The following is a 56,621-nucleotide window of genomic DNA, read 5'->3' as shown; positions in this document are numbered from 1 at the left end:
TGTGGTCGTCCTTGGCGTTGGGCTCGGTCACCAGATCGATCGTGTATTCCATGCCGGCGCAGCCGCCCTTCTTGATGCCGAGGCGGATGCCATGCGCCTTCTCGCGTGTGGCGACGATCTCGCGCACCCGCTCGGCGGCCTTTTCGGTCATGGTGATGACGGCAAAGCGTCCCATTCTTTTTCCTTCTCCATTCCGTGCAGGTTCAAGGTCTGCCGAATGATTCTCACCTAAAATGGTGAAGTTTTATCCATGGTGCAAGTGTGCCAAGCTCAACGCTAGTACCAGCCAACCGCGACCTGCGCCTCTTCCGACATGCGGTCGGGCGTCCATGGCGGGTCGAAGGTCATGTTGACTTCGACGCCTGATACGCCTTCGACGGCGCCGACGGCGTTTTCCACCCAACCGGGCATTTCGCCGGCCACCGGGCAGCCGGGGGCGGTCAGCGTCATGTCGATCTTGACCGAGCGGTCGTCCTCGATGTCGATCTTGTAGACGAGGCCGAGCTCGTAAATGTCGGCCGGGATTTCCGGGTCGTAGACGGTCTTCAGCGCCGAGACGATGTCGTCGGTCAGCCGCGCCAGTTCGTCGGCGGGAATGGCCGTGGCGGAGACGACGCCATTGACGCCGGCTTCCGGCGCGGCCTCTGTGGCTGTGCTGATATCTTCCATGGTCGTCACCCGAAAAACTTGCGCGCTTTTTCAAGCGCCTCGGCCAAAGCGTCGACTTCGGCCCTGGTATTATACATGCCGAACGATGCCCTGCATGTGGAGGTTACGCCAAAGCGTTTCAACAGCGGCTGGGCGCAATGCGTACCGGCGCGCACTGCCACACCCTGCCTGTCTATCACCATCGACACGTCATGGGCGTGAATGCCCTGCAATTCGAAGGAGATGATGGCGCCCTTGCCCGGCGCGTCGCCGAAGATGCGCAGCGAATTGATGGCGCGCAGCCGTTCATGGGCATAGTTCTTGAGGTCTTGCTCATGCGCCGCGATGCGTTCCCGACCGACAGAGTCCATGTAGTCGAGCGCAGCACCCAGCCCGATCGCCTGCACAATCGGCGGCGTGCCGGCCTCAAAACGATGCGGCGGCTCGTTGTAGGTGACGATGTCTTCCGTCACCTCCTCGATCATTTCGCCACCGCCCATGAAGGGGCGCATACCCCCGAGAATGTCCTTCTTGCCGTAGAGAACGCCGATGCCCGAGGGGCCATAGACCTTGTGGCCGGTGAAGACGAAGAAGTCGCAATCCAGGTCCTGCACGTCGATCGGCATATGCACGGCGCTCTGGCTGCCGTCGACGAGCACTGGAATGCCCCGCGCATGCGCGATGCGCACGATCTCCTTGATCGGCGTCACCGTGCCCAACGCATTCGACATCTGCGTGATGGCGACAAGCTTTGTCCTGTTAGTCAGCCGCTTTTCGAATTCCTCGATGTGGAAGACACCGAGATCGTCGACCGGCATCCAGACCAGCCTGGCGCCCTGCCGTTCGCGGATGAAATGCCAGGGAACGATGTTGGAATGATGCTCCATGATCGACAGCACGATTTCGTCGCCCTCGCCGATATTGGGCATGCCATAGCCATAAGCCACCGTGTTGATCGCCGAGGTCGTATTCGAGGTGAAGACGATGTTGTCGGTGCTTGGCGCATTGAGGAAACGGCGCACCGTCTCACGCGCCTTTTCATAGGCGTCGGTCGCGGCGTTGGACAGGAAATGCAGGCCGCGATGGACGTTGGCGTATTCCTGGGAATAGGCGTGCTGGATCGTGTCCAGCACCACCTGCGGCTTCTGCGCCGAGGCGCCATTGTCGAGATAGACAAGAGGCTTGCCATAGACTTGCCGCGACAGGATCGGAAAGTCGCGGCGGATCGCCTCGACGTCGTAGGGGATGGTTTCGACTTTCTGGTCCATCATAAGCTCTTCCGAGGCATCGCCTCATTCCGTCCAGCACCTCTCATCCGTCTCGGCGCTTCGCGCCAATCCACCTTCTCCCACAAAGGGGGAAGGAAGAGTGCTTACCCGTGTGTCACGAACCATTCATCGAGCCGCGCTTCCAGCGCCTCGACGATCGTCTCGTCATCCATCTCCTCGATCACCTCGGCGACGAACGCTTTCACCAGAAGGCCCCGTGCGGTCTTCTCGTCGACGCCGCGCGCCATCAGGTAGAACAGATGGTCGTGGTCGATCTCGGTGACCGTCGCGCCGTGGCCGCAGACGACGTCGTCGGCGAAGATTTCGAGTTCGGGCTTGGTCGAGAACTCGCCATCGTCCGACAGAAGCAGCGTGTTGCAGGCCATCTTGGCGTTGGTCTTCTGCGCATATTGATGGACGTTGATGCGGCCCTGGAAGACACCGCGCGCTTTGCCGGTGACGACATTGCGGATCACTTCCGTCGATGTCGTATGCGGGACTGCGTGGTCGAGCACCATCGTCACATCGGTGTGTGTGTCGCCCGCCAACAGATTGATGCCACGCAACTTGAAGTCGGCGCCCTCGCCGGTGGTCTTGATCACGATCTCCTGGCGCACCAATCTGCCGCCGGCGTTCATGACGAACAGCGTCAGCTTCGCGTTCTTGCCGATATGGGCCTTGAACTGCGCCAGATGCGTGGCCGTGTCCGGCTGCTCCTGCACGATCAGCCAGGTCACCTCGGCGCCCTCGCCGAGCACGAGCTGGCTCACCGAGCTGACCAGCGCCACGCCCTCACCTGCCTGACGCTCGACTATAACTGCCTTGCCGCCAGCGCCGACGCGTACAGGTAAACGCACATGGGTCTGGCCGCCTGCCTGCAAATTCTGCAATTCGAGCGGCTTTTCCAGCTCGGCGCCGTCGGCAATATCGATGAAATAACCGTCGGCGACAAAGGCCGTGTTCAGCGCGCCGATAGCGTCGTCGCTGCCATAGGGAGCGAGGCCCGGCGCAATGCTACCGTCGGTCAGCTTTTCCGATAGGCGTTGCACGCTGACGCCCTCGACGACGGGCGCCTTGGCGCTCGACGCGCCGTTCAGCATGGCCAGAACCGTCGAGCCTTCAACGATTGGCGCAATGGCTTTCGCCGCGGCGGCCGGATCGAAATCCGGAACCGTGTTCAACAACCGGCGCAGATCGGTGTAGTGCCAGGATTCGACGCGCCGCGTCGGCAGGCCGTGCTTGATCGCCTCGATGGCGTCGTCGCGCTTCAGCATCACTGCGCCGTCACCCGGCAGCAGCGACAGCCGATCGCCGAACGCGTCGATCAACGCTGTCTCGGCCGGTGTCCGCTGCGGTTGTGCGTGCATGTTCATCAGTCTTGCCTCCGCCATTTCACGCGGCTTCGCCGATCACGCCGGCATAGCCGTTGGCTTCGAGGTCGAGCGCCAGCGACTTGTCGCCCGACTTGATGACCTGGCCTTTGTAGAGCACGTGTACGCTGTCGGGCACGATGTGCTCGAGCAGACGCTGGTAGTGGGTGATGACCAGGAAGGCCCGGTCGGGCGAACGCAGCGCGTTGACGCCGTCGGACACGATCTTCAGCGCATCGATGTCAAGGCCGGAATCGGTCTCGTCGAGCACGCAGAGTTTCGGCTCCAGAAGCTTCATCTGCAGGATCTCGGCGCGCTTCTTCTCGCCGCCGGAGAAACCGACGTTGAGCGGCCGCTTCAGCATGTTGATGTCCATGTTGAGCGAGGCGGCGGCTTCCTTCACGCGCTTGAGAAATTCCGGGATCTTCAGCGGCTCCTCGCCGCGCGCCTTGCGCTGCTCGTTCATCGCCACCTTCAGGAATTCCATGGTCGCCACGCCCGGTATCTCCATGGGATACTGGAAGGCGAGGAAGATTCCGGAAGTAGCGCGCTCGGCCGGATCCATTTCGAGGATCGACTGGCCGTTGTAGAGGATGTCGCCCTCCGTCACCTCATAGTCCTCTCGCCCCGCCAGGATGTAGGACAGCGTCGATTTGCCCGAGCCGTTCGGGCCCATGATGGCGGCGACCTCGCCGGCTTTCACCGTCAGGTTCAAGCCGCGGATGATTTCGGTGCCGTCATCGACGATGCGGGCATGCAGGTTCTTGATCTCAAGCATTGTTCTTTTCTCTGAAATAGTCGTCGTAAGTGATGGAGTAATCGGTGTGACGGCGCTGCAGCGCCTTGAACCACCAGAAGGACAGGCCGAAGGCGATAGCGAAGACGGCGAGGCCGACATAGAGGTTGACGAAGGCGGCCAGCAGGATGCCGGCAAATGCCGAGACGACGGTCGCCCCGGCATACTTCGCCATGGCGATGTTGCCCTCGCGGCGAACAGCCCAAAGTCGCCGCCAGCGGACGGCAAACCAGATGTCCTCTCTGAGAATGGGCGCGCTCATCGATATCACCCAGCACCGCCATCGACTTTGTGCTGCCCCATTGGTCTCATCCGGTTAACAAGGCCCAACACTAGAAAGGCAGCAAAAAAGCAGGACACTCCCAAGACGGATAGCGAGCCGCTGACTTGCTTCAGAACCGGAAGGTCGCCGATAGAGCCGACGAGCGCCAACACGGCACCGGCGACCGCAAGGAACAGCGCTACCGCCAAGGCACCAAGTAGCATGTTTCCCAGGAACTTCAGCATATTCTCGACTAGCCCACGCTTCCTTCCAGCGAGATGCCGATCAGCTTCTGCGCCTCCACCGCGAACTCCATCGGCAGTTGCTGGATGACGTCCTTGACGAAGCCGTTGACGATCAGCGCGATCGCCTCTTCTTCCGGAATGCCGCGCTGCATGACGTAGAACTTCTGGTCCTCGGAAATCTTCGACGTCGTCGCCTCGTGCTCGAACTGCGCCGTCGAGTTCTTGGCTTCCATGTAGGGCACGGTGTGCGCGCCGCATTGGTCGCCGATCAGCAACGAGTCGCAATTGGTGAAGTTGCGGGCGTTGGTCGCCTTGCGGTGCGCCGAGACCTGGCCGCGATAGGTGTTCTGCGAGAAGCCGGCAGCGATGCCCTTGGAGATGATGCGGCTCGACGTGTTCTTGCCGAGATGGATCATCTTGGTGCCCGAGTCGACCTGCTGATAGCCGTTCGACACCGCAATCGAATAGAATTCGCCCGAGGAATCGTCGCCGCGCAGGATGCAGCTCGGATACTTCCACGTGATGGCCGAGCCGGTTTCGACCTGCGTCCACGAGATCTTCGAACGGTCGCCACGGCAGTCGCCGCGCTTGGTGACGAAATTGTAGATGCCGCCCTTGCCCTCGGCATCGCCGGGGTACCAGTTCTGCACGGTCGAATATTTGATCTCGGCATCGTCGAGCGCCACCAGTTCGACGACAGCGGCGTGAAGCTGGTTCTCGTCGCGCTGCGGCGCCGTGCAGCCTTCGAGATAGGAGACGTAGGCCCCCTCCTCGGCGATGATCAGCGTGCGCTCGAACTGGCCGGTGTTCTTCTCGTTCATGCGGAAATAGGTCGACAGCTCCATCGGGCAGCGCACGCCCTTGGGCACGAAGACGAACGAGCCGTCGGTGAAGACAGCCGAATTCAGCGTGGCGTAGAAATTGTCGGATGTCGGCACCACCGAGCCCAGATATTTCTGTACCAGTTCGGGGTGCTCGCGGATGGCTTCCGAGATCGAGCAGAAGATAACGCCGGCCTGCGCCAACTCCTTCTTGAAGGTTGTGACGACCGAGACGGAATCGAACACCGCGTCGACCGCGACGCGGCCCGATTTATAGACATTGTCGCTGACTTCCTCGAGTTCGGAAGCATCGGTCTTCTGGACGCCAGCCAGGATTTCCTGCTCCTTCAGCGGAATGCCGAGCTTCTCGTAGACCTTCAGCAGTTCGGGATCGACATCGCTCAGCGACTTCGGGCCGGGCGTGCTCTTGGGCGCCGCGTAGTAATAGATGTCCTGGAAATCGATCTTGGGATAGTTGACGCGCGCCCAGGTCGGCTCCTCGAGCGTCAGCCAGCGGCGATAGGCTTCCAGGCGCCATTCCAGCATCCAGGACGGTTCGTCCTTCTTTGCCGAAATGAAACGGATGATGTCTTCGCTCAGGCCCTTGGGGGCCTTGTCGACAGCGATTTCGGTCTGGAATCCATATTTATACTGGTCGACATCGATCTTGCGGACTCGATCGATCGTCTCCTGCACAGCAGGCATAAGCGTTCTCCATCCACGCCGGGGTCAAGACCCGACAGTTTTCAAACTATGGCACCGCCGAAATGGACACCAAAAGGGGCATTCGCGGCAGCGTAGTTTCATATAGTGCGCTTCGACCGGAAATTCACCCGGCCAGCATGAAACGCACGGCTCTACCAGGCCCGAAGGCCCGAATACGTTACCCAAACATCGGATTTTCCCGAAAACCGCTACGCACTTTTCGGTCCGATGCTCCCAACCGCTACGCGGCTTTATCCCTATCCGCCTTGTCTCTGGCGGCTTGGCGCGCGGCGATCCCCGCCAGCGCGGCGCGGAACAGTTCGATGTCCTCGGCGCCCGTCGCCGAACCGATCGACACGCGCAAGGCGCCGAGACTGTCGCCGTAGCCCATTGCCTTCAGCACATGGCTCGGCCCGACCTTGCCCGACGAGCAGGCGGAGCCGGCCGACAGCGCCACACCGGCCAGATCGAAAGCGATCTGCGCGGTTTCCGCCTTGACGTTCGCAATAGCGAAGAATGTCGTGTTGGCAAGCCTTGGCGCGCCGGTTCCAAAGATTTCCGCCTCGGGCACCAGCGTTTTCACGATGGCCTCGATCTCGTCACGGCGCTGTCGCACCGCATCCATAGCCTGCAATTCGGCCAAAGCCTCACGCGCGGCCGCGCCAAAACCGGCGATGGCGGCGAGGTTTTCCGTTCCGCCGCGGTGGCCCTTTTCCTGGCCTCCACCGTTGATCAGGGGCTTGGGCATCATCAGATCGGCGGCGGCGACAATGGCCCCAACGCCCTTGGGGCCACCGATCTTGTGCGAAGACAGAATCAAATAATCGGCGTAACCCGCTGACATATCGATTGAAACACGGCCCGCGGCTTGAACCGCATCAACGACGAGAACGCCGCCCGCGGCCTTCACGATCCCTGCGATACGATCGATCGGCTGGATGACGCCGGTCTCGTTGTTAGCGGCATGGATCGCCACCAGCGGCAGGCCATCGGCCTCGTCGTGAGCGTCAAGCGCGGTAGCCAGGGCGACAAGATCGGCAATGCCACTGGCATCGACGCCGATGCGCGTCACCTGCGCTGCCGGGAAGCGCCCGCCATTCAACAGGCAGGGATGGTCGGCCGCCGACACGTAAAGCCGGCTCATGCGAACGCTGCCACGCCCCATCTGCCAGTCCGGGGTCAGCAGCGTCGAGGCCGCTTCGGTCGCGCCGGAGGTGAACACGACATGCTCGGGCCTGGCATTCACCAGCGCCGCAACCTCACGCCTCGCAGTCTCGATCAGGCGTCGCGCCGCGCGCCCTTCGGCGTGGACCGAGGACGGATTGGCGGTCACGTCCAGCGCCGCGACCATAGCCTCGCGTGCCGCCGCGAGCAGCGGAGTGCTGGCATTGTAGTCGAGATAGGCGCGTTTTGCGGCCATTTTCGTCCAGTCGGTCCCTTCAGAAGCCATTCCGCTGTCGTATGGCGTTATTTCCTTGAAATTCCAAGGCGAGCCGTCCTATTTACGCGGCTTGCGGCGCGGTAGCCAGGCTCGAGGTCTGGCCACTTAGTTTTGAATAGTTCTAAACTAGCTTCTAAGAAGACGCTCGCCCTGCGTCAAGGCCAGAGGAAGACACGTTCCGGGCGCCGCGCATTCGTATGCCAAGTGGAGTATTTTATGCCTGAGGTCATTTTCACCGGTCCGGCCGGCCGCCTGGAGGGACGCTATCAGCCCTCCAAGGAAAAGAGCGCGCCGATCGCCATCGTCCTACATCCGCACCCGCAGTTCGGCGGCACGATGAACAACAAGATCGTCTACGACCTCTTCTACATGTTCCAGAAGCGTGATTTCACCACGCTGCGCTTCAATTTCCGCGGCATCGGCCGCAGCCAGGGCGAATTCGATCACGGCACCGGCGAATTGTCTGACGCGGCCGCCGCTCTCGACTGGGTGCAGTCGCTGCATCCGGATTCCAAGAGCTGCTGGGTCGCCGGTTATTCGTTCGGCTCGTGGATCGGCATGCAGCTCCTGATGCGCCGGCCCGAGATCGAAGGCTTCATCTCGATCGCGCCGCAGCCGAACACCTATGATTTCTCGTTCCTGGCGCCCTGCCCGTCATCCGGCCTGATCATCCATGGCGATGCCGACAAAGTGGCGCCGCCCAAGGATGTGCAAGGCCTGGTCGATAAGCTGCACACGCAAAAGGGCATCACCATCACCCAGAAGACCTTGCCCGGCGCCAACCATTTCTTCGCCAATGACGCAGACCTTTTGATCGAGGAATGTGCCGACTATCTCGATCGGCGGCTCGCCGGCGAGTTGTCTGATCCTCGGCCGAAGCGGCTGCGCTAGTCCCCTGGAACAAAAGTAAGCTTCATTTTGTTTGGCTTCTGTCACAAGAGCAGGAGTTTGATTCATGGCTGGCAGGCAGGCGGACCTTGTCGTTCTAAGCGACGCGGATAGAGGTTTCCTCGAATCTCAGGTGCGCCGGCATAAGGCGCCGCGCTCCTTGTCGGATCGATGCCGGATGGTCTTGCTGTGCGCGCAGGGTTTGCAAAGCAAAGACGTTGCCGAACGCCTGGGTGTTCACGAGCACACGGTTGGCAAGTGGCGCCGTCGGTTCGTACAGGATGGTATTGAAGGGCTGACAGATGAATATCGTACCGGTCGACCGCGAACTGTCTCCGATGCCCAGGTTGCTCAGGTCGTCGAGCGTACGTTGAACACCACTCCCAAGGATGCCACGCACTGGTCCATCCGTTCGATGGCAGCCGACCGCGGCCTTTCTCATACCACCATCCGTCGGATCTGGACCGCGTTTTTGCCTGCAGCCGCATCGTACCGAGACATTCAAGCTTTCCTCCGATCCGCTCTTCGTTGATAAGGTGCAGGACATCGTCGGCCTCTATATGTCACCACCGGACCGGGCGATCGTGCTATGCGTGGATGAGAAATCGCAAATCCAGGCATTGGATCGCGAGCAGCCGGTTCTGCCTATGGCACCGGGCGTCGCCGAACGGCGTACTCATACTTATGTTCGCAACGGCACGACTTCTCTGTTCGCCGCGCTCGATGTTGCCACTGGGGCGGTGATAGGTCATTGCTACAAGCGTCACCGGGCCACCGAATTCCTCGACTTCCTGAAGCGGATCGACACCGAAATGCCCAATGGCCCGGACGTGCATCTGGTGATGGACAACTATGCGACCCACAAGACGCCGAGGATCAAGGCTTGGCTCGCGCGCCGTCCACACTGGCATGTTCACTTCACGCCAACGTCGGCATCCTGGATCAATCAGGTCGAGCGGTGGTTCGCAGAGCTGACGCGAAAGCAGTTGCAGCGCGGCGTACACCGTTCCACCGCAGAACTGGAAGCTGATATCGACGCCTTCATCGAAACCCACAACGAGAACCCGACCCCATACAAATGGGTCAAATCCGCCGACCAAATCCTCGCGTCGGTCAAGCGCTTCTGCCAGAAGACAATGAACCGAACTTCAGATTCAGGTGACTAGGAGGTCAGGTCATTCCATGGGCGGGCGGACAATGTCCGCCTCGCCGTATCTGCTTTGCGGGCGTGCCGGCCACATCAGGCAAGCTTTTCGCTCATCCACGCGCCCGGCACCGCCTATCTTTCTGGCGCAACCAGCCGGAATGACGATTTGCGGACCGCCAGGCCCGTCGCTGCCGGCCGGAAGATGAAGCCGAGGCGGGCAAAAACCAACCCGCAGACAAGCGCGAAGGCGCAGCCGAGGCCGAAGCCGGCCACCGTGTCGCTGGGATAGTGCGCACCGACAAAGACCCTGGTCGAGGCGATGCAGGCCGTCACCGCCAGGGCGATATACCAGCGCCGCGGAAACAAGAGCAGCAGGATGCCGAACACGGCGCCCATCGTCGTGGCATGACCGGAAGGGAAGCCGGCGAAGCGGGCGTCGAAGGCAAAAGGATGTAGCGCAAGAACACCGAAATCCTGGAAATAGAGCGGGCGGGCACGTCCGATCGCATATTTGAGGACGTTCACCAGCAAGCCGGACAGGCCGACCGAGGCGAGCACGAGAAACGCCAGGCAGGTCCAGTTGTAGACGAGCATCAACCGCCGGCGCGAAAGGCTCCGCCAATCGGTCAGGTTGGCCGCGACAAGCAGGAGCGCCGACGGGATCAGGTACCAGCCACCGAGCGCGAACTGTGTCAGGAATTCCGCAAGCCTGCCGACGCCGGGCGACCACTGGCCATGAATCTGCCCCGCCAGCGTGTCGAGCCGAACGAACGCCGCAGCCGTCAGCAAGACCCAAACAATTGCCCAAACCGGCCACACTATATCTGGGTATCGGGCAGGACGAGCGGCAAAGCGGCTCTTCGCGATGCGCATCGTGTCGCGAAAATTGTCGACCGACCGCCGCCCCACCCCCAGGAGCTTGCCAGAAACGGGTAGACGCGATTTCACGAGCATTGGGAACTCGACACCATCATCGAAGTCATTGCGCGACACGGTAAAGGCCGAGCGACAGTTTGTCTCCCGACGAATAGTTGAGGCCATCGATCTTGGCGACACGGTTCACCGATTTGCCTCGCACCGACAGCATGCCATTGAGTTTCTGCTCGTCGCCGATCGGCGCCAGCCCCAGCGCGCAGGCAGGGTCGGCAAGCAGATGTTCCGCAACGCCGCCGACATCCGTCAGCACCGTTTTCGTGCCGACCAGGAACACCAGGCTCGGTTCCTGGTAGCGCGCCGAGGCCAGCACCGTCGTGTCGCAAGGTTTATTGGCAAGCACCGCCGCCTTGATCGCCGGGCTCAGCCATATCGGCTTTAGCGACGGCGCGATGACCCCGAACAGCAAGGCATAGGTGATGCCGGCACAAGCCGCGACGGCGCCGATGCGGGGCAGCGGCACCTGCAACTGCCGGGAAAACGCGAGATAGCCGGTGCCGAGCGCGGCGGCTGCCGCCGGAATGCTCCACCAGGAGAAAGCGTGGGTAAGGTAGATCGGCGCTCCGATGCAGACCGCGGCAAGGCCGAGGCTGACCACCACCAGACCAAACGCGGTCGACCACCACAGCCATTGCTGCCAGCGCTTGAGCGGTGCATTGGCGTCCTGCGGCTGCAACGTCAGCAACCAGCCGATCAGCAGCGCCATGCCGGGATAGGCCGGCAGCACGTAATGCGGCAGCTTCGTCGGGATCAGTTCGAACACCAGCCAGAATGGAATATACCAGGCAAGGCAAAAGCGCAGCCTGATATCGTCGCGCAGACGGTTCAGGGCCTGAAGGCCGGCGCCGACCGCGATCAACCCGAACGGCCACATGAACAGCGAATAGGTCAGCATGTAGAAGCCGGGCGGCAGGCCGTGCGATTCCTCGCCCGACGCGACCTTGCCGAGCATGTCCTTGCCGACCGCCTGCTGCAGGAAGGCGCCGTGGCTCTTCCAGGTAATCGCGGCGAGCCAAGGCAGCGCGATCAGCACGACGAGCAGCAGTCCGCGCCCGACCCTGAGCTTCGACAGCCAGCGCCCATCACGCTCGAAGGCGAACAGCACCGCGATGGTCAGCGCCGACAGCAGCGGCGCGATCGGGCCCTTGATCAGGATCGCTGCCCCTTGGGCGATCCAGAAGATCCACCAGAGATGGCCGCCAACCGGCTCGTTGCGGCGCGATGCCAGATAGATCTGCGCCAGCGCGCCTTGTGCCGCCACGCAGCAGGCCAGCAGCATCGCATCGGTCTTTGCGTCGCGGCCTTCGAAAGCGGTGGCGAAGATCGCGGCCATCACCAGGCCGGCGGCAATACCGGCACTCGCTCCAAATAGATTGGTCCCTGTCCATGCAATCGCCAGCACGGCAATGGCGATGCCAAGCGCGGAGACCGTGCGGTAGATCCAGATCGGCGCCCCGGCGCCTTGCCCGCTGAGTGCCACGGCCGCCGATTGCAGCCAGTAGATGCCGATCGGCTTCTGGTAGCGTGAGGCATCCTGAAAGCGGATATCGACATAGTCGCCGCTCTCGACCATCTGCTTGGTGGCCTGTACGAAGCGCGGTTCGTCGCGGTCGAGCGGCGGCATCGATGCCAATCCCGACATCGTCATCAGCAGGCTGAACAGGAAGAGAAGAATGTAGTTCCTGTTCAACGCCATGCTTTAGCCTCTGTGATGGATTTTCGAAGTGACGGGCCGCTCAATCGACCTTGGTCATAGCCGCCTTGCGCTCATTGGCGATCAGCCAGAGATTTCTGACATAGATGAACATGCCCATGGCCTGGCCGGCGATGAACACCGGATCCTGGCGCTGGATGGCGTAGATCAGAAGCAGACCGCCGCCAAACAACGAGAAAAACCAGAACGCCACCGGCACGACGCTGCGCTTGGCCTTTTCCGAAGCGAGCCACTGCACGACGAAGCGCATGGTGAAGAAGAACTGGGCGATGAAACCGAGCAGAACCCAGGCGTCGAATTGCTTGATGAAAACCTGGTGAAGCCAGGTTACCAGTTCCTGTAACACGTTAACCACGCCTGATTTCCTCTACTTTTGGCATTCTGCGACGCCTGCGGCGCAACCACCAGACGCCGCCAAGATCGAGCACGCCTTGCAGGCCGCGATCGAAAATGCCGTAGTTCGATTTCCCGTGCCGGCGCGAGCGATCGATGACGTCGCAATGCACGACGCGATACCCCTCTTGGATAACCAGGGCCGGAACGAAGCGATGGGTGCCGTCGAAGAACGGCAGTTTGCGTAAGATATCGGTATGAACCGCTTTCAGGCCGCAGCCGGTGTCGCGCGTCTCATCATGCAGGATGGCGTTTCTCAGCCAGTTGGCGAAACGCGACGCCAGTTGCTTGACCTTGCTGTCGCGGCGCTTGAGGCGCTGTCCCTGCGCGGCGCCGAAATCGGGGCCGGCCTGCCGCAATGCGTCGACGAGCACGGGAATGTATTGCGGATCGTTCTGTCCGTCGCCGTCGATCGTTGCGACGATGCTGCCGCGCGCCGCCCAGGCGCCCGAACGCACCGAGAGACTCTGGCCGGCGGATTTCGGGTGCCGCAATTCCCGCACCGGGAATGGCCGACGTGCCGCCTGCTCGGCAAGCACCGCAGCGGTTTCGTCGGTCGAACCGTCATTGACGATGATCAGCTCGAAATCACGCCCGGTCATCGCCGTCTCGATCTCGTCGATCAGCAGCGGCAGGTTTGCCGCCTCGTTCCTGCAAGGAATGACGATGGATATCAATGCGTCCGGCATGTCGCGTGGGGCTCTGTCGTCGGGTATGGCATTCGATGGATGCCATGCGGTGCCGTTGGAGGTCGTGGGGTTGCAGGAACCTTGTGGCGCGGCGCCTCATTACGCCAGCCGAAACGATGAAGCAAGCATTCGTGCCCCAAGGCGCGTTACGCCGTTTCAACAAGGGTTGATCGCGTTGCCGCTTTCCTGATCGGGAACTCCGGGTCGGCGCACCAGCAAAACCGGATTCCATTTTTTGCTGCTCACGAACTCCTGGTGCCGCGAACAGGCGCAAAACCGGATTCCACTTTTGCTGATCGCGCTTGGGTGCTAAACGCGCGCGTTCATATGTCCGCGCCGGATTGCGCCGACGCTCTCGGGAAAGAAAAAATGTCCGCCTTCAAATCCGACTTCCTGCGCACGATGAGCGAGCGCGGCTTTATCCACCAGACCTCGGATGATGCCGGTCTCGACCAGCTTTTCGCCACGGAGACGGTAACGGCCTATATCGGTTTCGATGCGACCGCCAAGAGCTTGCATGCTGGTTCACTCATCCAGATCATGATGCTGCACTGGTTGCAGAAGACCGGTCATCGGCCGATCGCGCTGATGGGTGGCGGCACCTCGATGATCGGTGATCCGTCCTTCAAGGACGAGGCGCGCAAACTTTTGACGCCGCAGGACATTGACGACAACCTGGCCGGCATCCGCCGCAACTTCATGCCATACCTGAAATTCGGCAGTGGTCCCAACGACGCGGTGATGATCAACAACGCCGACTGGCTGATGGAGATCAACTACGTCAATTTCCTGCGCGACGTCGGCCGGCACTTTTCGGTCAACCGCATGCTCGCCTTCGATTCCGTCAAGCTCCGGCTCGATCGCGAGCAGTCGCTGTCGTTCCTCGAATTCAATTACATGATCCTGCAGGCCTATGATTTCGTCGAGCTCTACAAACGTCTCGGCTGCCGCCTGCAGATGGGCGGCTCCGATCAGTGGGGCAATATCATCAACGGCATCGATCTCGGCCGCCGCATGGAGGATGCGCAGCTTTACGCGCTGACGACGCCGCTGCTGACGACCTCGTCCGGCGCCAAGATGGGCAAGTCGGCCTCGGGCGCGGTCTGGCTCGACGCGGAAATGCTGAGCGCCTACGAGTTCTGGCAGTACTGGCGCAACACCGAGGATGCCGACGTTGCCCGTTTCCTGAAACTCTACACGACATTGCCATTGGACGAGGTCGCGCGGCTTGAGCGGCTCAGTGGATCCGAGATCAATGAGGCAAAGAAAATCCTCGCCACCGAAATCACCGCTTTGCTGCACGGTCGCGCCGCCGCGGAACAAGCCGGAGAGACAGCGCGCAAGACGTTCGAGGAAGGCGCGCTCGCCGAAACATTGCCGACCGTGGAGGCCGACAAGGCCGCTCTGGAGGCCGGCGTCGGCATCCTGTCGCTGCTGGTCACGGCCGGGTTGGCTTCGTCCAATGGCGAGGCGCGGCGGCACATCCAGGGTGGCGCCGTGCGCCTGAACGATCAGTCGGTCAGCGATGATCGCCGCATGGTCACGCTTCAGGATTTGAGTCCGGAAAACGTAGTAAAGCTTTCACTGGGCAGGAAAAAACACGTCCTGGTGCGGCCAGTCTGAGGCCCCTCACCGATATTCGAAGATCGACCTGAATATGCCTGGCGCGATCACCGACAACGGATTGACGTCGAGCACCGGCTTGTTGGCGTTGCCCCTCAGCCGGTAGGTGACGCCGATCAGGCCGCGGTCGCGGCCGTTGCCCAGAAGCGCGCCGACGATGGGCAGTTCGCCAAAGATGCGGTTGAGGCCATAGACCGGCATGAAGGTGCCGGTCATGTCCATATTGTTGTTCTGGTCATAAAGGATGCCCTGGAACGTCGTGCCGATGCGCGGGCCGCGCAGCACGCCGTTGGCCAGCTTCAGATAGCCGCTGCCTTTCTCGATCTCGGCATAACCGCGCTCGAACTTGACCCGCGAGGTGTCGAGAGAGCCCTTGACCGCCTGGTTAAGGCTGCGGCTGTCGCCTGCCGGCGTAGTCGAGACGATGGAGGCCAGTTTCGGTTCGTTGACGACGAAGAAGTTGGTGGTGTCGACCTTGCCCTTCATCGGCCCGTCGCTGGCCCCCGTCAGCGCCAGCGTGATCGAGCCACCTTCCATATGCTCGTAGATGTTGAGGAACCTGAGGATCGCGCCGGCGTCCGCCGATTGCACGTTGAGCGCGCGCCGGCCGTCGCCGGTCGTGTTGCTGACCGCTATGGCGGCGCCTGAACTCGCCGTGGCGCTGACCTTGAGGCCGTTCACCCTCGAACCGGCCGCGCTGTAGTCGAGCTTCAGGTTGGACAATTGCTCGTCGTGGAACCCGGTGAGTAGATCGACATCGGCGCTGACCGAAATGGCGTCAGCGCCAGTGGTCTTGGTGGCCGTATCCACATCCGAGGTGAACTGCTTGATCAGCGAGCGGGCGTCCAGGGCGTTGCCGCTGATGTTGACCGCATAGCCCTTGCCCGATCGCTTCACCGAAACCGCGACATCGTCGCCCCTGTTCAAGGTGACCTTGCTGAATTTTGCCGATGACAGGGCGCCGTTGACCAACACGATGCCGCCGTCGATGGAGAATGTCTTGCCGTCGAGGTTGAAGTCGGACAGCGTCGTGGTGTCGCCGGATTTGGTCATGACGAAGGTGACGTTGGCGGGAACCCCTGCCCCCTTGCTCCAGCCGGCCCAGGGAATGTCCAGCCTGGCGTTGGTCAGGTCGGCCGAGACGTTCTGGTTGCCGCTGCCGCTCTTGTCGATCGCGACCTTCACTGTTCCGCCGAGCAGCGGCGTCAGGCCGGGCATGGCGGCGGCCCGGACCTTGTCGTCGAGCACCAGGGCCACCTTGCGGCTGCGCGCCGGCCCATCATCCGCCAGCGGCTCGACGAGATCGAGTTCGGCCGGAATGCCGTTCAGCGACGCCTTGGCGGAAATGACAGCCTTTTCCGGGTCGACCGTGATCGAGCCGTCGGCAGCCGTCACGGTCTGCCCCTCGAACGGCTTGGCCAGAGACAGGCCGGTGTAGTCGAGCGACACCAGCCAATCGAGCTTCGAGGTATCGACGCCGAATTGCAACGGGATATCCGCCCTGACATGACCGGTGACGCCGCCGGAGAGGTCTTCGGGCAGCAAGCCGACATGGCGCATGGCATTGATCGGTTCGTAGGAGGCAAGTTCGGCGACAGCGGATGCATCGCCGGCAACGTCGATGTCGAGCGCGCCGATGACCGGCGGGCGGTTCGCCGCCTTGATCGTCAGCGTGCCGTTGCTCGCCGCCACGGTGCGGCCGCTGGGCATGAAGACGGTGCCCGAAGAGAGCGCGATATCGACATCATTGCCGTGGAAGCCGACGACGCCCACCGCATCGCGTATCGGCGGAATGCGGCCGGCCGTGTCGAAGCGCGACCCTTCGATCTGGAAGCGGCCGAACACCTCGTCCGCCGAAAGCGGCACGCCGTTGCCCAGGCGATCCGGCACGACCTGGAACTGGAGGTTGGCATCGACGACGCGGCCGCCGAACAGATTGTCCAGCACCCAGAGCCGCGCATTGCGCGCCGAAAACCACGGCCAAAGCTGTTTGACGTGAGAGACCGGCATATCGTGGACGTTGAGCGCCAGATTGATTCCGGGAGCCTTGCCGTCGACGAATTCCACGGCCGCGGTGCCAAGCACCTCGCTGGAAGCGGCGGACCGGACGGCGATCTGTTCGGCCACCAATTTGTGGCTTTTCGTCTGATAGACGCCGGCGATGCGGGCGAGGAAGGTCAGTGCGGGCTCGGGTGATTCCGAAGGCGCCAGTGTAGAGCCGTCACTGGTCAGGTCATAGCGGTAGGCTGGCTCCTCGCCCGCGGCGCCAGTCGAGGGCTTAGGCCCGATCGAGCCGGCGAAATCGAAGGTCGAGCGACCGGTCTTGAGCAACAGCCGGTTGACCTGAATCTTGTTGCTGCCGTGGACAAGCGTAGCATCGACATCGAGATCGGCCGGCAGCAGCCCGCGCGGGCCCAGATCGAGGACCGAGCCGGTGGACGACAGGGACGCCTTCAGCCGCGCGGCGGTGTCGCCCGCCCCTTGCGCTCCCTTGAGCTTCAGAGTGAGCGCGCCCAGCTTGCCACCACCCGCCGCCGCGACTTCGTTGCCGTCGCCGGCAATCCCGATCGTGGCATCCAGTGCCGTTACGCGCCTGGTCATCGCATCGTGTGCCGCGGATGCGGCAATGGTCACCGCCTTGCCGTCCAGATCCACCTGCGACGACAGCTCGATACCGCCAGCCCCGGATTGAACGACGGTGGCGTCGGCCACCTTGATCGACTTGATCGTACCAGCCTCGGGCAAGACGAATTCGACATTGTGAAGATCGATGCGATGCATCGATTCCTCGCGCACCGCATCGAGTGCATTGCCGATGTTGCCGAACACCGCGTCGGACAGTTTTTCCGGGTCGATCAGCCCATCGCCATTGCGCAATTCAGCGGTCCAGTCGCCGCCCGACGGCATCGCCGCCGTGACGATGCGCGCATCGGAGATCCTGGCGCTGGTCAGCCGCACCTCACCCCATAGCAGCGGCACAAGGCGAACGCCGAAGCGCACGCGTCCCGCGTCGGCCATGGCGTTGCCGTCGCTGGTCTTCAGGCTGACATCGCTCACCTGGAGAGCGATGAAGCTCGAACCGTCGAGCGTGATGCGAGCAGGCCCGATCGCGACATGGACATCGACGCCCGCCAGCCTCTCGATGGCGCTCTCCGCCTCGATGCGCAGCCGGTCTGCCCCGATGCCGGAAAGGCCTATGAGATAAACGCCCACCGCGGCCAGCAGCATGAGCGCGACCACGCCGGCGAACACGCGCGAAAGGATGCGGAAGCCGCGGCCGATCGACGCCTGGCCGAGCGGCGGAACGCGGCACGCGGACGGCATGGCCCCCAGGTCGGTGATTTCATCCCGCCGGAACCTGATCTTTTCGTGCTGCGGTTGCTCCTGATCCACGCAATCTTCCGTTGTACGAATTCGCTCGTGGACGAATCCCCGGTCGACACTATATCGGTGTGGCTTCGCGCGTAACCTCAAACAAGGGCATCGGTATGGCTGACCTCGACGTGGGTGATCTTGCGCCGCAATTCGACCTGCCGCGGGATGGTGGCGGCTCGCTCAGCCTTGCCGCATCCGCCGGCAAGCCGGTGGTGCTCTATTTCTATCCGCAGGACGACACGACGAGTTGCACGCAGGAAGCAATCAGCTTTTCACAGCTGAAACCGGAATTCGAGAAGGCCGGCGCCGTCGTGATCGGCCTGTCGCCCGACCCCGTCAGGAAGCACGACAAGTTCAAGTCGAAATACAACCTCACCATCGACCTCGCCGCCGACGAGGAGCGCAAGGTGATCGAGGCCTACCATCTGTGGGTCGAAAAATCGATGTATGGCCGCAAATACATGGGCGTCGAGCGCGCGACGTTCCTGATCGGCCGCGACGGCCGGATCGCCCGGATCTGGCGCAAGGTCCGGGTCAAGGACCATGCCGAGGAAGTGCTCGCGGCGGTTCGCGCCCTTTGAGCGCGGCGATGCCACGTTCACACGAGCCGGCCTTACTCGTCGGGTGTTTCCGCCTTCGGCTGCCGCTGCGGCCGCCAGGATTTCGCAACATGGTTCGCATGATCGGCGAGCGCGGCGAGATGGCCGCGCAGACCGCGCGCGCCCATCATCGACCATAGCGTGACTGATTGCGTGGCGAAGCGGCGCTTGAAGTCCTCGCCGCCGCAGAGAAAGTCAACCTTGGCCAAGCCGCGGTCGAGCGACCACTGGATATAGTCAATCATCAGCACCATACCCGGCGAGGCGCGCTCGTATTCGGGATCGTAGGTGGTGACGAAAGCCATCATCGTGCCGTGCTGCTCGAAATTGATGGAGACGGCGATAATCGTGCCGTCAAGCTCCAGCACGAAGATGCGCAACAGCCCGAGCTCGGCCAGCACGGAAACAAGCGCGGCGAGAACGGGCGAGCCCTCGTCGAACAGGTCCGAGACGCGGCCATGCCGGGCGAGCCAGAGGCGCTTCAGCGCAGCAACCCGCGCGAGCACAGGCTCGCGCGGCTCGTCCGCATCCAGCAGGCGGAAACACAATTCGCCGCCTTCCCCCATGAACTTGCGGCCACGACGGTAGTTTTGCCGGGCCTTCTTGGACAGCGTCTCGAACCATTTCGCCCCACCCTGCCAGGGACCGGCGACACGGTAGCTGATTTCGCTGCGGTGGTTGGGCCGTAGCGCCTTGCCATGGCGCGAGGTCGGGTTCAGCAGAGCACGAACACTGGCATCCGGCAGCAGACGGTTGAGATAGATCAGGTCGAATCCACCCTGATCAAGAACATACTGCCAGAGCCGGGAGAGCGCTTGCGGGTCGTTGTCGGGAGCCAACAGCGCGTCGCCATAGTCGCTGTGATCCTTCGCCGCCCATTCGAGCATGCGGATGCCGGAGCGCTTGAAAGTGGCGAGCGCAATCACGCCATCGAGCCGGTCGCCGTTCCAGGCCAGTCCGATCCTGAGCGTGCGCAGTTCCTGGTGCGGGGTCGTGCGCCACCAGGCCGCGATCCATTCTGGGTGCTGGAAAACCAGCCCGCCGACGCGCCGCCAAAGTGCGCTCCAGGCCGGCGTGATCTCGGCCAGCCGCTCCGCCGATGTTACGACTTCGAAGGTGCGTGTCGGCGGGATAGCGAGCACGAAAGGAGGAGCGTTCATGGCCGTGTCCCTTCCGATGATCGTGAGGTCCGTGGTTTTCCAGGGCGCATGCGCCTGGCGATATGCCTCCACATCCGCTTCAGCGGCATGACATAGAGGCCTGCGAGCGACTGATAATCGCGCACATCGCGGTCGATCAGTCCGAACTTGAAGTCCTCGTCGGGCTTCGGCACGTACAATGTTCCGAACAGCCGGTCCCAGAACGAGAACAGCAGGCCGAAATTCTTGTCGTAGTGGCGTGGATCGGTGCTGTGATGCAACTGGTGCCAATGAGGACACAGGATCACATTGTTGAGCCGGCCGAACGAGATCTTGAAATGCGTGTGCCTGACGAAATCCATCATCAGGATGTTGCGCATGACATAGACGTTCACGCCAAAGACGGTCAGTTCGACAAGGTTCAGCGAGATCAGCGACCAGATGCCGAAGCAGACTCCCACGATGAGGCCGTCCCAAGCCCGATTCATCAGCTCGTCGAGCGGGTGGACCCGGTCCTTGGTGATCCCGACCATCACCTCGGCCGAGTGATGCACCTTGTGCAACTCCCAAAGCAGCGGATAGCGATGCTGGGCAACATGATAGAGATAATAGGAAATGTCATAGGCAAGCAGCATGGTGATGGTGAAGATCAGCACCGTCACCGGCCCCGCCGGCCCCTCGACCAGAGGCGGCTGGAATTGGAAGAGTGTCGAAAACAGCCAGTTGGTTGCGTAGCCAACCGCAGTGACGAAGACAATGCCGGCAGGCAGCATCAGGAAGGGCATCAGGGCCTTCTTCGTCACCCAGAAAAGCAGATCGGCCTTCGCCGAGGGATGGGTGATGACCTCGTGCGGGATGACGAACTCGAAAAACTCCTTCCAGCTCTTATTCTCGACCGTGCGCCAATAGGCCACGAGCGCACTGACAAAGGCAGTCAGCAGCAAAAGCCCCGTCGCCAGCAGACCAGTGCCCGAAATCCTGTCGAGGATCTTGCCAACCAGATCGCTCAGTATTCCCACCGCCATGATGAATCCCAAATCCCGGCACGCTTTTACTCGAAAACCGTCAACTAAAAGCAATCGAAAACAGTTAAGAAACTAACCCCTATCGCGCGAGCGACAGTCGCTTCTCCTGCCAGCACATGGGTGCCGATCATCAGGGATTTCGCGACACCGGGGCCTCAAGTTGGCGGTCTTCATGCAACCTTCCGCCCGCGCGGCGTGCATTCGTTGCCACGCATTCGGTCCGGCAAGCCTTTGTTAACCCTAATAATGTGTAATCCAGCTGTCGTGGTGTCGTAAACGAAAGCTTGGTCCCGTGAACGCAACCGGTCAGTCCGCAGTCTTCGGCAGGCGCAAGGAACCCCACACGGTCATCATCGCACGGGGCAACGAGATCCGGCACTTCACGATCCGGCCCTGGCTCGCGGCATTCATCGGTTCCGCGCTGGCCGCCATCGCCATCGGTTACCTCCTGGCCACGTCCTATCTCGTGCTGCGCGATGACCTGATCGGCGCCACCACCGCGCGCCAGGCGCGCATGCAGCAAGCCTACGAAGACCGCATTTCGGCGCTTCGTGCGCAGGTCGACCGCATCACCAGCCGGCAGCTTCTCGACCAGCAATTGATGGAGACCAAGGTCAGCGAACTGCTTGAACGCCAGACGCAGCTCAGCCAGCGTCACGGCCGTCTCGGTCCGCTGCTCGAACGCGCCGAGAACGAGGTCGGAGCGGTGCCCGCCGAGGATCCGGCAACGGCTGCCAAGACTGACAAGCGCGCCGAGGTGACCGGCAGCATCAACCAGCCGGCGCGGAATTATGCGGTCGCCAGCCTGAGCGCCGACCTGGGCGCTGCCGATACGAGGCCATTCTCCCTGTGGTCGACCCGCACCGATCCGCTGCCCAGCGATTCAGCCGCCGATCGTGCCGACAAGCTATTCGTCTCGATCAACCAGTCGCTGAAATCCATCGAGAACGACCAACTCACCCGCATCAGCACGCTCGCGGACAATGCCTATAAAAGCGCCGATGCCATCCAGCAGGCGCTGCAGGCGGCCGGACTGCCGGTCGACAACGATTTCGGCAAGAACGAAAGCGATGTCGGCGGACCGCTGATCCCGCTCGACAGTTCAATGATGTTCGACAGCAAGGTCAAGGAACTGGACGAAGCGCTGGACACGCTTGATCATCTCAAGAAGGAAGCGCGCCAGCTGCCGCTTGCCAACCCCGCTCCCGGCCATTCCGTCACCAGCCCGTTCGGAGTGCGCACCGATCCCATCCTCGGCACCGCCGCGCTGCATTCGGGCATGGATTTCAGGGCGCCCATCGGCATGGTCGCCCGGGTCACCGCGCCCGGTGTCGTCACCAAGGCCGGCTGGAACGGCGGTTATGGCCGCATGGTGGAAGTCGATCACGGCAACGGTTTTGCGACCCGTTACGGGCATCTGAGCGAAATCGACGTCAGCATAGGCCAGAAACTTGACGCAGGCGCCATCATCGGCAAGACCGGCAGCAGCGGCCGCTCGACCGGCCCGCACCTGCACTATGAAGTCCGCCACAATGGCGAGGCGATCGATCCTCTGCGCTTTCTCACAGTCGGCAAGAAGGTCGCACAGTTTCTCTGAGGCGCTGGTCTGTTCGTCCGCCTGGGAATTCAGAACAGTCTGCCCCGCTCCGCGGCCAATCCGGCGAGCCGCCTACTCCTCATCCATGCGGCCTCCGTTTCGACCGACGGACGACTGGCCCCACGACCGTGGCAGTATCGTCAACCCTCACTGCGACCGCGCGCCGGTGGACATGCATTTCATCGGTGTTAGCTCGATCTATTTTTGAATTCCATTTGACTGAATAAATCTTTGGTGCGAACCTTGCGTCAACCGAGGGCGCAAGCATGGCATTGCGGGGGACCAATCAGGAGTTCGGGCGGCCTTACAACCGGCGCATCGTGCTGGAGTCCATCCGCCGGCACGGTCCCATTGCGCGTGGCGACATCGCCACACATGTCGGCCTCACCGTCCAGACGGTGTCGACCATCGTTCGCGAACTGGAGGAACAGGGCTATATCCTGTCCCTGCGCGAGGAGCCCAAGGGACGCGGGCTGCCTCCGGCGACGCTGCGCATCAACCCGGAAGGTGGCTATGCCGTAGGCATCCACCTGACGCCGCTCGGCATCGATGCCGCTCTGACCAACTTGAGCGGCGACGTGGTCGAAAGCACCTACCGCGAAGCCCCCAATGTGACGCCGGACCATGCCTTCGACCTGATCGGCGCAATGGTGGTCGAATTGACCAGATTGCGGGTCGGCGGACGGGTTCTGGGGGTCGGCATGGCGCTGCCTGGGCCGTTCGGTGTGGAATCCATGAGTTTTGTCGGCCCGACCACCATGACCGGCTGGAAGGACGTGGCGCTGCGCGAGCGGCTGGCGGCCTCGACCGGGCTGCCGGCCTTCTTTGAGACCGACATGGCGGCGGCCGCGATGGGCGAGCGTCTCTACGGGCTCGGCGCTCAATTCTCCGAATATTACTACCTCTATTTCGGCGTCGGCCTTGGCGGCGTCATGGTCCATGACGGCGGCGCGCTGCGCGGCGCCTGGGGAAATGCCGGCGAGATCGGCCATATCCCGGTCGTTCCCGGTGGCGAGGCTTGCCCCTGCGGCAACCGGGGTTGCCTCGAACGATACCTGTCGCTCGAGGCGCTCCGGCGCTGGAACGGCAGCGAGGCCGATTGGGTCGCGCATGTCGCGCCGATCTTTCACAATGCCATCGCTATCATCGAGAACCTGTTCGATCCCGAAACGGTCATCCTCGGCGGGCTGGCGTCCACGGATCTGCTCGAGCGGCTGGCTGGTTCCACCAACGGCCTGCACAACTCCGTTTCCGCGCGCAAGGACCGGACGACGCCGCGGGTCATGGTCGCGCGCGGCGGTCAACATTCGGTGCTGCGCGGCGCCGCCGCCCTCGCGGTTTCCGGAGTGCTTTCCCCCCGCTTCGGCCAGATGTTCGCGGCCGAGCGAGAACGCGGTCGCGATCTTTTGACAGCAAAGGAGATCGCGGCATGAGCGAACCCCTGCTGGTGCTCGACAACGTCACCAAGAATTATGGCGCGATCGAAGCGCTGAAGGGGATCAGCTTTTCCATCGGCAAGGGCGAAGTGGTGGCGTTGCTCGGCGACAATGGCGCCGGCAAATCGACGCTGGTCAAGATCATATCAGGCGGACTGGAGCCGACCTCGGGCCGCATGCTGTTCGAGGGCAAGGAGTTTCTTGCGAGGTCCCCGGCGGAAGCCAAGGCGGCGGGCATTGAGACCGTCTACCAGGACCTGTCGCTGTGCACCAATGTCGATGTGGTGGCGAATTTCTTCATGGGCCGCGAGATCACCAGGAAGGTGCTCGGCATTCCCGTGCTCGACGAGCGTGCCATGGAGGCCGTCGTCGGGAAGGCGCTCGCCAGCGCCGGCACCCGCATTCCGTCACTGCGCACCAATGTCGAGCATCTCTCGGGTGGCCAGCGGCAGGCCATCGAACTCAACCGGTTCGTGCACTGGGGCGGCAAGCTGGTGCTGCTCGACGAGCCCTTCGCCGCCCTTGGCGTCGAGCAGACGCGGCGCGGCCTCGACATGATCCGCCAGGTGGCGAGCCAGGGCATCGGCGTCGTCATCATCACCCATATCATGCAGCAGGCCTTTCAGGTCGCCGACCGGATCGTGGTGATCCGGCAGGGTGTCGTGGCCGGCGATGTCGCCAGAAACAAAACAAGTCCCGATGCGGTGATCAACATGATCACCGGGGAGACGCTTGCCGGTGCCGGACCGACAGGCTGAGGGATAAAGAGGGGTCCGGCTTAACAGGGAGCCAATGACATGAAGAGAATACTTCTTGCTGTCTCCGGTATCCTGGCACTGGCCTTTGCCACGCTCACGCCGGCATTCGCCCAGTCCAAGGGTACCGTCTACTATTTGGTGCCGACTTTGCTGGATGAATTCCAGACCGGCTCCGTGACCGCGCTGGAACTGTTCCTGAAACAGGTCGGCTATGAGATGAAAACGCTGAACGCCGACAACAAGACCGACGCGCAGCAGTCGCAGATGAACGACGTCATCGCACTGAAGCCGAAGGCGATCATTCTGGCCGCCGTCGATTTCAACGCGCTGAAGCCATCCATCGAGGCGGCGCGCGCCGCCGGCATCCCGGTGGTCGAATTCGATCGCCAGATCACGTCGACGCCTTCCGATTTCACCTCGGTGGCGGGTACCGTCGAGATCGGCCATATCGCCGCCGACCAGGCCGAGAAGCTGTTGAAGGCGAAGAACGGATCGGTGAAGGGCAAGGTCCTGCAGGTGCTCGGCGATCCCGGCGATCCCTATACGCTCGACATCCAGAAGGGCTTTGAGGAGAAGATGAAAGCGTTCCCGGACGTCAAGATCATCTCGCTGCCGGCCATGCAGTGGGAGGCGAGCAATGCTGGAACCATCGTCGCCGACCAGATGCTGGCCAATCCCGACATCGACTTGATCTTCAGTCACGCCGCACACCTATCGGTCGCCGCCGTCGCCTCGCTCGAGGCCGCCGGCAAGAAGCCCGGCGACGTCATGCTGATGAGCTCGAACGGCGCGCCGGTTGGCCTCGACCTGATCCGCAAGGGCTGGCTCAACGTCGAAGTCGAGCAGCCGCTCTACGCGCAGGCAGCGGCGGTCGCCATGTTCATGGACAAGGTCGCCAACAAGCAGGAGATCAAGCCCGGCGACTATGACGTTCTCGGGCTGAAGTCGGTCGTGACCAAGGAAGCTTGGGGACCGAACATCAAGATCCCGGGTGCCGCCATCACCAAGGAAAACGTCGACAATCCGGCCTTCTGGGGCAACCAGAAGGCGCCGACGGATACCGTCAAGGCCGTCGAATAGGTGAGATGACGAAACGCTCCGGGCCAACGGCCCGGAGCACCTCCCCGCAACTTCAATCCGTGCACGGTCCCGATTGAAATTTGGGGCCATGCCGCCAGCCGGATCATGCCATGAACCCCCGCACACGCCATGCCCTGGAGTTCGTCCTCGACAACCTTGTCTGGTTCATGCTGGTCTTCGTGCTGGTGGTGTTCTCCATCTTCATCCCGAACTATTTCCAACTCGGCATCTTCGCCAACATCATCGAAGCCTCGAGTGTGCTCGGCGTCATGTCGATCGGCCTGGCGCTGGTCATCATCGCCGGCCACATGGACCTGTCGGTCGAATCTGTTGCCGCGCTCAGCGCCATGGTGGTTGGCATCCTGTTCTGCTCATCGGGCATCGGCCTTGGCATCCAGTTGCACCCGGAATGGCTGATGGTCCCGGTGTCGCTGCTGCTGGCGCTGGCCGTCGGCGGGCTGATCGGCGCCTTCAACGGGTTGCTCGTCGTCAAGGTCAAGATGAGCGCCTTCATCATCACGCTGGCGTCCTACATCTGGGTGCGCGGCCTGGTGCTGGTCATTTCGGGCGGCCGCTCGGCGCAGGATCTGGCGCCGGCCATCCGCTGGTTCGGTATCCAGCGGCTGATCGGCCTGCCGCTTACCGCCTGGATCGCCATCGCCTGTTTCGTGGTCTTCTCGCTGATCATGGCCAAGACGCCGTTTGGCCGGCACCTGGTGATGATCGGCGGCAACGAAACCGCTACCTTCCGCGCCGGCATCCGGGTGAACCGCAACCTCATCATCGCCTTCGTGCTCGCCGGCGCCATCGCCGGGCTCGCCGGCTGGCTGCTCGCGATCCGCACCTCGGGCGCCACCGCCAATCTTGGCGTTGGCCTGTTGTTCAACGCCTTTGCCGCGGTCGTCATCGGCGGCGTCAGCCTGAAAGGCGGCGTCGGCACCCTGCCCGGCGTCTATGCCGGCGTGCTTCTGCTCTCGGCTATCAACACCGCTATCAATCTGATGGGGCTGCCGGCCAACTTCACCCAGGTCATCCACGGCCTATTGGTGCTGGCCGCCGTGCTGCTCGACGCATTCAAGCAAACCATTCGCCAAAGACTGGCATGACAGGACGGCTCGCATGACCGGACGACTGAAAGACAAGGTGGCGCTGATCATCGGCTGCGCGCGCGGCATCGGCAAGGGTATCGCGCTGCGCTTCGCCGAAGAAGGGGCAAGGCTGGTGCTCGCCGACACCGAGACCGAGGCCGGGCAAGCGACGGCGAATGAGCTCGGAGCCCCTTTCGTCCGCACCGATATCTCGCAAATGCGCGATGCCGAGGCGGCCGTGGCTCTGGCGCTGGAGCGCCACGGCCGCCTCGACATCATCGTGCAGAATGCCGGCATCTATCCCTGGCAACTGATCGAAAACACCAGCGCCGACGACTGGGACCGCGTCATGGCCGTCAATTTGCGCGGCACCTTCAATGCCAGCCGCGCGGCCCTGGTGCCGATGAAGGCGCAGCGCTCCGGGCGCATGCTATACACCTCATCGATCACTGGCCCGCACGTGACCAGTCCCGGCCATGGTCACTACTCGGCCAGCAAGGCCGGCATCAACGGCTTCATTCGGGCAGCGGCACTGGAGTTCTCCGGCTACGGCATCACCGTCAACGGCGTCGAGCCCGGCAACATCCTGACCGAAGCCATCCAACTGCATCGCGGCGCCGCCTATATCAAGAACATGGAGGATTCCATCCCGCTCGGCCGGCTCGGCAGCCCGCGCGACGTCGCCAATGCCTTCCTGTTCCTCGCCTCGGACGATGCCAGCTACATCACCGGCACGACCATTGTCGTCGATGGCGGGCAGCTGTTGCCGGAGGGTAAGGATTTTCGGATGGCGCCGCCCTGAGCCTGACGCCCGGTTCTGCACGTGAAAGCCGGCGCCCTCATCCGAACCAGTTCAACAATTGTTCGAACATTCCTGGCGGCTCCAACGAGAACACCGCTCTAAATGTCGTCGGCTGGTCGCTGGAAAGTGCCGAAGCAAGCGGTCGGGAATACGATGCCGTCCGTCCGTCGTCCGATATCGTGCCACTTGTCTCGATGATGCGCGGAGCCGTCACCGTCCACGCGATGTGCCTGCCTGACATCTTCGCCAATATGAGGGTCTGCAGCCCTTGTGCCATTGGATCGTCGGCGTACTTGCCGGTTGGCTTGAGACTGGGGAAATTGACCACGAATTCGTAATTTTCCCCAACCTGGTTGAGCTGAACCCCTTGCCTTTTGTCCCCTCCGACATTGGCATTCGAAAGAGCCGCAACGAGATCGTCCGTCTTGCCGGAGAATGAGATGGAGCAGACTTCATCCCCTCCCTCGGTTGTCTGCTCGGCTGTTCCGGTGATTCCTCTCAAGGACAACAGCTTTTCAGAACTGCACCATTTGCTGTTCGCGTCCTTGGCCATCGCAAGCAGCGAAGCATCCACAGCTATGCGGACGTTGGCCGTAGCGGTCCCGTCGCTACGGAATGCCAGATCCTGCTTCACGTCGAAGCAGCCTGCCACCAACAGACATCCGATCAACGACACGGCGATGTTACGATGAACGGGAGACATCCAAGGACGCATCACACCTATTTTCACATCCAAGCTCGGGCTCAGCGCAAAAATAGCCAGCCGACAATGCGAAATAATCCATAAAATCATGAGACCATATGGTGGGCGATGACGGGCTCGAACCGCCGACATCTTCGGTGTAAACGAAGCGCTCTACCAACTGAGCTAATCGCCCGCTCCGGCGCGGACCTTTAAGCGGTCGGGACCGGCTTCGCAAGGCCCAATGAACAGCTGCCGTCCTGTTCGCACGCCGGATTTGCCCACAAAACGCCGGCTGTCAAAAAACCTTCTCCAGTTTGCTGTTATGATGGTTTCGTGCGCTTGACACCCGGTGGCGAACCCCTTATCCAGCGGCCCAACGACGAACACGGCTGACACGTGCTCGTCAATGCGCGGGTGTAGCTCAGTTGGTTAGAGTGCCGGCCTGTCACGCCGGAGGTCGCGGGTTCGAGCCCCGTCACTCGCGCCATTTCTCTCAAGGGTATCAAACCTTTGGCTTGAAGAGAAATGTCGACGTTGAATGTCAGAAATCCCTTGCAAGGCATGAGTGACACAAGTCCTTTCGGACCTTGGCTCGATCTCTTGAGCATATCAACGGGGTGTTGAAGGCTGGATTCCGAGGCTAAGGTCTCGGCCTAAGCCGCATCGCTTTTCGCCAGCAGCGCCTCGACCTCCTGCAGTGTCGGCATCGACGGTGCCGTGCCGGGTCGCGTCACCGAAATGCCGGCGACGGCGCACGCGAATCGCACCGCTTGCAGCGGCTCCATGCCTCGCGACAGCGCGACGGCAAGGCCACCGTTGAACGCATCGCCCGCACCGGTGGTTTCGACCACGGGGCCGGCATTGATCGCCGGGATGTGCTCGGAGCGATCTTTCGTGTGAAGTAGCGCACCCTTGTCGCCGAGCGTGACGATGACCGTGCCGACACCCTTTTCTAGCAGTTTGCCGGCAGCGGCGCGGGCGTCATCGACCGAGGAGACCTTCATTCCGGTCAGTTCCTCGATTTCCGTCTCATTGGGCGTGAGATAGTCGCTGAGCGTGTAGATGCGGTCGGGAAGCTTTGCCGCCGGAGCGGGATTGAGGATGGTCGTCACCCCTGCCCCGCGCGCGATCTCCAGTGCCCGCGTGGCGGCATCGATCGGCTGTTCGAGCTGCGTGACAAAAACACCGGCGCCGCGGATCAGGGCCGCATTGGCCTCGATGTCACCGGGCGAGATCAACATCGCGGCGCCGGGGCTGACGATGATGGCGTTGTTGCCGCTTCCCTCCTCGACGAAGATGTAGGCGGCGCCCGTGTAGCTATCCGGCGTGTCGATGACGGCGCTTTTCACGCCGGCATCCTTCCAGGTCTGCCTAGCCATGTCGGCGAAGGCATCGACGCCAAGCCGGGTCAGGAAGGTGATGTCGGCGCCGAGCTTGCCGGCGGCCACGGCCTGGTTCGATCCCTTGCCGCCCGGCCCGAGTTTGAACGAGTTGCCGAGGATCGTTTCGCCCATGCGGGGCTGGCGATCGGCGCGATAGGCGGTGTCGGCGACAAAGACACCGAGGATGATGATCGGCTTGCCCGAGGCCATGCCGCTACTCCGCATCCGGCGGCACAACGCCCTTGCGGAAGGCGAAGCAGCCATAGAAGCGGCGCTCGCCGGTCTGGATGACGCAATAGGCCTGCTTGGCGCGCTCGTAGAAGGCGTAGCGCTCGACCGGCAGCATCGGCCAGGATTTGCCCTCGGCCGCGTCGATCTCCTTTTGCACCTCTTTCTGCACCGGCGGAATCTCGTCCGGCTTGCCGACGATCTCCATGCGGGCGGCGGAATCGTCGACGAACGTGTCCAGCGGGTAGAGCGACAGCACCGCCTTGACCACTTGCGCCGCCGACGCATCGATGCGCAGCAGCCGGCCGAGCGCCGTCTGGCGTGCCACCGAATCGGACGGGAAGTTGGTATCGGCGATGATCAGGTCATCGCCATGGCCCATCGCCCGCAATGCCTGGAGCACATCGGCATTGAGCAGCGGATCGATCCCTTTGAGCATGATGGTCCTCGTGAACTCCGTTTAAGATCAGAGACGCGTGCCGGTCTCGGCGTCGAACAGATGGATGTGGTCCAGCCTTGGCCGGAGCTTCAACGTATCGCCGGGCCTGAAGTCATGGCGCTCGCGAAACAGCGCCACCATCTCGCCTTCGCCGAAGCGGAGAAACACCAGCGTCTCCGAGCCGGTCGGCTCGACCACCGAAATCTTCGCCGGCACGCCGTCGGGGTGGATTTCGAGATGTTCGGGCCGCACGCCGTAGACGACGCCATGCCCCTCCTCAACGACATTGTTGGGAGCAAGCGGGAACATCGTTCCGGCAATGTCAACGCCGCCCTTGCGCATGACGCCCTTGAGCAGGTTCATCGAAGGTGAGCCGATGAAGCCGGCGACGAACAGGTTCGCCGGCCGGTCGAACAGATCCAGCGGCGCGCCGACCTGCTCGATGTGGCCATCGCGCATGACGACGATCTTGTCGGCCATGGTCATGGCCTCGATCTGGTCGTGGGTGACGTAGATGGTGGTGGTCTTCAGCCGCTGGTGCAGTTCCTTGATCTCGGTGCGCATCTGCACGCGCAGCTTGGCGTCGAGATTGGAGAGCGGCTCGTCGAACAGGAACACCTGCGGGTCGCGCACGATGGCGCGGCCCATGGCCACGCGCTGGCGCTGACCGCCGGAAAGCTGCCGGGGGTAGCGCTTCAGGTAAGGGTTGAGGTCGAGGATGTCGGCGGCCCGCTTGACCCGCTCGGCGACCACGGCCGGATCGGTTTTCCGCAATTTGAGGGCAAACGCCATGTTCTGCTCCACAGTCTTGTGCGGATAGAGCGCATAGTTCTGGAACACCATGGCGATGTCGCGTTTTGCCGGCGGCAGATGATTGACGACGCGGTCGCCGATCGCGATGGTGCCGCCCGAGACGGTCTCCAGCCCGGCCACCATTCTGAGCAATGTCGACTTGCCGCAACCCGAGGGACCGACCAGCACCACGAACTGACCATCCGAAATATCGACGCTGACTTCGTGCAGAACCTTGACGGTTCCAAATGCCTTGGCCACTTTGCTGATTGTGACTTGAGCCATATCTCCCCCATCGGCTCCACTGGCCGTAGGCGCAGAAGCTAACCAACGCGACCTGCCAGGGCAAGTCGGTCTCTTATAGATAAAAACCTGTTCTCGTTGACACGGCGTTTGGTTGTGAGAATAGTGATGGGCGCTGGTCCGAGCGCTGGTTTCCCGAACCGCAAAAATCGGAATTTCAATCGAGCAGGTGGGGGCCTGCGTATTTCGTTTTCCGAGCCGGGAGAATCGTTGGCGCTCCAACGCCTGAGAAGTTTGGCTACATCCGTTCACGCAGATATTCTGGGAGGAATAATCGATGAGAGTAGGTCTTTACGAAAAACTGGTCAGCGCTGGTGCGACCAGGCGTGACATATTGAAGGGCGCTGCCAGCATGGCGGCGATCGCGGCGGCATCCGGTGCAGGGCTCGGCGCCTTGACGCGCCCTGCCTCCGCGGCAAGCGAACTTCGTGCGAAAATCCTGCAGATTCCCGGCGTTGGCAAAGGCCAGCCGACCGATGCCGATTTCCAGAAGGTCGGCGAGCTCTGCCTCGACGCGACCAAGGCAAATGTCAAGCAAGGCGAGTTCGCCGGTGTCGAGCTGACATTCATGGGTCTCAACAACCAGAACCTGCACAATGTGCTGTTCCGCGGCTTCCTGAAGCCGTGGGAGGCCTATACGGGCGCCAAGATCAGCTGGATCGACCTGGCGCAGGCTGATTACAACGCCCGCCTGCAGCAGTCGATCGCCACCGGCACCGTCGACTTCGACATCATTGAGATGGGCGCGCCCTTCGAAGGCGATGTCTGCGGCAAGGGCCTGACGTCGGAGATGCCCGATTGGGTCAAGAAACAGATCGATTTCGACGATCTGGTCAACTATCTGAAGCCGCCGGTCGGCACGTGGGATGGCAAGCAGTACCGCGTGACCATCGATGGCGACACGCACAACTTCAATTACCGCACTGACGTGTTCGCAGACGCGGACCTCGCCAAGCAATGGAAGGATGGCGGCGGTGCAGGCGAATGGGGCGTGCCGAAGACCTGGCAGCAGGTGCAGGCCGTGACCAAATTCCTCAAAGGCAAGAAATTCAAGGGCCAGGATGTCTATGGCTATCTCGACGCGCCTAAGCCCTGGGGCGGTTTCGGTTTCTACTTCCTGGGCAGCCGCGCCACCGCCTACGCCAAACACCCCGACGACAAGGCCTGGCTGTTCGACGCCGACACGATGAAGCCGCGGATCAACAACCCTGCCTGGGTGCGCGCCATCCAGGACGTGATCGACGCTCTGCCCTCCGAACCCGCCGACCAGATCAACGCCGACCCGAACACAACCGCCTTCCAGCAATTCCTGGCCGGCACGGGCTCGATGATCCCCTGGTGGGGCGACGTCGGCTCGAACGTCAAGACCAATGATTCATCGGTCATCGGCGATGTCACCGGCTTCTCGATCCTGCCGGGCTCCGACGATGTCTACAATTCCAAGACTGGCAAATGGGAAAAGCTGGCCAGCGGTCCGAACTATTCGCCGAACTGCGCCTATCTCGGCTGGGGCGTCTATGTCATGGCCCGCGTCGACAAGGACGAAAAGAAAAAGAAGGCGGCGTGGTCGGCCGCCGCCCATCTTGGCGGCAAGGACCTGTCGATCTGGACGGCAATGTATCCGTCCGGCTTCCAGCCCTACCGCAATTCGCACTTCGACATTCCGGAATGGGTGGCCGCGGGCTACGACGAAGCCTTCATCACCTCCTACCTCAAGTCGGAAGGCGATAGCTACAACCATCCCAACGCGGCGATCGAGCCCCGCATCCCCGGCATCTTCCAGTATTACAGCGCCGCCGAGGACATCCTGGCCAACACCTTCGCCGGCAAGATGAAGGCACAGGAAGGAGCCGATGCCATCGCCGCCGCCTGGGAAAAGCTCACCGACCAGATCGGCCGCGAAAAGCAGGTCAAGCTCTACAAGGCCTCGCTCGGCATGGCCTGATTGTCATAAATCCATGGTCCGGCGGGCGATCCGCCGGACCATGTCTGACCCTTCCGGCCATAGCGGAATTTTCTAAAACGGGCGAGATTTGTGGCTGACCAGACTTCGACCGCACACCAGTGGCCGGCTGACGCCGTCCCTTATGATCTGATCCCGCCGGGCCGCAAACGTCTCGGCTGGGCGCTGATGACAATCGCCACGTTTGGCTTGCTCGCGATCATCGTGGTGCAGATCCTCTACAAGAGCGAAATCGATACGATCGGCTTCGAGACATGGCGTCCTGTCGTCTATGCCTATGTGCTGTGGGGCGTGGCACTCGGCATCGGCCAGGTTCTGACGCGGGGCGAGGACGGCCAGCGCGCGCTGTTCCTGTTGCCGGCGCTGCTTTTCACCATCGCCATGGTGATCTTCCCGACGCTGTTCGGTTTCTACATTGCGCTCACCGACTGGAATCTCAGCTCCTTCAGTGGCCGCAGGTTCAACGGCCTCGACAATTTCTGGCAGATGCTTGGCGATCCCTACTACCGCAACGCACTGTTCAACATGGTGCTCTACGTGCTGGCGGTGCTGGTCGAATATGTCATCGCCTTCGGGCTGGCGTTGTTGCTCAACGCGCAGATCCGGGCGCGAAAATTCTTCCGCGTCGTCTTCCTGATGCCGCTGATGCTGTCGCCGGTCGCGGTGTCCTGGATGATCGGCAAGTCGCTGATGGAGTACCGGTTCGGACCGGCGGCAACACTGGCACGCCATCTCGGCTGGGACAATCCGGCCTTCTTTTCCGACCCGATCACCGCGCGCATCTCGATCATGCTGCTTGATGCCTGGACCTTCATTCCGTTCATGATGATCATGCTGCTCGCCGGCCTGCAGGCGATGTCGCGCGAGGTGCTGGAGGCAGCGCGCGTCGACGGCGCGACCGCATGGCAGACCTTCTGGCAGGTCACCTTCCCGCTGATGCTGCCGGTGTCGGTGACGGCGGTCATCCTGCGCATCATCTTCAAGCTGAAGCTTGCCGACATCATCATCACGGTGACGTCGGGCGGCCCGGGTGGTGCGACCGATTCCGTCTCGAGCTTCATCTACCGCGAATACCGCGACCGCTCGAATGTCGGCTACGGCACCATGCTGGCGATGGCCTATCTCATCATCATCGTCGTGTTCGTGACCTGGCTCCTGAAGCTTGCCAACCGCTTCGTGCGCAACGTCAACTGAGTGGCCGGATCATGAGCGTTCAGACCACCGACTATACCGTCTCCGAAATCCGCTCTCCGGCGAGCTTCATCACCAGCCGCGTCTTCATCTACGGCGCGCTGGTGTTCTGGGCCTTCATCTGCCTGTTCCCGATCTATTGGACGATAACGACCTCGTTCAAATCGGCGGTCGACGTCACGCAAGGGCATCTCATCCCCTTCATAGACTTCCAGCCGGACTGGAAGGGCTGGCGATCGCTTGGCCTGTCGCCGGATTCGATTTCCCAGACCTCCACGGTGCGTGACGAATTCTTCAAGCGCTTCATGAATTCGGTCATCACCTCGGTTGGGGCGTCGAGCCTCGCCATCATCATCGGCAGCCTCGCCGCCTACGGCCTCACGCGCTACCGCTACCGCTTCGCCTGGTTCAAGAACGAGGATATCTCGTTCTTCTTCCTGTCGCAGCTGATCCTGCCGCCTGTGGTGCTCGCCCTGCCCTTCCTGGTCCTCTACCGGGAGGTCGGCCTGCTAGACACGCGCGTCGGGCTGATCCTGCTCTACACGCTGATGGTGCTGCCGATCGTCATCTGGATCATGCGCGACCAGTTCAACTCGATACCGGTCGAACTGGAGGAAGCAGCACTCGTCGATGGCCTGTCGATCTGGGGCGCATTCTTGCGCATCGTCATGCCGATCGCGCTGCCGGGCATGGTCGCCGCCTTCATCCTGGCGATGGTGCTGTGCTGGAACGAGTATTTCTTCGCCGCCCTTTTGACCTCGACCGATGCCAAGACCATCCCGGTGATGGTGGCGAGCCAGACCGGCTCGCAAGGCATCAACTGGTGGTCGATGGCGGCCCTTGCCACCGCGGCCATCGCGCCGCTGGCGGTCATCGGCATCGCCCTGGAACGCTATCTGATCATGGGCATGACAGCGGGAGCCGTGAAATAGGCCGGATAGGCGTGACGGCGAAGCACCGGGGCGCGTGCAACATCCGGGTCGGCTACAAGGGCACGATCGCTACGCCGAAGGGCCTCATGCCGAGCGCCTGGCTGAGGACAAAAGGCTAAGCCTTCAGGATCGTGCGCAGGTGATCCATGATCATGGCGACGCCCTTGTGCCCGAGTTCCGCCGACGCATCCTTGGCGCTCGCCGTATACCAGCTCTTGTTGTCGGCGAAGTGCGCCGCGTCAACAGCCTCCGGATATAGCGCCAGCATCAATGACGTCTCGCCGATCCCAGCATGATCGAACGGATACTTGCCATTCATAGCGGCCGGCATCAGTGGATGCACCTGCACCCAGTTGAAGACATTCTCACCCTGGGCATGGCCGGCATAGTAATCGGTCATGGTGTTCGAACCCCACCAGCCCTCGCCGCGCTCCTTTTCGAGAAACCGAAAGATGGCCTGCCGGCCCGCGGTCTTGAAGGCCAGATCGGTCGGCATGCCGGCGGCGAAATTCTCGGTCTGGTGGTGGATGATGGCGTGGATGTTGCGGAAACCGATGCGCAGCAGGCTGTAGAACAGCTCCTCGCCGAATGGCGCCAGTTGATTGCCGCCGACCTGCACCGAACCACTGCCTTCCGGGGGTGCCACCGCGTAACTCGCCGCGCCATAGTAGAAAGGCGGCAGGATGACGATGTGCCTCTCCTTTTCGAACAGTTCCAGCGTCTTGATGACGGCCAGCGTGTCCATGCCGACGGCCATGTGCTCGCCATGGTATTCCAGCACGCCGAGCGGCAGAACGACCGGCCAGTTTTCGGCGATCGCCTTGCGGATCTGGTGCGGCAGCATCAGTTCATAGCGCATGATCTATTCCATGTTGGTGTGGCGCGCGCGCATGGCTTCAGGCGACGCACCGGTCAGGGCTTTGAGCTTCAGCACCATCACCTCGAACAGCAGGAACAGCGCCCCCTCGAATAGCGAGCCCATCGGCAGCACCGAAGTCCTTTGCGGTCCCTGGTCGTTGGCCATGGTCTGGGCCGGGATGAGCAGCGTGGTGTCAGCCAGCCGCGCCGCACTACCACCAGACTGAGCGGTCAGCAGCAGATTTGTCGCGCCGGCTTCGCGCGCGACGCGCATCAAGGTGAGCACCGTCGAAGTTTCTCCCGGCCCGGAACTGGCCAGGAAAACATCGCCCGGCCCCAGCGGCGGCGTGGTCATGTCGCCGACCACCGAGACCGGCAGTCCCAGATGATAGAGCCGCATGGCAAAACCCTTGACCTGCAGGGCCTCGCGGCCGCAGCCATAGACGACGATCCGCCCGGCATCGGCCAACATATTGCACGCGGCATCGATGCGGCCTTCATCCACGCGCGCCAGCACGGCGCCGAGTTCGTCGAGCGCGGTTCTGAACAGGTTTTCGTTCTGGTCGCTCACGGCAAACCCGCGCTCGAAATCATCCCGGATTTTTCCACGAACAGCTTGATTTCGTTCATGCTAGCAACGGCGAAAATGCATGTCCAACGCTGTGCAGCGCTTTTGCCGGGCCACAGGCGTGATAATGTCATGTCAGACAAATCAACCCGGGACACCTCTAAGATATGAAGACACGGCATTTCGACCGCATCGGCAATGGCGGCATCACCTTTACAGAACTCGGCTTCGGCACCGCGCCGCTGGGTAATCTCTATCGCGCCGTCTCGGACGAGGATGCCAATGCAACGCTCGACGCCGCCTGGGCGACCGGCTGCCGCTATTACGACACCGCGCCGCTCTATGGGCTTGGCCTATCCGAAACACGCCTCAATCCGTTCCTGCGCTCGAAGAAGCGCGACGACTACGTGCTGTCGAGCAAGGTCGGACGCCTCATGCGCGCCTGCCCGCCAGAGCAGCGCACAGGCATAGGCAAGTTCTTTGACACGCCGTCGCGTCAGGAGGTGTACGATTACAGCTATGACGGCATCATGCGCTCATTCGAAGCCTCGCTCGAACGCTTGGGTGTCGACCGGATCGACATCCTGTTCGTGCACGATGTCGACATTTTCACCCATGGCAGCAAGGAGGCGTCCGACCGGCGCATCGAGGAGTTCATGCGCTCGGGCTATTACGGGCTGCTGTCGCTGCGCGACCAGGGCGTCATCAAGGCCTTCGGCGGCGGTATCAACGAATGGCAGGTTGCCCAGACACTGGCCGAGCGCGGCGATTTCGACCTGTTTCTGCTGGCCGGACGCTACACGCTGCTCGAACAGGAGGCGCTGACGTCCTTCCTGCCGCTTTGCCAGAAACGCGGCATCGGCATCGTTCTCGGCGGCCCCTACAATTCCGGCATCCTTGCAACGGGACCAAAGCCCGGCGCCTACTACAACTATTCCGAAGCGCCCAAAGACATTCTCGACCGGGTCGCCGGCATCGAAGCTGTCTGCAAACGCCATGGCGTGCGGCTGATCGAGGCGGCGCTCCAATTCCCGCTGCTGCACCCCTCGGTCGTTTCAGTGATCCCCGGCGGCCAGCGGCCGAGCGAAGTCGAAAGCAACCGGGCGCTGCTCGACGCGAAACTGCCCGCCGCCCTCTGGGCCGACCTCAAACAGGAAGGTCTGATGCGTGCGGAGGCGCCAACCGCATGACAATCATCCGCCTCCAGGCAGACACAAAAAGAAAAGCCGGGGAGCCCGGCTTTTCTGGTCTTTGAAAAAAGAAAAAAACGCGCTTAGTTGACTGCGTCCTTGAGGCCTTTGCCGGCCGAGAACTTCGGCACGGTGCGTGCCGGGATCTGCACTTCAGCGCCGGTCTGCGGGTTGCGGCCGGTCGAAGCCGCACGCTTTGACACGGTGAAATTGCCAAAGCCGACAAGCCGTACATCGCCGCCCTTCTTCAGTTCGCCGGTGATCACGGAAAATACCGCATCGACCGCCGACTGCGCGTCACCCTTCGAAATGCTCGCGGTGTCGGCGACAGCGGACACCAGTTCGTTCTTGTTCATAAAAATTCCCTTCCATGAGAACGCCGGAACATACGACTCATCCGGCAGGAAACGGACTTTAGAAAGAAGCGTTCCCGCAACCAAGTCGAAAAGCCCGGGAAAAGTGGAAAAAAGCCCGGAAATCCGGGGTTTTTAACATGAAAAAGCCGGGCGCAAGGCCCGGCTTTCTGTTTGTGCGCTGCAACTTTAGCAGACTCTAATGCGCAAGCGACTTTCCAGCGTCATCCGCCGTGTCAGTCGCGGCCGGAGGATTGACGGGCTCGACCCATTCGATTGGCTCGGGCATGCGCACCAGTGCGTGGCGCAATACTTCGCCGACCCGCGAGACCGGAATGATTTCCATGCCGTTCTTCACGTTGTCCGGAATCTCCGCCAGATCCTTGGCGTTGTCTTCCGGGATCAGCACCTTCTTGATGCCGCCGCGGAGCGCGGCAAGCAGCTTCTCCTTGAGGCCACCGATCGGCAAGATGCGGCCGCGAAGCGTTATCTCGCCAGTCATTGCCACATCGGCGCGGACCGGAATACCCGTCAGAACCGACACGATAGCCGTAGCCATGGCGGCGCCAGCAGACGGGCCGTCCTTCGGCGTGGCGCCTTCCGGCAAGTGCACATGGATATCGCGCTTGTCGAACAGCGGCGGCTCAATGCCGAAATCGATCGCCCTCGAGCGGACATAGGAGGCCGCCGCCGAGATCGATTCCTTCATCACGTCGCGCAAATTGCCCGTCACCGTCATGCGGCCCTTGCCGGGCATCATGACGCCTTCGATCGTCAGCAGCTCGCCGCCGACTTCCGTCCAGGCAAGACCGGTGACGACACCGACCTGATCGTCAGCCTCGACCTGGCCGAAGCGGAAGCGCTGGACACCGAGGTAATCGGCGAGGTTCGCCGCCGTGATGTTCACCGTCTTCTTCTTCGTCTTCAGGATCTCGGTCACCGCCTTGCGCCCAAGCTTCATCAACTCGCGCTCCAGGCTACGGACGCCCGCTTCACGGGTGTAGGTCTGGATGATAGCGCGGATCGCGTCCTCGCCGACGGAGAATTCCTTCGGCTGCAGGGCATGGTCACGCACCACCTTGGGCAGCAAGTGCCGCTTGGCGATTTCGATCTTCTCGTCCTCGGTGTAGCCGGCGATACGGATGATCTCCATGCGGTCCATCAAGGGCGCAGGGATGTTCAGCGTGTTTGCCGTCGTCACGAACATCACGCTCGACAGGTCGTATTCGACCTCGAGGTAATGGTCCATGAACGTCGAGTTCTGCTCGGGATCGAGCACCTCGAGCAGGGCCGACGATGGATCGCCACGGAAGTCCTGGCCCATCTTGTCGATCTCGTCGAGCAGGAAGAGCGGGTTGGACTTCTTCGCCTTCTTCATCGACTGGATGACCTTGCCGGGCATCGAGCCGATATAGGTGCGCCGGTGGCCACGGATCTCGGCCTCATCACGCACGCCGCCAAGCGCCATGCGGATGAATTCGCGGCCGGTCGCCTTGGCGATCGACTTGCCGAGCGAGGTCTTGCCGACGCCGGGAGGGCCGACGAGGCACAGGATCGGCCCCTTCAGCTTCTTCTGGCGGCTCTGAACGGCGAGATACTCGACGATGCGGTCCTTGACCTTGTCGAGGCCGAAATGATCGGTGTCGAGCACGTTCTGCGCATAGGCCAAATCCTGCTTGACCTTGGAGTTCTTGCCCCACGGTATCGACAGCAGCCAATCGAGATAGTTGCGCACAACGGTCGATTCAGCCGACATCGGCGACATTGTCCGCAGCTTCTTCAGTTCGGCTTCCGCCTTTTCGCGGGCCTCCTTGGAAAGCTTGGTCTTCTTGATGCGCGCCTCGATCTCGGCGGCCTCGTCGCGGCCGTCCTCGCCTTCGCCGAGCTCCTTCTGGATCGCCTTCATCTGCTCGTTGAGGTAGTATTCGCGCTGGGTCTTCTCCATCTGGCGCTTGACGCGCGAGCGGATGCGCTTCTCCACCTGCAGGACGGAGATTTCGGCTTCCATGAAGCCCATCGCCTTTTCCAGCCGCTCCTTGACCGAGAGCGTGGCCAGCATCTCCTGCTTTTCAGGGATCTTGATGGCCAGATGCGACGCAACCGTATCGGCGAGCTTGGAATAGTCGTCGATCTGGCTGGCGGCACCCACCACTTCGGGCGAGATCTTCTTGTTCAGCTTGACGTAGTTCTCGAAGTCGGTGACGACCGAACGAGCCAGCGCCTCAACCTCGACCTCTTCCTCTTCCGGCTCGACCAGCGCCGTGGCGCGGGCCTCGTGGAAGTCGGGGCGGTCGGTGAAGGAGACGATTTTCGCGCGCGAGGCGCCTTCGACCAGAACCTTGACGGTGCCGTCGGGCAGCTTCAGCAATTGCAGCACATTGGCGAGCGTGCCGATGTCGAAGATGGCATCGGGCTCGGGATCGTCATCGGCGGCATTCATCTGGGTGGCAAGCAGGATCTGCTTTTCCTGACCCATCACCTCTTCCAACGCCTTGATCGACTTTTCACGCCCAACGAAGAGCGGAACGATCATATGCGGGAACACCACGATGTCGCGCAGTGGGAGGACTGCGAAGACGCCGTCGCTGGGAGCCTTGGATATTTTGGCCATTGTCCAACCTTTCATGTCGCGGTCGCCATCAGGCCAACCGCGAATCTCATATTAACGACCGGGGATCGTTCCGCCTACCACCGTTTGTGACGGGAGTTTTACAGCACAGAAATCGGGCACCTCGGCCTTCTCGTGTTAGGTGGATGCAAGAGGGGCAAAGATCAAGAGTTAACATCGCCGCAATCCACTCCAGTGCAAAGGTCGCATGCCCTCACAGCAAAACGGCGCCGCGAGGGCGCCGTTCCATAAAAAACATCGGATCAAGTGCGATATCACGCGCTGACGTTGCCCTTCTTTTCCTTCTGTTCGGAATAGATGTAGAGCGGCCGGGCGCTGCCGGTCACCACTTCTTCCGAAATCACCACTTCGCGCACGCCTTCGAGCGCGGGCAGTTCGAACATGGTGTCGAGCAGGATCGCTTCCATGATCGAACGCAGGCCGCGCGCGCCGGTCTTGCGCTCGATGGCGCGCTTGGCGATCGCCGACAGGGCGTTCTCGTGGAAGGTCAGGTCGACATTCTCCATCTCGAACAGCCGCTGATACTGCTTGACCAGAGCGTTCTTCGGCTCGGTCAGGATCTGGATCAGCGCCGGCTCGTCGAGATCCTCCAGCGTCGCCAGGACCGGCAAACGGCCGACGAACTCCGGAATGAGGCCGAACTTCAGCAGATCCTCCGGCTCGACAAGCCGGAACACATCACCGGTGCGGCGATCCTCAGGCGAAGCGACGATGGCGCCGAAGCCGATCGAGGTCTTGCGGCCGCGATCCGAGATGATCTTGTCCAGGCCGGCAAACGCGCCGCCGCAGATGAACAGGATGTTGGCGGTGTCCACCTGCAGGAATTCCTGCTGCGGATGCTTCCTGCCGCCCTGCGGCGGCACGGAGGCGACCGTGCCTTCCATGATCTTCAGCAGCGCCTGCTGCACGCCTTCGCCCGACACGTCGCGGGTGATCGAGGGATTGTCGGACTTGCGCGAAATCTTGTCGATCTCGTCGATGTAGACGATGCCGCGCTGGGCGCGCTCGACATTGTAGTCGGCCGACTGCAACAGCTTCAGGATGATGTTCTCGACGTCCTCGCCGACGTAACCGGCCTCGGTCAGCGTCGTGGCGTCCGCCATGGTGAAGGGCACGTCGATGATGCGGGCCAGCGTCTGCGCGAGCAGCGTCTTGCCGCAACCGGTCGGGCCGATCAGCAGGATGTTGGACTTGGCCAGCTCGACATCGTTGTTCTTGCCGGCGTGCGCGAGGCGCTTGTAGTGGTTGTGGACCGCCACCGACAGCACACGCTTGGCGTAGGGCTGGCCGATGACGTAGTCGTCGAGAACCTTGAGGATCTCCTGCGGTGTCGGCACGCCCTCGCGCGACTTCACCATCGAGGTCTTGTTCTCCTCGCGGATGATGTCCATGCAGAGTTCGACGCACTCGTCGCAGATGAAGACTGTCGGACCAGCGATCAGCTTACGCACCTCGTGCTGGCTCTTGCCGCAAAACGAGCAATAAAGCGTGTTCTTGGAATCACCGCTGTTGTTGCCGACCTTGCTCATTTTCATGTCCTTTCATGGCCGCCCGCCGATGGTCTGGCTGAAAGGGCGTAACTTCAATCTATCGCGGGAATCCGCCGCCGCCAGTGTCCCGGCTCCCGCAACGTATTCCGTACGAAACACAAATCAGAAAACGTGGCAATGATTCGCAACACCCCACACAAAGCTAAGCCGTCGAAAATCAACATAGCCTTAACGTAGGCAAATCCCAATCCCCGAGGGAACAGCCAATTGTGGCCGAAATGCCGCAAGACGCGCCAAAAGCGCGTGATGGTGCCATCCAGCTGCCAATTAGCCTTTATGCCAGCGCCCCTTCGGCCGCCTCGCGCGACGAAATGACCTTGTCGATAAGGCCGAAATCCTTCGCCTCGTCGGCGGTCATGAAATGGTCGCGATCGAGCGTCTTCTCGATCTCGTCATAGCTCTTGCCGGTGTGCTTGACATAGACCTCGTTGAGGCGGCGCTTCAGCTTGATGATGTCCTGGGCGTGGCGTTCGATGTCGGACGCCTGGCCCTGGAAGCCGCCGGACGGCTGGTGGACCATGATGCGTGCGTTCGGCGTGGCGAACCGCATGTCCTTGTGGCCAGCGGTCAGGAGCAGCGAACCCATCGAGGCAGCCTGGCCGATACAGAGGGTCGACACGGCCGGCTTGATGAACTGCATGGTGTCGTAGATCGCCATGCCCGAGGTGACGACGCCACCTGGCGAATTGATGTAGAGGTTGATTTCCTTCTTCGGATTCTCGGCTTCGAGGAACAGAAGCTGCGCGCAGACCAGCGTCGCCATGCCGTCCTCGACCGGTCCGGTGATGAAAATGATGCGCTCCTTGAGGAGGCGCGAGAAGATGTCGTAGGCCCGCTCGCCGCGATTGGTCTGTTCGACCACCATCGGAACGAGGTTCATGTAGGTTTCGACGGGGTTCTTCATCAGTTATCTCTTATCTCACGGTGGGGTTCCGGCGCCGGGAATGCTGGCAAGTCGGGCAGAATCGGTTCTGGATCGTTGTTGCGTAGATAGGATGCCGGCTCATCCTTGTGCAAGGCCGCCCCGTCCTAGCCATCTGGGTAAGGCGAATCAAGCTTTACGGCCAGGATTCGTTGCAATGACAGCCTCCGCCGTGCCACAGCCCCACAATCAACCCGCCGCCAACGTAGCAATTTCTTAACCGCGTCACTTAACGAAATGCGGGAAACCGCTTTTCTCCAGGACCGCTTACCCTACAATTCAACGTTGAACTCGTGCCTGCAGTTCAAACAGGGGGAATGTGATGCTCAGGAGAAGCGCGTCCTTCGCCATTGCCGGGCTGGCAATGCTCGGCACAACATCGCAGACGGCAGCCGGTGGCCGCGCTGTCGAGTGCTATGAACCGGTGCGCGCACCGGCCGTCTACGACACGGTCTATGAAGACGTGATGATAAGCCCGCCGGGCCAGCAGGTCGACTACACCCCACCCATCTATGGCACGCGCGAACGCGTGGTGATGACCGTTCCCTCACAGGTGAGCTACGAAATCGTGCCCGCGATCACCCGCACCGTCTACCACACCGCGAAGGTCCATGGCGGCGGCTATTCCTGGGAGTGGCGCGTCATCCATGGGCGCCGCGTGCTCTGCAAGATCTGGCACAAGGCGCGCTACGAACGCGTCGCCGAGACGGTGGTGATCCAGCCGGAACGTACCCGCCGCATCGTTATCCCGGCGCAATATGACCAGATCGCCGAGGAAGTCCTGGTGCAGCCGGAGCAAAGACGCTTCATCGATGTCCCCGCCTCATATCAGACCGTCGCGCGGCGCGTGCTGGTCAGGGAAGGGTCATCAGGCTGGCGACGCGTGCATATTCCCAGGCATTGCCAAGACTAATTCAGCTCCAGGCAGGCGCGCTCGGACCTCGGCCCGCCGCCACGTCTTCCGGGCCGGCGATATCGCCACTGCCCTCGCCGACGACGCACTCGTCCGTCCAGGCCTTCCGCAGTGCACCGGCCGGCTTAGTTCATTGGCCGCGACATACGGTCTGGAACCAAGCTGGCAAGCCGCGCTATTGGTCTGGAATGACCAGACCGACACTCCCTTACCTTGCCCTTGATCCGGCGACCCGCCACCTGAGGCTCGACCCGCACGAGCCGGCTTTCTTCCTGAACCCGTACGAGGCCTATGCCTTCCTGCATGGCGTCTCGAATGCGTTCTACTGGGAGGAGTTCGGGTTCTGGTGCTTCGGTGGCTTCGACGATGTCAACCGGCTGCTGCGCGACCGCCGCTTCGGCCGCCAGAACCCGGCCGGCATTCCCGACAGCCGCGGCATCGGCCAGGACCGCAGCCATCTCGAGGCATTCGACGGCATCGAGGCGAACTCGATGCTCGAACTGGAACCGCCGGTGCACACGCGGCTGAGGACACTGGTCAACCGGGCCTTCGTCTCACGCCAGGTCGAACGGCTGCGGCCGCGGGTCGAAGCCCTCGCCAACGAGCTGATCGACCGTTTCGAAGGAGAGAAAGCCGTCGACCTGCTGCCAGTCTTCGCTTCTCCCCTGCCGATCACCATCATCGCCGAAATGCTCGGCGTGCCGGTCGAGATGGGGCCGCAACTGCTCGACTGGTCACATCAAATGGTCGCCATGTATGTCCATGGCCGCACCCGCGAAACCGAGGACACGGCCAACCGCGCGGCACGCGAGTTCTCCGATTTCCTGCGCGGCTACATCGCCGAGCGACGCAAAAATCCGGGCGACGACCTGCTGTCGCTGCTGATCTCGGCGCAGGAGGACGGCCAGAAACTGTCGGAAGACGAGATGGTGTCCTCTGCCATCCTGCTGCTCAATGCCGGGCATGAAGCGACCGTGCATCAGACTGGCAACGCGGTGCGCTCGATCCTGGCGCAGAGCGGCGACCCGCGCCGCTTCTTCACGTCGCCCGAAGCAACCGCTGCTGCCGTAGAGGAATGCCTGCGCTTCGATGCACCGCTGCATATGTTCACGCGCTATGCCTATCAGGAAATAGAAGTCGCACCCGGCATCACCGTGAAACCGGGCGAGACGATCGGGCTTTTGCTTGGCATGGCCAATCACGATCCGCGCGCCTTCGCCGAACCGCTAGCCTTCCGTCCGGACCGTGCGGACCAGAAGAACGTGTCGTTCGGCGCCGGCATCCATTTCTGTATCGGCGCTCCGCTGGCGCGGCTCGAACTGCAGGTGTCACTGAAGACCTTGTTCGATCGGCACCCGCAACTGCATCTTGCCGAGGAGCCGCGCTTCCGCGACACTTACCACTTCCATGGGCTGGAGGCGCTCGGCGTAGGCCTCTGAGACTCGCGAGCCCGGGGCTGCGCGAGTTTCCCGCCCAAAACAGCTCACAACTTGATCACATACTCCTTGCGAGTCGTTTCAAGCACTTCCCAGCTTCCCTTGAAGCCGGGTCTCAGCACGAAGCTGTCGCCGGACTTGACCGTGCGCGCCTCGCCACCGTCTTCAGCGATCACCGAAACGCCGGACAGGATGTGGCAGAATTCCCATTCGTCGTAGACGATGCGCCACTTGCCCGGCGTCGATTCCCAAATACCTGCGTAGAGCCCGCTGTCCTGCTCCTCGACGTTCCAGGTGCGGAATTTCGGATCGCCCGAGATCAGCCGGTCCGGCGCCGGCGCGCCGGATTCGGGCTCGACGGTCTTGGTGTCGACGGAAAGAAAGCTAGACATCAGCGATCAAACCTTGGCGAGCGCCTGTTCGAGGTCGGCGACGATATCGGTGACGTCCTCGATGCCTATGGAAAGCCGCACCGTGTCCGGCCCGGCGCCGGCCTTGACCTTCTGCTCGTCCGAAAGCTGGCGGTGCGTGGTCGATGCCGGGTGAATGACAAGCGATTTGGTGTCGCCGACATTGGCCAGATGCGACAACAGTTCCAGCGCCTCGACGAATTTGACGCCGGCCTCGTAGCCGCCCTTGAGGCCGAAGGTAAACACGGCGCCAGCGCCCAAGGGCGAGTACTTTTTCTGCAGCGCGTTGTTCTTGTCGCTGGGCAGGCCTGGATAATTCACCCAGGCGACCTTGGGATGGTTTGACAGCCAGCCGGCGACGGTGATTGCATTGTCGCAGTGGCGCTGCATGCGCAACGGCAACGTTTCAAGGCCAGTCAGGATGAGGAATGCGTTGAAGGGCGAGATCGCCGGACCGAGATCGCGCAGGCCGAGTACGCGCGCGGCGATGGCGAAAGCGAAATTGCCGAAGGTTTCGTGCAGCACGAGACCGCCATATTCAGGGCGCGGTTCCGACAGCATCGGGTATTTGCCGGACTTCGACCAGTCAAAGGTGCCGCCGTCGACGATGACGCCGCCGATCGAATTGCCGTGGCCGCCTATGAACTTGGTCAGCGAATGAACGACGATGTCGGCGCCATGCTCGATCGGCCGGATCAGGTAGGGCGAGGCCAGCGTGTTGTCGACGATCAGCGGCAAGCCGTGCTTGCGCGCGATCTCGCCGATCTTTTCGATATCGACAAAAGTGCCGCCGGGGTTTGCGAGGCTCTCGATGAAGATCGCCTTGGTCCTGTCGTCGATCTGGCTCTCGAAGGTGGAGACGTCGTTGGTGTCGGCCCACCGCACTTCCCAGCCGTAATTCTTGAAGGCATGGCCGAACTGGTTGATCGAACCGCCATAAAGCTTGTTGGCGGCGACGAAATTATCGCCCGGCTGCATCAGATTGTGGAACACGATCACCTGCGCGGCGTGGCCGGAGGCGACGGCAAGCGCAGCCGTGCCGCCCTCGAGCGCGGCAACGCGTTCCTCGAGCACCGCCTGGGTGGGGTTCATGATGCGGGTATAGATGTTGCCGAAGGCCTTCAGCCCGAACAGCGAGGCGGCATGATCGGCGTCGTCGAAGACAAAGGAGGTGGTCTGGTAGATCGGCGTGGCGCGCGCGCCAGTGGCCGGGTCGGGCTTGGCGCCGGCGTGGACGGCGAGCGTATTGAAACCGGGCGTACGGGTCACTGAAACCTCCCTCGAGAACTTCTCAAAATTCGCCGGGCATTCTTGGCGAAGCCCGGACCGGAATGCAAAGAAGAAAATGCCTTTCGGCGCGCGATCTGCGATGAACGCGCGGGAAACTCAATCGCATCCCGGAAAATTTTTGCGCATCAGCGCTTGACCAAAATCTCTTGCGAAAAAAGCGATCCCGGTTTTCAGGTTGCGTCATTTCTGGCGCACACCAAAACTCTGGAAGCCCTGGCGCATCAACGGCTTTTTCGATGACAGCACGCCGGAATTGACACCGGTCCAGCCGATCTCGCCGGACAGCTTGCCGTACTCGATCTTGGGGCAGCGGTTCATCACCACCTTGATCCCGGCGGCCTCGGCGCGCGCGGCGGCCTCGTCATGGCGTACGCCAAGCTGCATCCAGATGACCTTGGGCAAAGGATCGAGCCGCAACACCTCGTCGACAATACCCGGCACCGCTGGCGGTGCGCGAAATATATCGACCATGTCGATCGGCTCAGGCACATCGGCCAGCCTGGCATAGGTCATCCGGCCGAGGATTTCCTTGCCGGCCTGACCGGGATTGATCGGAAACACCGAGAATCCCTTGGCCAGCAAATATTTCAGCACGAAATAGCTCGGCCGCACGTCGTTGGCGGATGCGCCGACCAGGGCGATGGTCTTCACCGAATTGAGGATGCCGCCGATATAGGCATTGTCATAGGTGTCGTGGTTCACTGGGCAACTGCCTTCCTGCGGTAGTGGTATCGGTAGAGTTCGCGGTTGAAGCCGAGCGAAGCGTAGAGTGCACGCCCGGGCACGTTGTCTGCCACGACTTGCAAACAGGCAGCCTCGGCACCTGCCCGTCGCGCCCAATCGATCAGGCTGCCGACAGTCCTGCGGCCGAGGCCCTGCTGCCTGAAATGGCTGTCGGTTTCAACCGATTCCACCACAAGCAGCCCATCGCGGATGACACCATAGGCCAGGGCGGCGATTTCGCTGTCGTATTCACAGGACACAAACGCGCGGTCGCCGGCGATCAACCCGGTCATCTCGCGAAAGATGCGGCGATCGGAATCGTCATAGCCGCCCATGCGAAATGGTGCGCCGAACCAATCCTCGCCCGGTGTGGGGGAAATCACGATCTTTTCGTCGCGCACCCGGGCCATCGCATCGATGTCGGCGTAGAGATGGATCGTACCGCCTTCGACGGCATAGCCGTACTGGTCGAGAACCGCCTCCATCTCGCCGGCGATACCGGGAACGCGAAACAACGGTATCTGGCCATAACCGGCATAAAAGGTCTCGGCAGAGGTAGCGGATTGACCGAATTGGTGCGGCGGATTCTGCCACCTGAGCGCCTCATAAGCCAGCCTTCGACGACCGTCTCGGTTGCCGCCGGCCAACCCTCGCGGCAAGCCTGCTCGACCCGCCAGTTGAGGTCATCCTCGACAGTCACGCGTCATCCTCCCTCAACGCTTCCTCCATGAAGGCCTGCGGATAGCCACGCGCTCGGCATCGAGCAAAATGCGCTTGAGATACGTGCCTTGAGCCGCGTCAGCTGCTTGCGGTAAGCCATCAATCAGGCAGCGAAATCGTGCCGTCTTCTGCGATCGGGAAGGCCGGATTGTGTGCCACCTCCCAGACATGTCCGTCCGCATCGGCGAAGTAGCCATACCAGCCGCCCCAGAAGGCGCGGCCGGCCGGCTTGACGATGCGTCCGCCGGCCTGCTCTGCCAAGGCGAGCACCTCATCGACTTCGGCATCGGAGCGGGTGTTGTAGGCGAGGTAGACCGCCGACGGCGCACCGGCAAACACGATACCCGAATCCGCCTCGGCGCTGGCGCGCGGGAACAGGCCGAGAATGGCGCCACCCATCTGGAAAAAGGCGACACCGTCGGTAATCCCGGCATGGCGTTTCAAGCCCATCGCCTCGTAGAAGCGCACCGCCCGATCGAGATCGTCGGTGGCGATGGTGATGATGGAGATGCGCGGCTCCACGGCTACTCGTCCGTCCATTCCGGTTTGCGCTTGCCGATGAAGGCGCCGATGCCCTCCTGCGCGTCGCGTGCCAGCATGTTCTCGACCATGACGCGGCCGGTATAGGCATAGGCATCCGCCAGCCCCATTTCGGCCTGCGCGTAGAAGGCTTCCTTGCCGGTCTTCACCACCAGAGATGATTTGGAAGCAATGGTTTGCGCGTATTTGGTGACAATCTGATTCAGGTACTCGCGCGGCACGACGCGGTTGACGAGGCCGAATTCCTTGGCCGTCGCGGCATCGATCGTCTCGCCGGTGAGCAGCATCTCCATCGCCTGTTTGCGCGAGACATTGCGCGACAGCGCCACCATCGGCGTCGAACAGAACAGGCCGATGTTGACGCCTGGGGTGCAGAAGGTCGCCTCATGCGAGGCAATCGCCAGGTCGCAGCTCGCGACCAGCTGCAGGCCGGCGGCGGTCGCCAGGCCGTCGACTTCGGCGATCACGGGCAAAGGATGGTGCACGATCGCCTGCATCAGCGTGGCGCAAGCGGCGAACGTCTCTTCGAAGAAGGCCTTGCCGCGATCGGCATCGGAGCGGCGCGCGGTCATCTCCTTCAAATCATGGCCGGCGCAAAAGACCTTGCCGGCAGCCGACAGCACGATGACGCGAACAGCCTTGTCCGCCTTGGCGCGGTCGAGTTCCGTGGTCAGCGCCGTCATTACGGAAAGCGACAGCGCGTTGGCGGGGGGGTTGGCGAGCGTCAGGCGCAGCACGCCCCTATCCAGGCTCGTCGTGACCGGGCCCTCCTCGGCGGCTGCAGGCGTGATGGCAAGGATTTCGGCCATGGCTAGGGTCTCCGCGATTCCGATCGGGCTGCCGGAGTATCTAATACCGGATCGGGTTTCATCCAACACCCATCGCTTGCGCCAGCCGGATGAAGGTGTTGCCAGAAACGCCCGGCTGCGCCCATACAGGCCTGTCGCAGAATGAGAGACCGACATGCCCGCCCAGACAAAACTCGAGCCGGTGCTGACCGCAGCGCAGATCAACGCGCTGATGGAAACCGTCTTTCCGCAACTCAACGAGAATTCCACCGCCTATGAGGCGATCGACGTATTTCCCGGCGGTTGCACGGTGCGGCTCAATGCCGGCGAACGGCATCTGCGTCCCGGCGGCACGGTGTCCGGACCTGCCCTGTTCACGCTGGCCGACATCGGTGGTTATGTCTGCGTGCTCAGCCATGCCGGGCCGGACGCGCTCTCGGTCACGACCAACCTCAACATCAACTTCGTGCGCAAGGCCGAGGCCGGGCCGATCGACGGCCATTGCCGCATCCTGAAACTGGGAAAGAACCTGATGGTGTTCGATATCGACATCGTCGCCGGGCCGGAAGGGCAGACGGTGGCGCATGCCACGGGCACCTATTCGATCCCGCCGAAGCGAAGCGACGATGCGGTAAAATAATACCTTTTCTCTACACCGTTGTTTTTGCTGTTTTTTCCCCGCCCTAGAGCTTTTTGATCAGCTTGACGCGCAGGTCCTCCTCGCCTATAAGCCCTCACGAAGCAGCGGCCCGCAAAGGCCGCCGTTTTGTTATTGGCGACGGGCACGGGCCTTTCGGCAATCCAAGCAACAAGAAACGCCTTCCTCGTGAAGGTCAGAACCGAAAGCAGAAAACATGACAACCTTTTCGCAGAAGCCTGCGGATGTGGTGAAGAAGTGGATCCTGATCGACGCCGAGGGTCTCGTCGTCGGCCGTCTCGCCACTGTCATCGCCAACCATCTTCGCGGCAAGCACAAGCCGACCTTCACCCCGCATGTCGACGACGGCGACAATGTCATCGTCATCAATGCCGACAAGGTGGTGTTCACCGGCAAGAAGTTCACCGACAAGGTCTATTACTGGCACACCGGGCATCCCGGCGGCATCAAGGAGCGCACCGCGCGCCAGCTGCTCGAGGGCCGTTTCCCCGAGCGTGTCGTCGAGAAGGCCGTTGAGCGCATGGTCCCGCGTGGCCCGCTCGGCCGTCGCCAGATGAAGAACCTGCGCGTCTATGCAGGCGCGGAGCATCCGCACGTCGCCCAGCAGCCTGAAGTCCTCGACGTGGCCAAGCTGAATTCCAAGAACAAGAAGGTCGCATAAGATGGCTGAGCTTTCCTCGCTCGCAGAACTGGGCGCCGCCACCGGCAACTCCAACGCGCAGGCCGCGGCCCCCGTCCACGTCCAGAAGCTCGACAAATCGGGCCGGGCCTATGCCACCGGCAAGCGCAAGAACGCCATCGCGCGTGTCTGGGTGAAGCCGGGTTCCGGCAAGATCGTCGTCAACGACAAGGAATTCGCGACCTATTTCGCGCGTCCGGTCCTGCAGATGATCCTCAACCAGCCGATCATCGCCTCCAACCGCTCGGGCCAGTACGACATCGTCGCCACTGTCGTCGGCGGCGGCCTTTCGGGTCAGGCCGGTGCCGTTCGCCACGGCATCTCCAAGGCGCTGACCTACTACGAGCCGGCGCTGCGCGCCGTGCTCAAGAAGGGCGGCTTCCTGACCCGCGACAGCCGCGTCGTCGAGCGCAAGAAGTACGGCAAGGCGAAGGCCCGTCGTTCGTTCCAGTTCTCGAAGCGCTAAGCGTTTCGAACTGCCGATACCGAAAAGGCCGCCTCCGAGCGGCCTTTTTGTTTTGTTATGCGCACCCGGTCATTGTCGCGCTATCACCGAACCCCACCTTCGTGGCCTCCTCATAGGTGGCGTCACGCTTGATGCACCCGTGGCCCGCCCGATATGAAAACCTGCTGCTCTTGCCATTCCGGGGCGGAGAATTTGCCGCGGCCCTTCCACTTCCCCTCGATGGGGAGGTCGGCACGAAGCGCCGGGAGAGGTGACGAGCCGGCGTTCGGTTGCTTAGTTGATGCTCGCCGTGTGCGCCTGCTCCGCAGGCCGCGCATCGTTGGTATAAGGCACACGGTAACCGTTCGCCGCCAGCCAATCGATTGCCGCCTTCGGCTCGTCGGTCTGGATGATGCTGGCGCCGCGGTCGACCCAGAACCCCCAGGCTTCGCGCGGCAGGCTGGCCTGCACCGCCAGTTCGTCGCCGCGGCCGCCTGCCAGGAAGCCGCCCGGCTTGTTGACGATGGCGTAGGTATCGGCCCAGATGTGCCAGTTTCCCCGTACCGCGACCGCCCGCATGCGCGTGCTGAACAGCGGTCCGCCAGTTTCGGTCAGCGTCTCGGCGCCTGCCCGCCAGTTGATCAGCTCGATCGCTCGTGGCGAGAAGGAGTGGTCGACCGTCTCCGCGAAACCGGCATCGTGCACCGCGTCATCGGCGATGATCGGCATGAACTGAAAGCCGCCGCCGATCGCGGCCATGGCGGTCTTCACCGTGGCAATCCGGTTCTGGTTCCACAGGTTCTCCTTGACGATGACCTGGTCGGCCATACCGAGATCCCGGGCGACCGCGATCATGCCCGGCAGGTCGCCGACTTCAAGCTTGTTGTCGAGATTGATGAGGATCCTGTCCCGGGTCGCCAGCAGCATCTCGCGCAGCGTCGAGACCCGTTCGTCGGTGACGGCGCGGGTGCCTTCGACCACCAGTCGGCAGGTCTTCAGTTCGGCCAGCGTGTACCTCACCACCTCGCCCTTGCAGGTCGTGGTGCGATCGAGCCAGCTGTCATGCATGACGACGAACTCGCCGTCCTTCGAGCGCCTGATGTCGACCTCGACGATCTCGGCGCCCATGGCGATCGAGCCCTCGACAGCCGCGAGCGAATTCTCCGCGTAGAGCGTCTTGCCGGCCTGCATGCTGCCGGCGCGATGCGCGGCCACCATGACATGGTCGCGCCACTGGTTGGCATTTTCGAACCGGTCGAGGATTTGTCTGGCGCGGGTTTCGCCGGCCACTGACTCGCCAGCAGATGCCACAAGCGCCGTGGAAAACAGAAGGCTCAACCAGAGGGTCCGCATCGAGAATCGCTCCTTGCCGGATCGAGATCCGGATAGGCGATGCCCGTGACAAGCAGGTGAACGAAGCCGGCTAGCGGATGCTCGCCTCAGAGGCGCTTCGATTCGCGGCGGAACCACGCTATCGCCGGCGTTTCGACGAAGCGCCAGGTGATCCACGACACCGCGATGGTGGCGGCCAGCATGATGACGATCGCCACCGTCCCGGCCCAGCCGGCACCGAACCCCGTCGCGGGTTGGCCACGCAGGACGATGTCACCGACAAGATCGAGGTCGAGCTTGCGCCCGACGAGCCCGGCGAGGTTGATCATGCGCGCCTGGACGAAGAGATGGACCATGTAGATCGAGTAGGACAGCGCGCCGAGCGTCAGCATGAACGGCACCCTCAACATAGCGGAAATCCAGCCGCCTTCATGGGCGAAGAGAAACAGCGCCAGCGCGAACACGAGGGGTGCTGCGATGCCAAAATCATTGCCGCCCGCCAGCGAGACGAAAACGACGATGACCGCCACCATGACCATTTCAGCCAGCGTCCAGTTCATCCGCGGGCCGCTCCTGGCGAGGATCTGTCGCGCCCCTGCAATGGAATCATGCTGAAACCAGGCTAGCAGGGCGCCGAGCGAGAAGCCGTAGAGGCAGCGGATGAAGCCGAAATCATAGGACACATCCATATGGTGCGTGGAGAAGCCGAGCAGGAACAGCGGCGCGGTGACGGCAGCGGCGACGAACCACACCCAGGCGCGCGCGCCGGCGACGAACACCACGCCCGCGAACAGGAGGTAGGCGAAGAACTCCGCCGAAATGCTCCAGCTCGGCGCATTCCAGGTCAGTCGATCCTCGAAGCCGACACCCTGCAGCAACAGAAGATTGGCAAGCAGGCTCTTCAGATCGAACCCTTCGGTGAAGGGTGCGGCGCCGGTGCCATGCAGTGCCGGCAACAGCAGCCGCAGCAGTTCAAACCCCGCGAAGGCGGCAAGCATCAGCAGATGCAGCGGGTAGATGCGACCGAAACGCACCAGCGCGAAGCGGGCGACCTGTGCCGGCTGGCTCAGCCGATTGGCGTAGTTGCCGGCGATGACGAAACCGGAAAGGACAAAGAAGAAATCGACGACCAAATAGGACGAACCGATGAAGCCGCTCTGCGAGATCGCCGAAGCGGTCGGAAAATGAAACAGCGCCACCAGCAGGGCGCAGATGCCGCGCCACGAATCGAGCACCTGGAAGCGTTCGCCGGCGATCGTGCCGGCGTGGGTCGACACCACAGCATGAGACGGATTAAGAAACGCGGTCTGCGTCATAATGATACAACCCTGTGTTGCTGTGGTACCCGGGCGGCGCCGTTTCGTCTCCCCAAGCTATGACTGGCATCTTCCATGCCGGTTCTGTAGTTGTTGCACCCCGATAAAAACGAGGATTCGTAATGGCGAACAAGAACATCGACCACGCCTTCACCGCCCGTTCCAAAACGGGCGCCGCGTTCGAGCCGACCTATTCCGGCGCGCTGTCGTTCATGCGCCGTCGGTACACCAAGGATGTGAAAGGCGCGGACGCGGTGGTGTGGGGCATTCCGTTCGATGCCGCCGTTACCAACCGGCCCGGCGCCCGTTTCGGGCCGCAGGCGATTCGTCGTGCCTCGGCGATCCTCGACAATGATCCGCAGTACCCCTTCTCACGCGACCTGTTCGAGCATCTCGCCGTGGTCGACTACGGCGATTGCCTGCTCGATTCCGGCAACCATCAGAAGACGCCGGCAGCGATCGAACGCGAAGCGTCGAAGATATTGAAGTCAGGCGCCTTCCTGCTGACCCTCGGCGGCGATCATTTCGTGACGTGGCCACTGCTCAAGGCGCATGCCGCCATCCACGGACCGCTTGCTTTGGTACAGTTCGACGCCCATCAGGACACATGGCCCGATGACGGCAAGCGCATCGACCATGGATCCTTCGTCGGCCGCGCGGTCAACGAGGGCATCATCGATCCCGACCGTTCGATTCAGATCGGCATCCGCACCAATGCGCCCGACACGTTCGGTATCAAGATCCTTTACGGCCACGAGATCGAGGAGATGCGCGCCTCCGACATTGCCTACGCCATCGTCGACCGCACCGGCGGCAAGAAGACCTATCTGACCTTTGACATCGACTGCCTCGACCCCGCCTACGCGCCCGGCACCGGCACGCCGGTTGCCGGCGGGCCATCCTCGGCGAAAATCCTGTCGACGCTGCGCCAGCTCAACCAGATCGATATTGTCGGTGCTGATGTGGTGGAGGTTGCGCCGGCCTATGATCACGCCGATATTACGGCGATCGCCGGCTCGATGATCGCCATGCAATATCTCGGTCTGCTGGCGGAGCGGAAGGCGCGACAGGAAGAATTGAATAACGGCCACAATGGCGCCGCCGTGAATCACGGTAACGGCATATAGTCTTGAAACTTCAGGGAATTTGATCAGGCAATGAAACCGAAAATCTTCATCGACGGCGAGCACGGCACCACCGGCCTTCAGATCCGGGCGCTGCTTGCCGAGCGTGGCGATCTCGAGATCATTTCCATTCCTGCCGAGCGCCGCAAGGAAACGGCGGCGCGCGCCGAATTCCTCAATGCCGCCGACATCGCGATCCTGTGCCTGCCGGACGATGCGGCGAAGGAAAGCGTCTCGCTCATCACCAACGACACCACCAAGGTCATCGATGCGTCGACCGCGCATCGTGTCGCCGAAGGCTGGGAATATGGTTTCGCCGAAATGGACAAGGAGCAGGCGAAGAAGATCGCCTCGGCCAAGCGCATCGCCAATCCCGGCTGCTGGCCGCAGGGGCCGATCGCGACGCTCAGGCCACTGGTC

53 protein-coding genes, 2 tRNA genes and 1 pseudogene (2 of these 56 running past the window's edge) are annotated in these 56,621 nt (G+C 62.1%); 22 read left to right on the top strand and 34 right to left on the bottom strand.

The window, feature by feature from the left end:
• The 8 genes from sufA to FJW03_RS06705 all read right to left on the bottom strand — a co-directional run.
• A protein-coding gene (gene sufA, locus FJW03_RS06740) for a Fe-S cluster assembly scaffold SufA (protein ID WP_140609421.1) crosses the window boundary here: on the bottom strand, window positions 1-175 show its 5' portion. It extends 206 nt beyond the left edge of the window; only the first 175 of its 381 coding nucleotides appear in the window; it begins with the start codon at window positions 173-175; the stop codon falls past the left edge of the window.
• Window positions 176-276: 101 nt separating this feature from the next.
• Window positions 277-669: an SUF system Fe-S cluster assembly protein gene (locus tag FJW03_RS06735; RefSeq protein ID WP_140609423.1), complete on the bottom strand. Its 393-nt coding sequence runs from the start codon at window positions 667-669 to the stop codon at window positions 277-279.
• Between the two features lie 5 nt (window positions 670-674).
• On the bottom strand, window positions 675-1,916 hold the full coding sequence (locus FJW03_RS06730) for a cysteine desulfurase (protein WP_140609561.1): 1,242 nt from the start codon (window positions 1,914-1,916) through the stop codon (window positions 675-677).
• Between the two features lie 104 nt (window positions 1,917-2,020).
• Entirely contained in the window at window positions 2,021-3,289 is a 1,269-nt protein-coding gene (sufD, locus tag FJW03_RS06725) for a Fe-S cluster assembly protein SufD (RefSeq protein ID WP_140609425.1), read from the bottom strand.
• Between the two features lie 19 nt (window positions 3,290-3,308).
• Window positions 3,309-4,064 (bottom strand): Fe-S cluster assembly ATPase SufC, encoded by a 756-nt coding sequence (gene sufC / locus FJW03_RS06720; RefSeq protein WP_140609427.1) that lies wholly within the window; start codon window positions 4,062-4,064, stop codon window positions 3,309-3,311.
• Window positions 4,057-4,344: a hypothetical protein gene (locus FJW03_RS06715; RefSeq protein ID WP_140609429.1), complete on the bottom strand. Its 288-nt coding sequence runs from the start codon at window positions 4,342-4,344 to the stop codon at window positions 4,057-4,059. The genes sufC and FJW03_RS06715 overlap by 8 nt, the downstream gene beginning before the upstream one ends.
• A 253-nt stretch (window positions 4,345-4,597) precedes the next feature.
• On the bottom strand, window positions 4,598-6,115 hold the full coding sequence (gene sufB, locus FJW03_RS06710; protein ID WP_140609433.1) for a Fe-S cluster assembly protein SufB: 1,518 nt from the start codon (window positions 6,113-6,115) through the stop codon (window positions 4,598-4,600).
• Window positions 6,116-6,356: 241 nt separating this feature from the next.
• Window positions 6,357-7,535: a cysteine desulfurase family protein gene (locus FJW03_RS06705; RefSeq protein WP_140762253.1), complete on the bottom strand. Its 1,179-nt coding sequence runs from the start codon at window positions 7,533-7,535 to the stop codon at window positions 6,357-6,359.
• Window positions 7,536-7,772: 237 nt separating this feature from the next.
• Here FJW03_RS06705 and FJW03_RS06700 point away from each other — a divergent pair, with 237 nt between their 5' ends.
• Both FJW03_RS06700 and FJW03_RS06695 read left to right on the top strand, forming a co-directional pair.
• The gene (locus FJW03_RS06700) at window positions 7,773-8,447 is read left to right on the top strand and encodes an alpha/beta hydrolase (protein ID WP_027042409.1); all 675 of its coding nucleotides are present in this window, start codon (window positions 7,773-7,775) and stop codon (window positions 8,445-8,447) included.
• A gap of 64 nt (window positions 8,448-8,511) precedes the next feature.
• Window positions 8,512-9,610, top strand: a pseudogene (locus FJW03_RS06695) (IS630 family transposase).
• A gap of 113 nt (window positions 9,611-9,723) precedes the next feature.
• Here the strand turns inward: FJW03_RS06695 and FJW03_RS06690 are convergent.
• From FJW03_RS06690 to FJW03_RS06675, 4 genes are all read right to left on the bottom strand, one after another.
• Window positions 9,724-10,380, bottom strand: coding sequence for a phosphatase PAP2 family protein (locus tag FJW03_RS06690; RefSeq protein WP_226890606.1), 657 nt, complete (start codon window positions 10,378-10,380; stop codon window positions 9,724-9,726).
• Window positions 10,381-10,570: 190 nt separating this feature from the next.
• Complete coding sequence (locus FJW03_RS06685) at window positions 10,571-12,220, bottom strand: ArnT family glycosyltransferase (RefSeq protein ID WP_181169031.1); 1,650 nt, start codon at window positions 12,218-12,220, stop codon at window positions 10,571-10,573.
• 40 nt (window positions 12,221-12,260) lie between these two features.
• Window positions 12,261-12,593, bottom strand: coding sequence for a lipid-A-disaccharide synthase N-terminal domain-containing protein (locus FJW03_RS06680; protein WP_140609439.1), 333 nt, complete (start codon window positions 12,591-12,593; stop codon window positions 12,261-12,263).
• On the bottom strand, window positions 12,586-13,320 hold the full coding sequence (locus FJW03_RS06675) for a glycosyltransferase family 2 protein (protein ID WP_140766657.1): 735 nt from the start codon (window positions 13,318-13,320) through the stop codon (window positions 12,586-12,588). Before FJW03_RS06675 ends, FJW03_RS06680 begins: the two co-directional genes overlap by 8 nt.
• Window positions 13,321-13,689: 369 nt before the next feature.
• On the opposite strand from FJW03_RS06675, the gene tyrS reads away from it, so the two are divergent.
• A complete protein-coding gene (tyrS, locus tag FJW03_RS06670) occupies window positions 13,690-14,943 on the top strand; it encodes a tyrosine--tRNA ligase (protein ID WP_140766656.1) in 1,254 nt (417 codons plus the stop codon).
• Between the two features lie 6 nt (window positions 14,944-14,949).
• On the opposite strand, the gene FJW03_RS06665 is transcribed toward tyrS, so the two are convergent.
• Window positions 14,950-18,336 (bottom strand): DUF3971 domain-containing protein, encoded by a 3,387-nt coding sequence (locus FJW03_RS06665; protein WP_140766655.1) that lies wholly within the window; start codon window positions 18,334-18,336, stop codon window positions 14,950-14,952.
• 95 nt (window positions 18,337-18,431) lie between these two features.
• Here FJW03_RS06665 and FJW03_RS06660 point away from each other — a divergent pair, with 95 nt between their 5' ends.
• Window positions 18,432-18,899 carry a peroxiredoxin gene (locus FJW03_RS06660; protein WP_140766654.1) on the top strand — a complete coding sequence of 156 codons (468 nt, stop codon included), beginning with the start codon at window positions 18,432-18,434 and terminating at the stop codon, window positions 18,897-18,899.
• A gap of 32 nt (window positions 18,900-18,931) precedes the next feature.
• Here FJW03_RS06660 and FJW03_RS06655 read toward each other — a convergent pair whose 3' ends face one another.
• Window positions 18,932-20,077: a GNAT family N-acetyltransferase gene (locus tag FJW03_RS06655; protein ID WP_140766653.1), complete on the bottom strand. Its 1,146-nt coding sequence runs from the start codon at window positions 20,075-20,077 to the stop codon at window positions 18,932-18,934.
• Window positions 20,074-21,081, bottom strand: a complete 1,008-nt coding sequence (locus tag FJW03_RS06650) for a sterol desaturase family protein (RefSeq protein ID WP_181173336.1) — start codon at window positions 21,079-21,081, stop codon at window positions 20,074-20,076. Before FJW03_RS06650 ends, FJW03_RS06655 begins: the two co-directional genes overlap by 4 nt.
• 292 nt (window positions 21,082-21,373) lie before the next feature.
• Here FJW03_RS06650 and FJW03_RS06645 point away from each other — a divergent pair, with 292 nt between their 5' ends.
• The 6 genes from FJW03_RS06645 (at window position 21,374) to FJW03_RS06620 (ending at window position 27,842) form a co-directional block, all read left to right on the top strand.
• Window positions 21,374-22,678 (top strand): M23 family metallopeptidase, encoded by a 1,305-nt coding sequence (locus FJW03_RS06645; protein WP_140766652.1) that lies wholly within the window; start codon window positions 21,374-21,376, stop codon window positions 22,676-22,678.
• A 266-nt stretch (window positions 22,679-22,944) separates the two neighbouring features.
• Window positions 22,945-24,111, top strand: a complete 1,167-nt coding sequence (locus tag FJW03_RS06640; protein ID WP_140766651.1) for an ROK family transcriptional regulator — start codon at window positions 22,945-22,947, stop codon at window positions 24,109-24,111.
• The gene (locus tag FJW03_RS06635; RefSeq protein ID WP_140766650.1) at window positions 24,108-24,872 is read left to right on the top strand and encodes an ATP-binding cassette domain-containing protein; all 765 of its coding nucleotides are present in this window, start codon (window positions 24,108-24,110) and stop codon (window positions 24,870-24,872) included. Before FJW03_RS06640 ends, FJW03_RS06635 begins: the two co-directional genes overlap by 4 nt.
• Window positions 24,873-24,911: 39 nt before the next feature.
• A complete protein-coding gene (locus FJW03_RS06630; RefSeq protein ID WP_140766649.1) occupies window positions 24,912-25,952 on the top strand; it encodes a sugar ABC transporter substrate-binding protein in 1,041 nt (346 codons plus the stop codon).
• A 110-nt stretch (window positions 25,953-26,062) separates the two neighbouring features.
• A complete protein-coding gene (locus FJW03_RS06625; RefSeq protein ID WP_140609459.1) occupies window positions 26,063-27,058 on the top strand; it encodes an ABC transporter permease in 996 nt (331 codons plus the stop codon).
• Window positions 27,059-27,071: 13 nt separating this feature from the next.
• The gene (locus FJW03_RS06620) at window positions 27,072-27,842 is read left to right on the top strand and encodes an SDR family NAD(P)-dependent oxidoreductase (protein ID WP_140766648.1); all 771 of its coding nucleotides are present in this window, start codon (window positions 27,072-27,074) and stop codon (window positions 27,840-27,842) included.
• Window positions 27,843-27,879: 37 nt separating this feature from the next.
• Here the strand turns inward: FJW03_RS06620 and FJW03_RS06615 are convergent, their stop codons facing one another.
• Together FJW03_RS06615 and FJW03_RS06610 are read right to left on the bottom strand one after the other, a co-directional pair.
• The gene (locus FJW03_RS06615) at window positions 27,880-28,635 is read right to left on the bottom strand and encodes a hypothetical protein (protein WP_140766647.1); all 756 of its coding nucleotides are present in this window, start codon (window positions 28,633-28,635) and stop codon (window positions 27,880-27,882) included.
• Window positions 28,636-28,644: 9 nt separating this feature from the next.
• Window positions 28,645-28,720: transfer RNA gene (locus FJW03_RS06610), tRNA-Val, on the bottom strand.
• Between the two features lie 217 nt (window positions 28,721-28,937).
• Here FJW03_RS06610 and FJW03_RS06605 point away from each other — a divergent pair.
• Window positions 28,938-29,014 (top strand) — tRNA-Asp (locus FJW03_RS06605).
• A 166-nt stretch (window positions 29,015-29,180) separates the two neighbouring features.
• On the opposite strand, the gene rbsK is transcribed toward FJW03_RS06605, so the two are convergent.
• The 3 genes from rbsK to FJW03_RS06590 are packed head-to-tail and all read right to left on the bottom strand — an operon-like array spanning window position 29,181 to window position 31,653.
• Window positions 29,181-30,119, bottom strand: a complete 939-nt coding sequence (gene rbsK / locus FJW03_RS06600) for a ribokinase (RefSeq protein WP_140766646.1) — start codon at window positions 30,117-30,119, stop codon at window positions 29,181-29,183.
• A 4-nt stretch (window positions 30,120-30,123) separates the two neighbouring features.
• Entirely contained in the window at window positions 30,124-30,576 is a 453-nt protein-coding gene (locus FJW03_RS06595) for an RbsD/FucU family protein (protein ID WP_140609467.1), read from the bottom strand.
• A 27-nt stretch (window positions 30,577-30,603) separates the two neighbouring features.
• Window positions 30,604-31,653 (bottom strand): ABC transporter ATP-binding protein, encoded by a 1,050-nt coding sequence (locus FJW03_RS06590; protein WP_140766645.1) that lies wholly within the window; start codon window positions 31,651-31,653, stop codon window positions 30,604-30,606.
• A 295-nt stretch (window positions 31,654-31,948) separates the two neighbouring features.
• Between FJW03_RS06590 and FJW03_RS06585 the strand changes: the two genes are divergently transcribed.
• The 3 genes from FJW03_RS06585 to FJW03_RS06575 all read left to right on the top strand — a co-directional run bounded on the left by FJW03_RS06585 (window position 31,949) and on the right by FJW03_RS06575 (window position 35,757).
• Window positions 31,949-33,616 (top strand): ABC transporter substrate-binding protein, encoded by a 1,668-nt coding sequence (locus tag FJW03_RS06585; protein WP_140766644.1) that lies wholly within the window; start codon window positions 31,949-31,951, stop codon window positions 33,614-33,616.
• A gap of 90 nt (window positions 33,617-33,706) precedes the next feature.
• Window positions 33,707-34,828 (top strand): carbohydrate ABC transporter permease, encoded by a 1,122-nt coding sequence (locus tag FJW03_RS06580; RefSeq protein ID WP_140766643.1) that lies wholly within the window; start codon window positions 33,707-33,709, stop codon window positions 34,826-34,828.
• Window positions 34,829-34,839: 11 nt separating this feature from the next.
• Complete coding sequence (locus FJW03_RS06575; protein ID WP_140738711.1) at window positions 34,840-35,757, top strand: carbohydrate ABC transporter permease; 918 nt, start codon at window positions 34,840-34,842, stop codon at window positions 35,755-35,757.
• A 115-nt stretch (window positions 35,758-35,872) separates the two neighbouring features.
• Here the strand turns inward: FJW03_RS06575 and FJW03_RS06570 are convergent, their stop codons facing one another.
• Together FJW03_RS06570 and FJW03_RS06565 are read right to left on the bottom strand one after the other, a co-directional pair.
• On the bottom strand, window positions 35,873-36,616 hold the full coding sequence (locus FJW03_RS06570) for a creatininase family protein (RefSeq protein ID WP_140692577.1): 744 nt from the start codon (window positions 36,614-36,616) through the stop codon (window positions 35,873-35,875).
• Between the two features lie 3 nt (window positions 36,617-36,619).
• Complete coding sequence (locus tag FJW03_RS06565) at window positions 36,620-37,186, bottom strand: SIS domain-containing protein (RefSeq protein ID WP_140766642.1); 567 nt, start codon at window positions 37,184-37,186, stop codon at window positions 36,620-36,622.
• Between the two features lie 164 nt (window positions 37,187-37,350).
• On the opposite strand from FJW03_RS06565, the gene FJW03_RS06560 reads away from it, so the two are divergent.
• Window positions 37,351-38,373: an aldo/keto reductase gene (locus FJW03_RS06560; RefSeq protein ID WP_140766641.1), complete on the top strand. Its 1,023-nt coding sequence runs from the start codon at window positions 37,351-37,353 to the stop codon at window positions 38,371-38,373.
• 83 nt (window positions 38,374-38,456) lie between these two features.
• Here FJW03_RS06560 and FJW03_RS06555 read toward each other — a convergent pair whose 3' ends face one another.
• The 4 genes from FJW03_RS06555 to clpP form a co-directional block, all read right to left on the bottom strand.
• Window positions 38,457-38,729, bottom strand: coding sequence for an HU family DNA-binding protein (locus FJW03_RS06555; RefSeq protein WP_140609483.1), 273 nt, complete (start codon window positions 38,727-38,729; stop codon window positions 38,457-38,459).
• Between the two features lie 196 nt (window positions 38,730-38,925).
• A complete protein-coding gene (gene lon, locus FJW03_RS06550; protein ID WP_140738704.1) occupies window positions 38,926-41,337 on the bottom strand; it encodes an endopeptidase La in 2,412 nt (803 codons plus the stop codon).
• A gap of 272 nt (window positions 41,338-41,609) precedes the next feature.
• Complete coding sequence (gene clpX / locus FJW03_RS06545; RefSeq protein ID WP_023759839.1) at window positions 41,610-42,884, bottom strand: ATP-dependent Clp protease ATP-binding subunit ClpX; 1,275 nt, start codon at window positions 42,882-42,884, stop codon at window positions 41,610-41,612.
• 295 nt (window positions 42,885-43,179) lie between these two features.
• Window positions 43,180-43,809, bottom strand: a complete 630-nt coding sequence (gene clpP, locus FJW03_RS06540; RefSeq protein ID WP_027028064.1) for an ATP-dependent Clp endopeptidase proteolytic subunit ClpP — start codon at window positions 43,807-43,809, stop codon at window positions 43,180-43,182.
• 340 nt (window positions 43,810-44,149) lie between these two features.
• On the opposite strand from clpP, the gene FJW03_RS06535 reads away from it, so the two are divergent.
• Both FJW03_RS06535 and FJW03_RS06530 read left to right on the top strand, forming a co-directional pair.
• The gene (locus FJW03_RS06535; protein ID WP_140766640.1) at window positions 44,150-44,740 is read left to right on the top strand and encodes a hypothetical protein; all 591 of its coding nucleotides are present in this window, start codon (window positions 44,150-44,152) and stop codon (window positions 44,738-44,740) included.
• A gap of 188 nt (window positions 44,741-44,928) precedes the next feature.
• Window positions 44,929-46,179 (top strand): cytochrome P450, encoded by a 1,251-nt coding sequence (locus FJW03_RS06530; RefSeq protein WP_140766639.1) that lies wholly within the window; start codon window positions 44,929-44,931, stop codon window positions 46,177-46,179.
• A 44-nt stretch (window positions 46,180-46,223) separates the two neighbouring features.
• On the opposite strand, the gene FJW03_RS06525 is transcribed toward FJW03_RS06530, so the two are convergent.
• The 6 genes from FJW03_RS06525 to FJW03_RS06500 form a co-directional block, all read right to left on the bottom strand.
• Complete coding sequence (locus FJW03_RS06525) at window positions 46,224-46,568, bottom strand: cupin domain-containing protein (RefSeq protein WP_140766638.1); 345 nt, start codon at window positions 46,566-46,568, stop codon at window positions 46,224-46,226.
• Between the two features lie 6 nt (window positions 46,569-46,574).
• A complete protein-coding gene (locus FJW03_RS06520; protein WP_140766637.1) occupies window positions 46,575-47,855 on the bottom strand; it encodes an O-acetylhomoserine aminocarboxypropyltransferase in 1,281 nt (426 codons plus the stop codon).
• A gap of 201 nt (window positions 47,856-48,056) precedes the next feature.
• Window positions 48,057-48,578, bottom strand: coding sequence for a CoA-binding protein (locus FJW03_RS06515; RefSeq protein ID WP_140766636.1), 522 nt, complete (start codon window positions 48,576-48,578; stop codon window positions 48,057-48,059).
• Window positions 48,575-49,246, bottom strand: a complete 672-nt coding sequence (locus FJW03_RS06510) for a GNAT family N-acetyltransferase (protein WP_226890605.1) — start codon at window positions 49,244-49,246, stop codon at window positions 48,575-48,577. The genes FJW03_RS06515 and FJW03_RS06510 overlap by 4 nt, the downstream gene beginning before the upstream one ends.
• A gap of 172 nt (window positions 49,247-49,418) precedes the next feature.
• Entirely contained in the window at window positions 49,419-49,841 is a 423-nt protein-coding gene (locus tag FJW03_RS06505; protein ID WP_140692802.1) for a VOC family protein, read from the bottom strand.
• 2 nt (window positions 49,842-49,843) lie between these two features.
• Window positions 49,844-50,668, bottom strand: a complete 825-nt coding sequence (locus tag FJW03_RS06500; RefSeq protein ID WP_140766635.1) for an enoyl-CoA hydratase — start codon at window positions 50,666-50,668, stop codon at window positions 49,844-49,846.
• A gap of 154 nt (window positions 50,669-50,822) precedes the next feature.
• On the opposite strand from FJW03_RS06500, the gene FJW03_RS06495 reads away from it, so the two are divergent.
• The 3 genes from FJW03_RS06495 to rpsI all read left to right on the top strand — a co-directional run bounded on the left by FJW03_RS06495 (window position 50,823) and on the right by rpsI (window position 52,450).
• Entirely contained in the window at window positions 50,823-51,287 is a 465-nt protein-coding gene (locus FJW03_RS06495; protein ID WP_140766634.1) for a PaaI family thioesterase, read from the top strand.
• A gap of 214 nt (window positions 51,288-51,501) precedes the next feature.
• Window positions 51,502-51,966 (top strand): 50S ribosomal protein L13, encoded by a 465-nt coding sequence (gene rplM, locus FJW03_RS06490; RefSeq protein WP_010915638.1) that lies wholly within the window; start codon window positions 51,502-51,504, stop codon window positions 51,964-51,966.
• Window position 51,967: 1 nt separating this feature from the next.
• Window positions 51,968-52,450 (top strand): 30S ribosomal protein S9, encoded by a 483-nt coding sequence (rpsI, locus tag FJW03_RS06485; RefSeq protein ID WP_140609507.1) that lies wholly within the window; start codon window positions 51,968-51,970, stop codon window positions 52,448-52,450.
• A 273-nt stretch (window positions 52,451-52,723) separates the two neighbouring features.
• Here rpsI and FJW03_RS06480 read toward each other — a convergent pair whose 3' ends face one another.
• Together FJW03_RS06480 and FJW03_RS06475 are read right to left on the bottom strand one after the other, a co-directional pair.
• Window positions 52,724-53,782: a glycerophosphodiester phosphodiesterase family protein gene (locus tag FJW03_RS06480; protein ID WP_140766633.1), complete on the bottom strand. Its 1,059-nt coding sequence runs from the start codon at window positions 53,780-53,782 to the stop codon at window positions 52,724-52,726.
• Window positions 53,783-53,868: 86 nt separating this feature from the next.
• Window positions 53,869-55,077, bottom strand: a complete 1,209-nt coding sequence (locus tag FJW03_RS06475; protein WP_140609511.1) for an acyltransferase family protein — start codon at window positions 55,075-55,077, stop codon at window positions 53,869-53,871.
• Window positions 55,078-55,199: 122 nt separating this feature from the next.
• Between FJW03_RS06475 and speB the strand changes: the two genes are divergently transcribed.
• Entirely contained in the window at window positions 55,200-56,204 is a 1,005-nt protein-coding gene (speB, locus tag FJW03_RS06470; protein WP_140766632.1) for an agmatinase, read from the top strand.
• A gap of 30 nt (window positions 56,205-56,234) precedes the next feature.
• On the top strand, window positions 56,235-56,621 hold the 5' end (the start) of the coding sequence (gene argC, locus FJW03_RS06465) for an N-acetyl-gamma-glutamyl-phosphate reductase (protein WP_140766631.1). Its footprint extends 540 nt past the window's final position; only the first 387 of its 927 coding nucleotides appear in the window; it begins with the start codon at window positions 56,235-56,237; its stop codon lies beyond the right edge, outside the window.

Origin of the sequence: Mesorhizobium sp. B4-1-4 (assembly GCF_006439395.2) — a bacterium.
Taxonomy (GTDB): domain Bacteria; phylum Pseudomonadota; class Alphaproteobacteria; order Rhizobiales; family Rhizobiaceae; genus Mesorhizobium.
Note: the sequence above shows the minus strand (reverse complement) of the source record. Positions and strands in the feature narration are given on the sequence as shown.

What these genes read in the sequence shown, in the direction of transcription:
- FJW03_RS06625 (WP_140609459.1), top strand. Translation starts at nt 26,063, where the DNA reads ATGAACCCCCGCACACGCCATGCCCTGGAGTTCGTCCTCGACAACCTT.
- FJW03_RS06685 (WP_181169031.1), bottom strand. Translation starts at nt 12,220, where the DNA reads ATGGCGTTGAACAGGAACTACATTCTTCTCTTCCTGTTCAGCCTGCTG.
- FJW03_RS06585 (WP_140766644.1), top strand. Translation starts at nt 31,949, where the DNA reads ATGAGAGTAGGTCTTTACGAAAAACTGGTCAGCGCTGGTGCGACCAGG.
- lon (WP_140738704.1), bottom strand. Translation starts at nt 41,337, where the DNA reads ATGGCCAAAATATCCAAGGCTCCCAGCGACGGCGTCTTCGCAGTCCTC.
- FJW03_RS06730 (WP_140609561.1), bottom strand. Translation starts at nt 1,916, where the DNA reads ATGGACCAGAAAGTCGAAACCATCCCCTACGACGTCGAGGCGATCCGC.
- sufD (WP_140609425.1), bottom strand. Translation starts at nt 3,289, where the DNA reads ATGAACATGCACGCACAACCGCAGCGGACACCGGCCGAGACAGCGTTG.
- tyrS (WP_140766656.1), top strand. Translation starts at nt 13,690, where the DNA reads ATGTCCGCCTTCAAATCCGACTTCCTGCGCACGATGAGCGAGCGCGGC.
- sufB (WP_140609433.1), bottom strand. Translation starts at nt 6,115, where the DNA reads ATGCCTGCTGTGCAGGAGACGATCGATCGAGTCCGCAAGATCGATGTC.
- rplM (WP_010915638.1), top strand. Translation starts at nt 51,502, where the DNA reads ATGACAACCTTTTCGCAGAAGCCTGCGGATGTGGTGAAGAAGTGGATC.
- FJW03_RS06630 (WP_140766649.1), top strand. Translation starts at nt 24,912, where the DNA reads ATGAAGAGAATACTTCTTGCTGTCTCCGGTATCCTGGCACTGGCCTTT.
- FJW03_RS06595 (WP_140609467.1), bottom strand. Translation starts at nt 30,576, where the DNA reads ATGCTCAAAGGGATCGATCCGCTGCTCAATGCCGATGTGCTCCAGGCA.
- FJW03_RS06590 (WP_140766645.1), bottom strand. Translation starts at nt 31,653, where the DNA reads ATGGCTCAAGTCACAATCAGCAAAGTGGCCAAGGCATTTGGAACCGTC.
- FJW03_RS06620 (WP_140766648.1), top strand. Translation starts at nt 27,072, where the DNA reads ATGACCGGACGACTGAAAGACAAGGTGGCGCTGATCATCGGCTGCGCG.
- FJW03_RS06640 (WP_140766651.1), top strand. Translation starts at nt 22,945, where the DNA reads ATGGCATTGCGGGGGACCAATCAGGAGTTCGGGCGGCCTTACAACCGG.
- FJW03_RS06655 (WP_140766653.1), bottom strand. Translation starts at nt 20,077, where the DNA reads ATGAACGCTCCTCCTTTCGTGCTCGCTATCCCGCCGACACGCACCTTC.
- FJW03_RS06615 (WP_140766647.1), bottom strand. Translation starts at nt 28,635, where the DNA reads ATGATTTTATGGATTATTTCGCATTGTCGGCTGGCTATTTTTGCGCTG.
- clpX (WP_023759839.1), bottom strand. Translation starts at nt 42,884, where the DNA reads ATGAGCAAGGTCGGCAACAACAGCGGTGATTCCAAGAACACGCTTTAT.
- FJW03_RS06530 (WP_140766639.1), top strand. Translation starts at nt 44,929, where the DNA reads ATGACCAGACCGACACTCCCTTACCTTGCCCTTGATCCGGCGACCCGC.
- FJW03_RS06735 (WP_140609423.1), bottom strand. Translation starts at nt 669, where the DNA reads ATGGAAGATATCAGCACAGCCACAGAGGCCGCGCCGGAAGCCGGCGTC.
- FJW03_RS06715 (WP_140609429.1), bottom strand. Translation starts at nt 4,344, where the DNA reads ATGAGCGCGCCCATTCTCAGAGAGGACATCTGGTTTGCCGTCCGCTGG.
- FJW03_RS06475 (WP_140609511.1), bottom strand. Translation starts at nt 55,077, where the DNA reads ATGACGCAGACCGCGTTTCTTAATCCGTCTCATGCTGTGGTGTCGACC.
- FJW03_RS06675 (WP_140766657.1), bottom strand. Translation starts at nt 13,320, where the DNA reads ATGCCGGACGCATTGATATCCATCGTCATTCCTTGCAGGAACGAGGCG.
- FJW03_RS06535 (WP_140766640.1), top strand. Translation starts at nt 44,150, where the DNA reads ATGCTCAGGAGAAGCGCGTCCTTCGCCATTGCCGGGCTGGCAATGCTC.
- sufC (WP_140609427.1), bottom strand. Translation starts at nt 4,064, where the DNA reads ATGCTTGAGATCAAGAACCTGCATGCCCGCATCGTCGATGACGGCACC.
- rpsI (WP_140609507.1), top strand. Translation starts at nt 51,968, where the DNA reads ATGGCTGAGCTTTCCTCGCTCGCAGAACTGGGCGCCGCCACCGGCAAC.
- FJW03_RS06700 (WP_027042409.1), top strand. Translation starts at nt 7,773, where the DNA reads ATGCCTGAGGTCATTTTCACCGGTCCGGCCGGCCGCCTGGAGGGACGC.
- FJW03_RS06560 (WP_140766641.1), top strand. Translation starts at nt 37,351, where the DNA reads ATGAAGACACGGCATTTCGACCGCATCGGCAATGGCGGCATCACCTTT.
- FJW03_RS06660 (WP_140766654.1), top strand. Translation starts at nt 18,432, where the DNA reads ATGGCTGACCTCGACGTGGGTGATCTTGCGCCGCAATTCGACCTGCCG.
- FJW03_RS06635 (WP_140766650.1), top strand. Translation starts at nt 24,108, where the DNA reads ATGAGCGAACCCCTGCTGGTGCTCGACAACGTCACCAAGAATTATGGC.
- FJW03_RS06555 (WP_140609483.1), bottom strand. Translation starts at nt 38,729, where the DNA reads ATGAACAAGAACGAACTGGTGTCCGCTGTCGCCGACACCGCGAGCATT.
- FJW03_RS06480 (WP_140766633.1), bottom strand. Translation starts at nt 53,782, where the DNA reads ATGCGGACCCTCTGGTTGAGCCTTCTGTTTTCCACGGCGCTTGTGGCA.
- speB (WP_140766632.1), top strand. Translation starts at nt 55,200, where the DNA reads ATGGCGAACAAGAACATCGACCACGCCTTCACCGCCCGTTCCAAAACG.
- FJW03_RS06650 (WP_181173336.1), bottom strand. Translation starts at nt 21,081, where the DNA reads ATGGCGGTGGGAATACTGAGCGATCTGGTTGGCAAGATCCTCGACAGG.
- clpP (WP_027028064.1), bottom strand. Translation starts at nt 43,809, where the DNA reads ATGAAGAACCCCGTCGAAACCTACATGAACCTCGTTCCGATGGTGGTC.
- FJW03_RS06575 (WP_140738711.1), top strand. Translation starts at nt 34,840, where the DNA reads ATGAGCGTTCAGACCACCGACTATACCGTCTCCGAAATCCGCTCTCCG.
- FJW03_RS06495 (WP_140766634.1), top strand. Translation starts at nt 50,823, where the DNA reads ATGCCCGCCCAGACAAAACTCGAGCCGGTGCTGACCGCAGCGCAGATC.
- FJW03_RS06500 (WP_140766635.1), bottom strand. Translation starts at nt 50,668, where the DNA reads ATGGCCGAAATCCTTGCCATCACGCCTGCAGCCGCCGAGGAGGGCCCG.
- FJW03_RS06525 (WP_140766638.1), bottom strand. Translation starts at nt 46,568, where the DNA reads ATGTCTAGCTTTCTTTCCGTCGACACCAAGACCGTCGAGCCCGAATCC.
- rbsK (WP_140766646.1), bottom strand. Translation starts at nt 30,119, where the DNA reads ATGGCCTCGGGCAAGCCGATCATCATCCTCGGTGTCTTTGTCGCCGAC.
- FJW03_RS06705 (WP_140762253.1), bottom strand. Translation starts at nt 7,535, where the DNA reads ATGGCCGCAAAACGCGCCTATCTCGACTACAATGCCAGCACTCCGCTG.
- FJW03_RS06570 (WP_140692577.1), bottom strand. Translation starts at nt 36,616, where the DNA reads ATGCGCTATGAACTGATGCTGCCGCACCAGATCCGCAAGGCGATCGCC.